At 42.1% G+C, this 57,671-nt stretch carries 53 protein-coding genes and 3 pseudogenes (2 of these 56 cut by a window edge); 25 read left to right on the forward strand and 31 right to left on the reverse strand.

Annotation, left to right across the window (positions count from 1 at the left end):
- The 3 genes in view from VY86_RS20090 to upp are tightly spaced (at most 53 nt apart) and all read right to left on the reverse strand, a layout consistent with a single transcriptional unit that may run on beyond the window.
- On the reverse strand, positions 1 to 325 hold the 5' end (the start) of the coding sequence (locus tag VY86_RS20090) for an HAD family hydrolase (RefSeq protein WP_046976284.1). 344 nt of this gene lie to the left of the window's left edge; the window shows 325 of its 669 coding nt (coding positions 1-325); it begins with the start codon at positions 323 to 325; its stop codon lies beyond the left edge, outside the window.
- A gap of 39 nt (positions 326 to 364) precedes the next feature.
- Positions 365 to 589 (reverse strand): tautomerase PptA, encoded by a 225-nt coding sequence (pptA, locus tag VY86_RS20095; protein ID WP_046976285.1) that lies wholly within the window; start codon positions 587 to 589, stop codon positions 365 to 367.
- 53 nt (positions 590 to 642) lie between these two features.
- Positions 643 to 1,299, reverse strand: coding sequence for a uracil phosphoribosyltransferase (gene upp / locus VY86_RS20100; protein ID WP_046976286.1), 657 nt, complete (start codon positions 1,297 to 1,299; stop codon positions 643 to 645).
- A 1,219-nt stretch (positions 1,300 to 2,518) separates the two neighbouring features.
- Here upp and VY86_RS20105 point away from each other — a divergent pair.
- Together VY86_RS20105 and uspE are read left to right on the forward strand one after the other, a co-directional pair.
- Positions 2,519 to 3,274: a fumarate/nitrate reduction transcriptional regulator Fnr gene (locus tag VY86_RS20105; RefSeq protein ID WP_046976287.1), complete on the forward strand. Its 756-nt coding sequence runs from the start codon at positions 2,519 to 2,521 to the stop codon at positions 3,272 to 3,274.
- Between the two features lie 122 nt (positions 3,275 to 3,396).
- Positions 3,397 to 4,341 (forward strand): universal stress protein UspE, encoded by a 945-nt coding sequence (uspE, locus tag VY86_RS20110; protein ID WP_046976288.1) that lies wholly within the window; start codon positions 3,397 to 3,399, stop codon positions 4,339 to 4,341.
- Positions 4,342 to 4,420: 79 nt separating this feature from the next.
- Here the strand turns inward: uspE and VY86_RS20115 are convergent, their stop codons facing one another.
- The 7 genes from VY86_RS20115 to VY86_RS20145 all read right to left on the reverse strand — a co-directional run bounded on the left by VY86_RS20115 (position 4,421) and on the right by VY86_RS20145 (position 9,991).
- Positions 4,421 to 5,386: an urease accessory protein UreD gene (locus VY86_RS20115; RefSeq protein ID WP_046976289.1), complete on the reverse strand. Its 966-nt coding sequence runs from the start codon at positions 5,384 to 5,386 to the stop codon at positions 4,421 to 4,423.
- Complete coding sequence (gene ureG / locus VY86_RS20120) at positions 5,383 to 6,018, reverse strand: urease accessory protein UreG (RefSeq protein ID WP_021325780.1); 636 nt, start codon at positions 6,016 to 6,018, stop codon at positions 5,383 to 5,385. The genes VY86_RS20115 and ureG overlap by 4 nt, the downstream gene beginning before the upstream one ends.
- Before the next feature lie 32 nt (positions 6,019 to 6,050).
- Positions 6,051 to 6,737 carry an urease accessory protein UreF gene (locus VY86_RS20125; RefSeq protein WP_046976290.1) on the reverse strand — a complete coding sequence of 229 codons (687 nt, stop codon included), beginning with the start codon at positions 6,735 to 6,737 and terminating at the stop codon, positions 6,051 to 6,053.
- Positions 6,734 to 7,330: an urease accessory protein UreE gene (locus VY86_RS20130; protein WP_046976291.1), complete on the reverse strand. Its 597-nt coding sequence runs from the start codon at positions 7,328 to 7,330 to the stop codon at positions 6,734 to 6,736. The genes VY86_RS20125 and VY86_RS20130 overlap by 4 nt, the downstream gene beginning before the upstream one ends.
- Positions 7,331 to 7,406: 76 nt before the next feature.
- The gene (locus tag VY86_RS20135) at positions 7,407 to 9,122 is read right to left on the reverse strand and encodes an urease subunit alpha (RefSeq protein ID WP_046976292.1); all 1,716 of its coding nucleotides are present in this window, start codon (positions 9,120 to 9,122) and stop codon (positions 7,407 to 7,409) included.
- A gap of 84 nt (positions 9,123 to 9,206) precedes the next feature.
- Entirely contained in the window at positions 9,207 to 9,596 is a 390-nt protein-coding gene (locus tag VY86_RS20140) for an urease subunit beta (RefSeq protein ID WP_046976293.1), read from the reverse strand.
- 92 nt (positions 9,597 to 9,688) lie between these two features.
- Positions 9,689 to 9,991 carry an urease subunit gamma gene (locus tag VY86_RS20145; protein ID WP_046976294.1) on the reverse strand — a complete coding sequence of 101 codons (303 nt, stop codon included), beginning with the start codon at positions 9,989 to 9,991 and terminating at the stop codon, positions 9,689 to 9,691.
- A 361-nt stretch (positions 9,992 to 10,352) separates the two neighbouring features.
- On the opposite strand from VY86_RS20145, the gene VY86_RS20150 reads away from it, so the two are divergent.
- From VY86_RS20150 to VY86_RS20160, 3 genes are all read left to right on the forward strand, one after another.
- Entirely contained in the window at positions 10,353 to 11,366 is a 1,014-nt protein-coding gene (locus tag VY86_RS20150) for a HoxN/HupN/NixA family nickel/cobalt transporter (RefSeq protein WP_046976295.1), read from the forward strand.
- Positions 11,367 to 11,519: 153 nt separating this feature from the next.
- Positions 11,520 to 12,209 (forward strand): hypothetical protein, encoded by a 690-nt coding sequence (locus tag VY86_RS20155; protein ID WP_046976296.1) that lies wholly within the window; start codon positions 11,520 to 11,522, stop codon positions 12,207 to 12,209.
- The gene (locus VY86_RS20160; protein ID WP_082111274.1) at positions 12,202 to 12,867 is read left to right on the forward strand and encodes an RES family NAD+ phosphorylase; all 666 of its coding nucleotides are present in this window, start codon (positions 12,202 to 12,204) and stop codon (positions 12,865 to 12,867) included. The genes VY86_RS20155 and VY86_RS20160 overlap by 8 nt, the downstream gene beginning before the upstream one ends.
- A 188-nt stretch (positions 12,868 to 13,055) precedes the next feature.
- Here VY86_RS20160 and pntB read toward each other — a convergent pair whose 3' ends face one another.
- Together pntB and pntA are read right to left on the reverse strand one after the other, a co-directional pair.
- Positions 13,056 to 14,444 (reverse strand): Re/Si-specific NAD(P)(+) transhydrogenase subunit beta, encoded by a 1,389-nt coding sequence (gene pntB / locus VY86_RS20165; RefSeq protein ID WP_046976297.1) that lies wholly within the window; start codon positions 14,442 to 14,444, stop codon positions 13,056 to 13,058.
- 11 nt (positions 14,445 to 14,455) lie between these two features.
- Entirely contained in the window at positions 14,456 to 15,985 is a 1,530-nt protein-coding gene (gene pntA / locus VY86_RS20170; protein WP_046976298.1) for a Re/Si-specific NAD(P)(+) transhydrogenase subunit alpha, read from the reverse strand.
- Positions 15,986 to 16,400: 415 nt separating this feature from the next.
- On the opposite strand from pntA, the gene ydgH reads away from it, so the two are divergent.
- A complete protein-coding gene (gene ydgH, locus VY86_RS20175) occupies positions 16,401 to 17,354 on the forward strand; it encodes a DUF1471 family protein YdgH (protein WP_046976299.1) in 954 nt (317 codons plus the stop codon).
- 78 nt (positions 17,355 to 17,432) lie between these two features.
- Here ydgH and stlE read toward each other — a convergent pair whose 3' ends face one another.
- The 3 genes from stlE to stlC form a co-directional block, all read right to left on the reverse strand.
- Positions 17,433 to 17,675 (reverse strand): stilbene biosynthesis acyl carrier protein StlE, encoded by a 243-nt coding sequence (gene stlE, locus VY86_RS20180; RefSeq protein ID WP_046976300.1) that lies wholly within the window; start codon positions 17,673 to 17,675, stop codon positions 17,433 to 17,435.
- 76 nt (positions 17,676 to 17,751) lie between these two features.
- Complete coding sequence (gene stlD / locus VY86_RS20185; protein ID WP_046976301.1) at positions 17,752 to 18,900, reverse strand: beta-ketosynthase StlD; 1,149 nt, start codon at positions 18,898 to 18,900, stop codon at positions 17,752 to 17,754.
- 4 nt (positions 18,901 to 18,904) lie between these two features.
- Positions 18,905 to 19,849 carry a stilbene biosynthesis aromatase StlC gene (gene stlC, locus VY86_RS20190; protein WP_046976302.1) on the reverse strand — a complete coding sequence of 315 codons (945 nt, stop codon included), beginning with the start codon at positions 19,847 to 19,849 and terminating at the stop codon, positions 18,905 to 18,907.
- 942 nt (positions 19,850 to 20,791) lie between these two features.
- Here stlC and VY86_RS20195 point away from each other — a divergent pair.
- Positions 20,792 to 22,183 (forward strand): amino acid permease, encoded by a 1,392-nt coding sequence (locus VY86_RS20195; RefSeq protein ID WP_046976303.1) that lies wholly within the window; start codon positions 20,792 to 20,794, stop codon positions 22,181 to 22,183.
- A 226-nt stretch (positions 22,184 to 22,409) separates the two neighbouring features.
- Here the strand turns inward: VY86_RS20195 and VY86_RS20200 are convergent, their stop codons facing one another.
- Complete coding sequence (locus tag VY86_RS20200; RefSeq protein ID WP_046977003.1) at positions 22,410 to 23,255, reverse strand: alpha/beta fold hydrolase; 846 nt, start codon at positions 23,253 to 23,255, stop codon at positions 22,410 to 22,412.
- Between the two features lie 913 nt (positions 23,256 to 24,168).
- On the opposite strand from VY86_RS20200, the gene VY86_RS20205 reads away from it, so the two are divergent.
- The 4 genes from VY86_RS20205 (at position 24,169) to VY86_RS20220 (ending at position 29,092) form a co-directional block, all read left to right on the forward strand.
- Entirely contained in the window at positions 24,169 to 24,699 is a 531-nt protein-coding gene (locus VY86_RS20205) for a fimbrial protein (protein ID WP_046976304.1), read from the forward strand.
- A gap of 123 nt (positions 24,700 to 24,822) precedes the next feature.
- On the forward strand, positions 24,823 to 25,497 hold the full coding sequence (locus VY86_RS20210; RefSeq protein ID WP_052760881.1) for a fimbrial biogenesis chaperone: 675 nt from the start codon (positions 24,823 to 24,825) through the stop codon (positions 25,495 to 25,497).
- Positions 25,498 to 25,539: 42 nt separating this feature from the next.
- A complete protein-coding gene (locus tag VY86_RS20215; protein WP_046976306.1) occupies positions 25,540 to 28,080 on the forward strand; it encodes a fimbria/pilus outer membrane usher protein in 2,541 nt (846 codons plus the stop codon).
- Between the two features lie 19 nt (positions 28,081 to 28,099).
- Positions 28,100 to 29,092: a fimbrial protein gene (locus VY86_RS20220; protein ID WP_046976307.1), complete on the forward strand. Its 993-nt coding sequence runs from the start codon at positions 28,100 to 28,102 to the stop codon at positions 29,090 to 29,092.
- 311 nt (positions 29,093 to 29,403) lie between these two features.
- Here the strand turns inward: VY86_RS20220 and hrpA are convergent.
- Positions 29,404 to 33,120: pseudogene (gene hrpA / locus VY86_RS20225) on the reverse strand (ATP-dependent RNA helicase HrpA); the annotation flags it as partial.
- A 280-nt stretch (positions 33,121 to 33,400) separates the two neighbouring features.
- Between hrpA and VY86_RS20230 the strand changes: the two are divergent.
- The 3 genes from VY86_RS20230 to hslJ all read left to right on the forward strand — a co-directional run bounded on the left by VY86_RS20230 (position 33,401) and on the right by hslJ (position 35,939).
- Positions 33,401 to 34,003 (forward strand): FMN-dependent NADH-azoreductase, encoded by a 603-nt coding sequence (locus VY86_RS20230; RefSeq protein ID WP_046976309.1) that lies wholly within the window; start codon positions 33,401 to 33,403, stop codon positions 34,001 to 34,003.
- A 483-nt stretch (positions 34,004 to 34,486) separates the two neighbouring features.
- On the forward strand, positions 34,487 to 35,491 hold the full coding sequence (locus VY86_RS20235; RefSeq protein WP_046976310.1) for a 2-hydroxyacid dehydrogenase: 1,005 nt from the start codon (positions 34,487 to 34,489) through the stop codon (positions 35,489 to 35,491).
- Between the two features lie 22 nt (positions 35,492 to 35,513).
- Positions 35,514 to 35,939, forward strand: coding sequence for a heat shock protein HslJ (hslJ, locus tag VY86_RS20240; protein WP_046976311.1), 426 nt, complete (start codon positions 35,514 to 35,516; stop codon positions 35,937 to 35,939).
- 207 nt (positions 35,940 to 36,146) lie between these two features.
- Here hslJ and VY86_RS20245 read toward each other — a convergent pair whose 3' ends face one another.
- The 4 genes from VY86_RS20245 to VY86_RS20260 all read right to left on the reverse strand — a co-directional run bounded on the left by VY86_RS20245 (position 36,147) and on the right by VY86_RS20260 (position 38,553).
- The gene (locus tag VY86_RS20245; RefSeq protein ID WP_023045610.1) at positions 36,147 to 36,785 is read right to left on the reverse strand and encodes a hypothetical protein; all 639 of its coding nucleotides are present in this window, start codon (positions 36,783 to 36,785) and stop codon (positions 36,147 to 36,149) included.
- A 210-nt stretch (positions 36,786 to 36,995) separates the two neighbouring features.
- On the reverse strand, positions 36,996 to 37,430 hold the full coding sequence (locus VY86_RS20250; RefSeq protein WP_046976312.1) for a cysteine cluster protein YcgN: 435 nt from the start codon (positions 37,428 to 37,430) through the stop codon (positions 36,996 to 36,998).
- Between the two features lie 21 nt (positions 37,431 to 37,451).
- Positions 37,452 to 38,108 carry a fumarylacetoacetate hydrolase family protein gene (locus tag VY86_RS20255; protein ID WP_046976313.1) on the reverse strand — a complete coding sequence of 219 codons (657 nt, stop codon included), beginning with the start codon at positions 38,106 to 38,108 and terminating at the stop codon, positions 37,452 to 37,454.
- A 172-nt stretch (positions 38,109 to 38,280) separates the two neighbouring features.
- Positions 38,281 to 38,553, reverse strand: coding sequence for a YcgL domain-containing protein (locus VY86_RS20260; protein ID WP_021325808.1), 273 nt, complete (start codon positions 38,551 to 38,553; stop codon positions 38,281 to 38,283).
- A 139-nt stretch (positions 38,554 to 38,692) separates the two neighbouring features.
- On the opposite strand from VY86_RS20260, the gene minC reads away from it, so the two are divergent.
- Genes minC through minE form a run of 3 tightly spaced genes read left to right on the forward strand, consistent with a single transcriptional unit; the run spans position 38,693 to position 40,485 of the window.
- A complete protein-coding gene (gene minC, locus VY86_RS20265) occupies positions 38,693 to 39,376 on the forward strand; it encodes a septum site-determining protein MinC (RefSeq protein ID WP_046976314.1) in 684 nt (227 codons plus the stop codon).
- Positions 39,377 to 39,399: 23 nt separating this feature from the next.
- A complete protein-coding gene (gene minD, locus VY86_RS20270; RefSeq protein ID WP_046976315.1) occupies positions 39,400 to 40,212 on the forward strand; it encodes a septum site-determining protein MinD in 813 nt (270 codons plus the stop codon).
- 3 nt (positions 40,213 to 40,215) lie between these two features.
- Complete coding sequence (gene minE / locus VY86_RS20275) at positions 40,216 to 40,485, forward strand: cell division topological specificity factor MinE (RefSeq protein ID WP_023045613.1); 270 nt, start codon at positions 40,216 to 40,218, stop codon at positions 40,483 to 40,485.
- A gap of 198 nt (positions 40,486 to 40,683) precedes the next feature.
- On the opposite strand, the gene rnd is transcribed toward minE, so the two are convergent.
- Together rnd and fadD are read right to left on the reverse strand one after the other, a co-directional pair.
- A complete protein-coding gene (gene rnd, locus VY86_RS20280; RefSeq protein ID WP_046976316.1) occupies positions 40,684 to 41,811 on the reverse strand; it encodes a ribonuclease D in 1,128 nt (375 codons plus the stop codon).
- Between the two features lie 89 nt (positions 41,812 to 41,900).
- Positions 41,901 to 43,589, reverse strand: a complete 1,689-nt coding sequence (gene fadD, locus VY86_RS20285) for a long-chain-fatty-acid--CoA ligase FadD (RefSeq protein WP_046976317.1) — start codon at positions 43,587 to 43,589, stop codon at positions 41,901 to 41,903.
- Positions 43,590 to 43,944: 355 nt separating this feature from the next.
- Here fadD and VY86_RS20290 point away from each other — a divergent pair, with 355 nt between their 5' ends.
- The gene (locus VY86_RS20290; RefSeq protein WP_046976318.1) at positions 43,945 to 44,469 is read left to right on the forward strand and encodes a GNAT family N-acetyltransferase; all 525 of its coding nucleotides are present in this window, start codon (positions 43,945 to 43,947) and stop codon (positions 44,467 to 44,469) included.
- A gap of 108 nt (positions 44,470 to 44,577) precedes the next feature.
- Here VY86_RS20290 and VY86_RS20295 read toward each other — a convergent pair whose 3' ends face one another.
- The 3 genes and pseudogenes from VY86_RS20295 to VY86_RS26085 form a co-directional block, all read right to left on the reverse strand.
- Positions 44,578 to 45,159, reverse strand: coding sequence for a Slp family lipoprotein (locus VY86_RS20295; protein ID WP_046976319.1), 582 nt, complete (start codon positions 45,157 to 45,159; stop codon positions 44,578 to 44,580).
- 112 nt (positions 45,160 to 45,271) lie between these two features.
- Positions 45,272 to 45,967 carry a tRNA (adenosine(37)-N6)-threonylcarbamoyltransferase complex dimerization subunit type 1 TsaB gene (gene tsaB / locus VY86_RS20300; RefSeq protein ID WP_046976320.1) on the reverse strand — a complete coding sequence of 232 codons (696 nt, stop codon included), beginning with the start codon at positions 45,965 to 45,967 and terminating at the stop codon, positions 45,272 to 45,274.
- A 209-nt stretch (positions 45,968 to 46,176) separates the two neighbouring features.
- Positions 46,177 to 46,393 (reverse strand): annotated as a pseudogene (locus VY86_RS26085) (Tn3 family transposase); the annotation flags it as partial.
- 137 nt (positions 46,394 to 46,530) lie between these two features.
- On the opposite strand from VY86_RS26085, the gene VY86_RS20305 reads away from it, so the two are divergent.
- Together VY86_RS20305 and VY86_RS20310 are read left to right on the forward strand one after the other, a co-directional pair.
- Positions 46,531 to 46,887, forward strand: coding sequence for a hypothetical protein (locus VY86_RS20305; RefSeq protein ID WP_046976321.1), 357 nt, complete (start codon positions 46,531 to 46,533; stop codon positions 46,885 to 46,887).
- 3 nt (positions 46,888 to 46,890) lie between these two features.
- A complete protein-coding gene (locus tag VY86_RS20310) occupies positions 46,891 to 47,838 on the forward strand; it encodes an aspartate/ornithine carbamoyltransferase family protein (protein ID WP_071881057.1) in 948 nt (315 codons plus the stop codon).
- A 62-nt stretch (positions 47,839 to 47,900) separates the two neighbouring features.
- On the opposite strand, the pseudogene VY86_RS23760 reads toward VY86_RS20310, so the two are convergent.
- Both VY86_RS23760 and VY86_RS20315 read right to left on the reverse strand, forming a co-directional pair.
- Positions 47,901 to 48,121: pseudogene (locus tag VY86_RS23760) on the reverse strand (transposase); the annotation flags it as partial.
- 138 nt (positions 48,122 to 48,259) lie between these two features.
- Complete coding sequence (locus tag VY86_RS20315) at positions 48,260 to 50,191, reverse strand: DNA repair helicase YoaA (RefSeq protein ID WP_046976322.1); 1,932 nt, start codon at positions 50,189 to 50,191, stop codon at positions 48,260 to 48,262.
- A gap of 99 nt (positions 50,192 to 50,290) precedes the next feature.
- Here VY86_RS20315 and VY86_RS20320 point away from each other — a divergent pair, with 99 nt between their 5' ends.
- The 3 genes from VY86_RS20320 to VY86_RS20330 all read left to right on the forward strand — a co-directional run bounded on the left by VY86_RS20320 (position 50,291) and on the right by VY86_RS20330 (position 52,430).
- Positions 50,291 to 50,635 carry a RidA family protein gene (locus VY86_RS20320; RefSeq protein WP_046976323.1) on the forward strand — a complete coding sequence of 115 codons (345 nt, stop codon included), beginning with the start codon at positions 50,291 to 50,293 and terminating at the stop codon, positions 50,633 to 50,635.
- A 216-nt stretch (positions 50,636 to 50,851) separates the two neighbouring features.
- Positions 50,852 to 51,184 carry a helix-turn-helix transcriptional regulator gene (locus VY86_RS20325; RefSeq protein ID WP_021325817.1) on the forward strand — a complete coding sequence of 111 codons (333 nt, stop codon included), beginning with the start codon at positions 50,852 to 50,854 and terminating at the stop codon, positions 51,182 to 51,184.
- The gene (locus VY86_RS20330) at positions 51,174 to 52,430 is read left to right on the forward strand and encodes a type II toxin-antitoxin system HipA family toxin (RefSeq protein WP_046976324.1); all 1,257 of its coding nucleotides are present in this window, start codon (positions 51,174 to 51,176) and stop codon (positions 52,428 to 52,430) included. The genes VY86_RS20325 and VY86_RS20330 overlap by 11 nt, the downstream gene beginning before the upstream one ends.
- Before the next feature lie 119 nt (positions 52,431 to 52,549).
- Here the strand turns inward: VY86_RS20330 and mdtI are convergent, their stop codons facing one another.
- The 3 genes from mdtI to zwf form a co-directional block, all read right to left on the reverse strand.
- On the reverse strand, positions 52,550 to 52,882 hold the full coding sequence (gene mdtI / locus VY86_RS20335) for a multidrug/spermidine efflux SMR transporter subunit MdtI (protein ID WP_046976325.1): 333 nt from the start codon (positions 52,880 to 52,882) through the stop codon (positions 52,550 to 52,552).
- 2 nt (positions 52,883 to 52,884) lie between these two features.
- Entirely contained in the window at positions 52,885 to 53,301 is a 417-nt protein-coding gene (gene mdtJ / locus VY86_RS20340; protein WP_046976326.1) for a multidrug/spermidine efflux SMR transporter subunit MdtJ, read from the reverse strand.
- Positions 53,302 to 53,805: 504 nt separating this feature from the next.
- Positions 53,806 to 55,281 (reverse strand): glucose-6-phosphate dehydrogenase, encoded by a 1,476-nt coding sequence (gene zwf / locus VY86_RS20345; protein WP_046976327.1) that lies wholly within the window; start codon positions 55,279 to 55,281, stop codon positions 53,806 to 53,808.
- A 346-nt stretch (positions 55,282 to 55,627) separates the two neighbouring features.
- On the opposite strand from zwf, the gene VY86_RS20350 reads away from it, so the two are divergent.
- Both VY86_RS20350 and pyk read left to right on the forward strand, forming a co-directional pair.
- Positions 55,628 to 56,488, forward strand: coding sequence for a MurR/RpiR family transcriptional regulator (locus VY86_RS20350; protein WP_036837345.1), 861 nt, complete (start codon positions 55,628 to 55,630; stop codon positions 56,486 to 56,488).
- Between the two features lie 353 nt (positions 56,489 to 56,841).
- Positions 56,842 to 57,671 carry the 5' portion of a pyruvate kinase gene (gene pyk / locus VY86_RS20355; protein ID WP_046976328.1) on the forward strand. 613 nt of this gene lie beyond the right edge of the window, so only the first 830 of its 1,443 coding nucleotides appear in the window; its start codon is at positions 56,842 to 56,844; its stop codon lies beyond the right edge, outside the window.

Raw genomic sequence — 57,671 nt, forward strand, 5'->3', positions numbered from 1 at the left:
CCGATAGTTTTACATCTTTTTTGTTTAAAGCGATTAATCCATCTTCAACACCAGGAAATAACAATTCCTTTGCTTTTGGCAGAATACATCGACGATACTGCAATTGATATTGTTCAACAGCTTTAGAGATTAACGGCTCTTCAACAAATATATTTAAGAGCGTTGCAAATGCTTTCTCTAAAGGCAGGCCAATTGTAGCGCGAATGTTTTCATCTCCTGCTAATGGAATCTTTAGTACCTTAAAAACAGCATTGAACGTTTCTACTATTGCCCGAGAAGTATCAAACAATGTACCGTCTAAATCAAAAATGAGTATTTTATTCATTAAAAATATCTTTAAAAGATCCTCAATTATAAAAATAACTTAATAATTTGGCAATTTAATCAACAAGGTTTCTTTGAGTTTAATTTCAGGAAAATAAACCTCTTCATTCCATTTTCCTTTTTCGATCGGCTCTAATGAAATGGAAATAACATCTTCTCTACAACCAAACATCTTTGTTACCACCTTTGTCAATTCTAAAGATAAGATATCTTTATCTTCTTGTGAGAGATGGGCAGGAAAATGTTTTATACTAATATGTGGCATATGTAACCCTTTAAATTCTAAAAGATAATTATTCTACTCTTGTTATATAGTATTCATGATGGTCTATAAGTTCCAAAATATCGATCACCAAAATCACCAATGCCTGGATTCATAAAAGCATCTTCATTAAGCCCATTTTCAATTGAAGAAGTAACAAGTTGAATTTTAGGATATGATGTCATGATTCTGTGAAGACCAACAGGAGAAGAAAGAAAATTAACAACGATAATATTATCTTCAGGTACGCCTTTTTCTTTTAATAAATCGATAGCCTTAGCTAATGATCCGCCCGTCGCCAACATAGGCTCAAAAAGTAAAATAGTTCTCGTCGCAATATCATCAGGTAAATTCGAATAATAGTAATGAGGCAGTTTTGTCAATTTATCTCTTTGAATAAGAATTTTGCCCGTTGGGAAATCAGGATACATTTTTCTATATTCGCCTTCTATGCTTTCTCCGGCGCGTATTATCGAAACACCACAAAGCTTGGTATTTAAAACAGTTCCATTATAAATATCCCCAATTGGGGTTTGAATATGATGAGAGGTATAGGGTAGCAATTCAGATGCTGCCTCTAATAATAATCGAATAATACGATCAGAGTAAAACACAAACTCCGATTGTTTGGCATTACGATTACGCGCTTTTGTATGCAAAGAAGTCAAATACTGACTTTTCGGTAAAACATGTACGTTCTTATGATTATCCATTATAATTCCAACTAATTTTTATAGATAAATGTTATTCAACTATATCTGATATCAAATAAATTCGTGACAATTAGAGCGTCTTTTGTGGTTGCAAACGAATTTCTTACTCATGCCACAGGCTAAATCAGACAACACAAAACAGATATTTCAGCATATTTCTCTTTCATTAAGGATACTCGTTGTGCTCTCCATATCCTCTGATAAATAAATTATCGAAAGTTGCGGGATTGCGCTAACGAGATCAGGACAAAAATAGCGTATTACGCACTATTGATGACAATTATCATTGGTGAGAGTGGTAAATGTATGTTCATATAAAGTAAGCATTTTCCTTCATAAAAGACGGAATATTTTGACATTTTAAAGGTGTGTTTAGAAACCAAACCTATTTTCGAACGGATGTTGGGGCCGATTTTACAAGAGGTATATTGAGTAGAATTGTATTCATTGTGTCTTTACCTCTTATTATACTAACTATACATTTAAGCATCACATATCGCCTGAAATATAAACTCTCATATCTATTTTCTTAACGCAATAGCCTAAATCTACAGCACCATGCTGTAGATTATTATTTTATCATTTAAGTAGTTGTATTTACCAATAAAACTAAAAATAGGCTATTAAATTCAAACCCTATTTTCAGATTTGTCTTATCTATCTATAAACCTTTATATAGAATAATAATCTGACTTGTCAGAAAAATAAAAAAACAGATAGATTTAAATGGAGAATGGAAAAACCGCGCTTGATATAGGCTGCTTTTTCCGCACAGGGTGAAGGAGTGTAGCGTGTGATTGTTTTTTGGTTGATTTTCCAAATCACGCCTATTCTCGCTGGTTCCAGCCTATATCGTGGGAGGCGTAAAGATGCAACATTATTAATCGCATATTGTCGATAATATCACAAATATTAATGAACGAATTGCAAGGCCTTACCCAATATCGCAATGCCTTACTTTTCCTCAGCACCAAGAATATTTTTCACTCTACTTTCCCAAACAAGAAATCCTCGGTTAAATACAAGTCGCTGATATTGAATATAGTCTTGCTATGAAAATCACTAAACATCAGCTTTATGCAATGTAATAATTTCTTAATAATCAGGATACAGGTAATACACTTTCCCGAATAAATTGCAGAAAGCTATTATAGTTCTTACCAGAATCATCAAGAGATGCTAAAGTTGAGCTATATCAATATTTCAATGAGCATGCCATATGATCCAGGAAAAACGTGTTATTCGTCGAATCCAGTCTGGTGGTTGTGCGATCCACTGCCAGGATTGCAGCATTAGCCAGCTGTGCATCCCTTTCACCCTGAATGAACACGAGCTTGACCAGCTCGATAATATCATTGAGCGTAAGAAACCTATCCAGAAAGGGCAAACTTTGTTTAAAGCAGGAGATGAGTTGAAATCTCTTTATGCTATCCGTTCTGGAACCATTAAAAGCTACACCATCACTGAAGAAGGTGATGAACAGATCACAGGTTTCCATCTCGCAGGGGATTTAGTGGGTTTTGACGCCATTCTTAATACTCAGCATCCAAGTTTTGCTCAGGCCCTGGAAACATCGATGGTCTGTGAAATTCCGTTTGAAACACTGGATGACCTATCCGGTAAAATGCCTAATCTTCGCCAGCAAATGATGCGCCTGATGAGCGGGGAAATTAAAGGCGACCAAGAAATGATACTGCTGCTATCTAAGAAAAACGCAGAAGAGCGATTAGCTGCATTTATCTACAATCTCTCCCGTCGTTTCGCTCAACGTGGTTTCTCACCAAAAGAATTCCGTTTAACCATGACTCGCAGTGATATTGGTAATTACCTTGGCCTGACTGTTGAAACCATTAGTCGTCTGCTTGGGCGCTTCCAGAAAAATAATACTCTCGGCGTAAAAGGTAAATACATCACTATTGAAGATATGGATAAACTGGCCGACTTAGTCGGAAAAAAATCTGTTTCAATTACCTGACGTTAAAACCAGATCATGTTAATTTTTTGATCTGGTTATCCTCTGACCTGTTCGGTTTGCCTATATTGGTTTATCTTTAGTATTGAAGCGTATTTTGTCTAGCCTCTATGAGGGTACTATTTATGGCAAACTATCAAAACCTTTTAGTTGCAATTGATCCAAATCAGGACGATCAACCGGCATTAAGACGTGCAGTTTATATAGTGCAACGTAGTGGTGGCCGGATTAAAGCTTTCTTACCTATTTATGATCTCTCCTATGAAATGACAACCTTACTCTCCCCTGAAGAAGCCAGTGCTATGCGTAAAGGTGTTACCAGCCAACGCACTGCCTGGCTTAAGCAACAAGCGCACTACTATCTGAAAGCCGGTGTTGATATTGAGATAAAAGTGGTATGGCACAATCGGCCTTATGAAGCCATTATCCAAGAGGTCATTACAGGTGAACACGATTTGCTTCTGAAGATGACGCATAAGCATGACAAGCTGGGGTCCTTGATTTTTACCCCACTTGACTGGCAGTTACTACGCAAATGTCCATGCCCGGTATGGATGGTAAAAGATCAGATGTGGCCAGATCAGGGCTCTGTTCTGGTTGCGGTTAATTTATCTAATGAAGAATCGTACCACCATGAACTGAATCTAAAACTGGTCAGGGAAACCCAGGAACTGGCACACCAGATAATGCCAGATCCCGAAATTCATTTGGTCAGCGCTTATCCTGTCGCACCTCTGAATATTGCTATTGAACTACCTGATTTCGACCCAAGTGTTTATAACCATGCGCTGCGTGGTCAACATCTTATCTCAATGAAAGAGCTTCGCCAGAAATTCTGCATTGATGAGAAATACACCCATATCCATGAAGGATTACCAGAGAATGTTATTCCTGAAATGTGTGATGAGATGAACGCGGGTATTGTCGTTTTTGGTATCTTGGGCAGAACAGGGTTGTCTGCTGCTTTTCTGGGAAACACCGTAGAACATGTGATCGACCATCTAAAATGTGACCTTCTGGCCATCAAACCTGATGGTTTTGCATGTCCTGTCAAAGCAGCTAAAGAGTAACAGTAACAAAATGATAAGTATCCATTTGGTGTTAAAACCCGGAACAGATTTTATGTCCCGGGTTTTATTGACAAGAGTTTTAACGCCAGATAAACGGTTCAGGCAGTGTAACGCCAAGGATCTCCTCGCGTGCTATGCGCCAGAAAAGACGAATACCCGCTTTAACTTGATGAGTTTCTTTTCCCAACACTTTGAAGATTAGACCGCATTGATTAGGTAAACGACTGGCACCACTGGCTATGCCGGTTTCAGCATCGTATTGCGGCATGATACGCGCCAAAATACGATCATGGTGAACCAAAGGTGTCAGTAAGATCACATTACCAAACACATGAAATGGCCCCATCACCCCGACACTGTTCAACGGTTGTTTTTTAGGCTCTAACACATAACGTTCAGCAAATAATATTTTGTTTTCGAAATCCGTTGCCGTAATCCGTGATGAGTAAACGTCAAATTTAAACCCCTGATCGGCTGGATGGTATTTGCGACCAGACAGGATTATCTCGGAATAAATTAACGTGGCAGTTGGATGAATGGTTATCTGGGTATCAGTAATAAACCGGGAACCACTATGAGGTATAACCGGATCGGGCATCATTTCCAAATAACCACCTTGCTCTATCTGAATAATTTGCGCCTGCGCCGCATAGTTATTCACCATTGAATGAATCTTCGTAGCCGATTGAGTGGTGACATGACCAAATGCATCCTGTGCAACATGAATGTCAAGCGCCAGCCGATCCCCCTGCAATATACATCCCGACGTGGAGATCATAAATACACACGGCATCTGCGGCAGTGCCTCATCCCAATACAGTGCCCGTTGCACCAAATAAGGAACCCTGCGTTCCATGCAGGCCAGAATACTGTGGTCGCCACGCCGGGCAAACCCCAATCGCAGATAGCCACTTTTACCTATATCACCGCTTGCCATCTGAGGAGGTTCATCCTGAAACAGGGCAAGTTCCGGCGCGTTGAAACCAAGCTCGCTAACCCGTTTATGTGCTTCATCAATGATTCTCTGCGAGCAGGTCGAGGTCATTGTGTCGCCTGTAACGAATGAGTAAATAAGAAATCACGCATGATCATATCTACCAGCGTTTCAACGCCTTCTCCCGTCTTGCAGTTAGTGAGGATATAAGGGCGCTGACCACGCACGACTTGGGTGTCACTCTCCATCACCGCCAGACTGGCGCCGACATAAGGCGCCAAATCGATTTTATTGATCACCAGAATATCCGCCTGTACCAGTCCAGGCCCGTTCTTACGCGGAATTTTTTCCCCGTCAGCCACATCAATCACATAAATATAAAAGTCCGCCAATGCCGGGCTAAACGTGAGTGTCAGGTTATCCCCACCACTTTCAATTAACACAACATCCGTGTCAGGAAAACGAGCCTCCATTTCCTCAACCGCAGAAATATTCATACTGGGATCTTCACGTACCGCGGTATGCGGACAAGCGCCGGTTTCCACCCCGAGTATCTTCTCCTCATCCAAAATGCCTTTCAGTGTCCGTTTGACCTGCTTAGCATCTTCAGTGGTAACAATGTCATTGGTGATAATCAGGGGTTTTATTCCGCGCTGAATCAAAATAGGCGTGATCACTTCAATAACAGCTGTTTTGCCTGAACCCACCGGACCGCCAATACCAATTCGGGTAATTTTTTTCACAGAAATTTCCTCACTCGATTAAGACGTGGTTGTTAATTACTGAACAACCGGGTAAATGCACCGACGTGCAGTGCAGCCAATACATCGGTCACGGGTGCATAAGATGCCATCTGCTCAATTCCGCCCTTTTCCGCCTCATCACAAAACAGTTCAATATCCTGATTCAGTGAGAACAAGATACGCTGAATGTCAATATGGGTAACGCGCATCAGGCGTATGGCTGCACTGAGTATCGTCATTGCAACACCATATTGATGCATAACAATGACTTCACGCGGAGCAGCCCCTAATGCACTCATGACGACTGCCAGGGTAATCGGATAAGTACCTGCGGCAATATCACTCTTTATTTGAGCCAGCCACCATGCAATCAACGGCTCACCGGTTACCTCAACCGCCATTTCCGCTAATTTTTTCCCCATCCGCGTCACCATAGTGCGACTTTCTTCATTCAATTTGCGGTTAAATACTGCCCAATCATGGGAGATGGCGGCGTCACGCTGTCCACTATTCAATGCTTGACAAGCAGCAACCACCGCCCGGCCATCACTGCTAACCGCCTGTAACAACGCCGTCCGGGTAAAATCGCTTAACGTTGCCACGTCATGCACGATTTTACTCTGAATGGCTGATTCCAGGCCGTTTGAAAAAGAAAACGCACCAACAGGCAACACGGAATCAGCAAACTGCATGATTCTGATTAAGCGGAGCGCATTCATTTTAATTTGATCACATGCTGGTTCAGAAACGTGTTATCAACATGAACATGTGTCGCGGAATCCTCTGCACCACCAAATAATAAGCGTGCCTCGGAGTTGTTAAGGTAAGGCAAGATCTCTTCGCCTTTGACAAAGGAATAAGGCAACGCATGAAAACCATGTGTTTTCATTACCGAATCCATCACCTTAGTTGATACTGTCAGCGGAATATAAATCTGATTATTTTTAATCACTGACTTCCAATGCTGGTTACCTAAAGCATGACCAAGTTCAAAACTGGTTTTCATTACTGTCTCTGAATCTAATGACAATAATGACTTCAAATGAATAACCATCACATCACGCAGGCTCATCTGGACAATAACGGCCAGTCCTTTAGTTTCATCCCACAACAAAATATCGCCGTCCGACAATACCTGATTACGGTCAAGAGAAATCCCCAAATCCAACCCGTTAAGCGTGGATTTGCGGCAACGGCTTTTTTGCGCTTCCCATTGCGAAAGTACTAAGATATCCGGCGAGATGCCTTGCAAGCGATCTCGCCAGGAAGCATCTTTTTTGGCATTACCAAGAATCTGTTCAATAACAATCATAAAATAAATCCTCTGAACGCATGGATCGGTTAATCCGGCCAGAAAAATATTCTCTGACCGGACAGCAAAAAATATATCAACTAAAGAAATAGCGCTGATTGAGCGCTACTGTCCTGACGGGTTTTACCGTGGCATATTCACCATTCACCTTGACAGCAAAGGTTTCGGCATCCACTTCAATGGTTGGCGTTTCAGCATTACGCACCATATCTTTCTTGGAGATAACTCGGCAATTGCGCACCGCCATAACCTGGCGTTCCAAACCCAGTTTCTCTTTTACTCCTTGTTCCATCGCCGCCTGGGAGACAAAAGTTACACAGGTTTCCTGAAGGGTTTTGCCCAATGCGCCAAACATCGGACGATAAAATGTCGGCTGTGGTGTCGGCAATGAGGCATTCGGATCACCCATCACCGCCCAGTTAATCATACCGCCTTTGATGACCAGCTTAGGTTTTGCGCCAAAGAAACGTGGTTCCCACAACACAAGATCGGCCATTTTTCCCACTTCAACCGAGCCCAGAACGTGGCTTATTCCCTGCGCAATCGCCGGGTTAATCGTAATTTTGGCGACATAACGTAAGACACGGAAATTATCGTTATACGCCGCATCTTCCGGCAACTTGCCCCGCGCCGCTTTCATTGCGTGGGCCGTCTGCATCACCCGCAGCCAATTTTCGCCTACCCTCCCCATCGCTTGGGAGTCGCTGGAAAACATCGACAACACTCCCATATCGTGTAAAACATTTTCCGCAGCAATGGTCTCCGGGCGTACACGGCTTTCCGAAAATGCAACATCAGCCGGTACCTTGGGATTTAGGTTATGGCAAACCATAATCATATCAAACAATTCCGCCTGGCTATTGATACCGTAAGGCAATGTAGGATTGGTTGAGCTGGGCAACACGTTCATCTGGCTAGCAACTTTGATGATATCCGGCGCATGTCCGCCACCCGCGCCTTCGGTATGGAAAGTATGAATGGTACGGCCTTCGAAAGCGTCGATGGTATCTTCGACATAACCACCTTCATTCAAACTGTCGGTATGGACCGCTACCTGGATATCCATTTCATCCGCTACACGTAAGGCATGACGCAATGCAGAATTGGTTGCCCCCCAGTCTTCATGCACTTTCAGCCCGGCAGCACCCGCTTTGATCTGTTCTACCAGCGGCATAGCCACCGCAGCATGGCCTTTTCCCAAAATACCGACGTTAACCGGTAAACTTTCAAAAGCACGCAACATACGATGGATATGCCAAGGACCGGCAGTAACAGTAGTCCCGTTAGTTCCGTCAGTGGGACCAACACCACCACCAAAGAAAGTCGTCACACCATTGGACAAAGCATGTTCAGCCTGTTGGGGAGAGATAAAATGAATATGGGTATCAATGCCAGCAGCCGTGAGGATAAGATGTTCACCGGATATCGCATCAGTACTGACACCAACCACCATGCCAGGTGTAACGCCATTCATCATACTGAGGTTGCCACTTTTACCTATCCCGACGATGCGCCCCTCTTTTATGCCGACATCGGCTTTAATAACACCTTGACGTGCATCCAAAATAGTGACGTTGGTGATCACCAAATCCAATACATTTTCACTGGTCATGCGGTTATCGGCACCCATGCCATCACGCAGCGATTTACCTCCGCCATAGACCGATTCATCACCATAACCGCGCAGATCTTTCTCAATTTCAATAAACAGATTGGTATCAGCCAGGCGAATCTTATCACCGATAGTCGGACCAAAAAGACCGACATATTCCTGCCGGGAAATGGTTGGCATAGTTTATTCCTTTGTTCGAAAAGTTTTCCGACGTTCGTCAACTCTACCTTGAATTTATTTGATAGTTTTATAACCCCAGTTTTATTATCCGGCGTGCAACCAAGTCTTTTCTACATACTCCTCAGCGGCAACCGGCATTTTACCCGCCCAACCATCGACTAAATTATCAAATCCATAAACGTTTTGTTTCCCACCAACAGGGATTAATGACACCTCAATTTCATCACCAGGTTCAAAACGGATTGCGGTTGTTGAAGTGATATTGAGTCGTTTACCGAACGCAGCCGCCCGATCAAATTGCAGGGCTTTATTCACCTCAAAAAAATGGAAATGAGATCCCACCTGGATCGGGCGATCACCTGAATTACGAACCCTTAATTGAATAGCCGGACAATCTTCATTAAAGGATATCGGGCCTTCAGCAAGAATATATCCCCCCAACGGAGTAATATCCTCTTTATTATTTTCTTTCATCGGAAAATCTCCACGTCAATACGTGAGCCAAGACTATAAATTAATATTTTGTCCAGATAACTTTTCCTGCTATTTATAATTTTTTTCAGCGATTATTGGATGGGATCATGCACCGTCACCAAACGACTGCCATCCGTAAATATGGCTTCAACCTGCACATGTGGAATGAGATCAGCTACACCCTCCATCACATCTTCTTTAGTCAGAACGTGCCTTGAATCATCCATGACTTCTTCCAGCGTTTTCCCCTCTCTGGCCCCTTCCAGAGCAGCCGCGGTAATAATAGCGACGGCTTCAGGGTAATTGAGTTTTAAGCCGCGGGACTTACGCTTTAATGCGACATCAGCCAGTGTATATACCATGAGTTTCTCAATTTCCCTTGGCGTTAATTGCATAAGCCCCCCTAATAATTGGTTATTCCATACGGTCGCACTGTCATGTCAATAAGCTATAACTTAATACGCTTTTCCCAACAGACTTTATTCAAAATTTGCTCTTTTACCAATTTAAATATTGGAAAATATATCCTTTGGTAAAAAAGTTTTGACACCAGAATTATAATATGTCAATTAAGTTACTCCCCTTACAACAGGTTAGCCCTCTTACCTTTATTTAAGTTTATCTAAGTTAATATTACAAGTTAATTAGTATTATGATTTAGCAAAAGACCGTACATTATTGCGTACAGAGGATGCTTACCGTTTTTGTTTTTCAGAAATCATCCGCAAACGGGTTTAACATTGACAGGTTTCTTATATGAATAAAAAACATGCACTTTCTCTCCTTGTTGTTCTGATTGCTGCCAACGTACTTGCCTGGATTTGGGCATTTATCGCTTTCCGCCATCATGCAGTCATGATGGCGGCCGCTCTGCTGGCTTACGGTTATGGGCTACGTCATGCGGTCGACGCCGATCATATCGCGGCAATTGATAACGTTACCCGTAAACTGATGCAACAAGGTAAATCGCCGATTGCCGTCGGTGCTTTCTTTTCTCTGGGACACTCAACCATTGTCATTCTGGCCTGCCTCGCTATTGTCCTGACTTCAATGGCTTTTAAAGATCAGATGGGCTGGGTTCATGACTATGGCGGCATTATTGGCACACTCGTTTCTGCCTGCTTTCTGTTGGCGATAGCATTGATTAATTTGCTGATACTGAAAAGCGTTTATCAAAAGTTTCAGGAGATCAAACGTGGAAGAGAGCTGGCGAACAATGATTTAACTGTGCTGGAAACAACACCGGGAGGAGTAATGACCCGCTTGTTTCACTCGGTCTTCCGACTGGTAAGCAAAAGCTGGCATATGTATCTGGTTGGTTTCCTGTTTGGACTGGGTTTCGACACCGCGACCGAAGTTGGGTTGTTGAGTATATCTGCCGCCGGCTCTCTCAGTGGACTGCCTTTATGGTCGCTGATGGTGTTCCCGGCGCTCTTTGCCAGCGGCATGGCGCTAATCGATTCACTGGATAATTTTGTTATGGTAGGTGCCTATGGCTGGGCCTTTTCCCAACCAACACGCAAACTCTACTACAACATGACCATTACCGCGGCTTCCGTCGCCGTGGCGCTGTTCATCGGTGGGTTGGAAGCGCTCGGCCTTATCGCTGACCAGTGGGATCTGCATGGCGCTTTTTGGAGCACCATCGGGGCTTTAAACGACAACATGGGCAATGTCGGTTTTTGGGTTGTCGGGATTTTTATTCTGTTCTGGACATTATCAGTAATGAATTATCGCTGGCAGGGGTACCACACATTGGAAATTAAGTAGCAAAAACAGCCTACTTAGATAAAGAGAAAATTTGATTACTCAGGTTTATGATTACTAACGAGCCATCTTTGCACTTTTCATAAATACGCTATATCATCTATATAATGAATATACGCAAAATACGATTTCAAGCAGATACAATACGGAGGCTGCATGATTACTAAATCACAAGACAAATCGAAGAATGTCAGCTTTAGCTTTCTTTCAATGGATACGGATATCACTGAGCTATCAAACAACAATAATGATATCGACAAACATATCAATTTGTCTGAGATTCCTTCTGATGAGGCAGATCAATATGTTGTCGTGAAATTGCCAAGAGCAATTGATTATTATGATGTTAAGCTGGCAATAGCCAGTGCAGTAACTGCTGTCACTACATTCAATAAGCACAAACAGCTGTCTTTTGTGACTAAACTGTCAGAAATTGAATTTACTTCCCGTAATGAAGCTCGTCTTGAAAAATTAAAAAATCAGATTCTGACTGACTCAAAGTGGCTGACTGCAAGTGAACTCAGCAAATTAGCCGGGTCTAAATCGGTGAATCCCAGCGCTGCGGCGAATCGGTTGAAAAAGTCAAAAAAAATATTCGCATTACCAATTAATGGCAAAGACCTATTCCCGTTGTATGCTCTAGACGAAGGCGGCCAGCCATTGCCAGTGATAAAAAAAATCATTGAGCTGTTTGGGAACAAAAAGACGCCTTGGTCAATAGCCATTTGGTTCGGTACACCAAATGGCTGGCTTAGTAATAAAAAGCCAAAAGACCTTTTATTAACCCAACTTGATGATGTTTATATGGCAGCCAGAGAAGAAATTGAAGGGCCGTGTCATGGCTGATGATAAAAAAGGACTTCAAGAAAATATACCGCTTCCTCCAGAAAATACCGTAGCTAAAACCAAAAAATGGAAAGCGGGTACACCTATTGAACGTATTCACAGAACTAAGTTCAAAGGAGCTGAATTTAATCCTGGTATTGGCAATGCTCGCTTTAGTCCGTTCAAAAATAATGGAATTTTTGTTCCAACAATCTATGGTGGTGAGAACATAGGAGTAGCTATTATGGAGACGATTTTACATGATATTCCATTAAACTGCTCCGGTGTACCTGTTGATCTGGGTAAACTAGATGATTTAGCGCACAGCCAAATTACGCCACAAAAAGATATCAAGTATGTGGATATCAATCCACGGATACTGAAGAAGTGGGGAATTATTCAGGGCCAACTAGTAGAATCAGAAGCATCGGATTACCATATTACTCAAAGATGGGCAGCCAAAATTTATCATGACAATCCCGACGCTCAAGCAATTCAATGGCCCTCTAAGCAGCACGGCGGCAAGGCAATAGTAATTTTTGGAGATCGAGTAGAAGAAAGAGATTTGCGCGTGTCTATTGAATCTGAACCAGCCACTACCTCTAAAAAGGTTAACGACAAACTTAAAGAGCTTGCAGATGAAATGGAATTAATTCTGGTGCCCAAAAATATTACATAAACACCCGATGATGGAATATGAGTTAATTATCCCTGTTGGTGGCACAGGCTATGTATTCAGTGGAAATCTGGCACTAGGCGAACGTGTTTACAAGATTAAAAACTACCCGTTTGTTCTGTCTCTTAATCAGGAGCTCTGACTAAGAGACAGTCACCCAATCAGGATTTGTAAGTTATAGCGATAAGGAATTACAGTGCACGAAGGATTGCTTCGACACTTGCTTTCGCATCACCAAACAACATCTGACTATTGTCTTTAAAGAACAGCGGGTTTTGTACACCAGCGTAACCTGTGTTCATGGAGCGTTTAAACACAATAACACTCTGTGATTTCCACACTTCCAGCACTGGCATACCCGCAATCGGGCTGTTCGGATCTTCCTGTGCCGCAGGGTTAACGGTGTCGTTGGCTCCGATAACCAGTACGGTATCTGTATCAGAGAAATCATCATTGATTTCATCCATTTCCAGAACAACGTCATAAGGGACTTTGGCTTCCGCCAACAGCACGTTCATATGCCCAGGCAGACGACCGGCAACCGGATGGATACCAAAGCGAACCTTAATCCCCTTTTCACGCAGTTTGGCTGTAATGTCATGTACCGGATACTGCGCCTGGGCAACAGCCATACCGTATCCCGGCGTGATGATGACAGACGTTGAGTTTTTCAGCAGTTCAGCAACCTCTTCCGCTGTGGTTTCGCGATATTCGCCCATATCCTGATCATCACCGGTCGAGGAACCATCAGTCCCAAACCCGCCAGCAATCACACTGATAAAAGAGCGGTTCATTGCCTTACACATGATGTAAGACAGAATGGCCCCCGAAGAACCGACCAGCGCTCCCGTGACAATCAGCAAGTCATTACTCAGCATAAATCCAGCGGCCGCGGCAGCCCAACCCGAATAGGAATTCAGCATCGAAACCACCACCGGCATATCCGCGCCACCGATAGAAGCAACCAAATGCCAGCCAAATACTAATGCGATTGCCGTCATGAGCAACAGTGTGGAAATTTGCAGGCCAGTACTTTCCGTTTTCACAAAGGTAATTAACAGGACAAAGGAGATAACCAGCGCTGCAAGGTTTAATTTATGCCGATTCGGCAACATCAGCGGTTTGGAAGAAATCTTTCCGCATAATTTACCAAATGCCACAACAGAACCGGTGAAGGTGACTGCGCCGATGAAAACACCCAGGAATACTTCTGTCAGATGGATATTCTCCATCACAGGTTCCGCGAAACTATCGTGAGCAATAAAGCTGTTAAAACCGACCAGCACCGCAGCCAAACCGACGAAACTGTGCAATATGGCGACCAATTCCGGCATTTCAGTCATTTCAACTTTGTTTGCCAGACGAATACCAATAACCGCACCGATCACCATCGCCAGAATAACCCAAACAACATTTCCGGTATCAGGCCCGAAGATAGTCGCAATCAATGCGATTGCCATCCCGGTGACACCCAAAATATTCCCGCGTTTGGCGCTTTCGTGACGAGATAAACCCGCAAGGCTGAAAATAAATAAGATGGCAGCAACAATATATGCCGCTATAACGACTCCACTCGACATTCAATTACCCCTTAGTCCTTACGAAACATTTTCAGCATACGTTGAGTGACAGTAAAGCCACCGAAGATATTAATGCTGGCAATTAAGATAGCGATAAATGAGAAGAAGCTTACCCATCCACCATCACCAATTTGCAATAACGCCCCAACAACGATAATGCCCGAAATGGCGTTAGTTACTGACATTAGCGGTGTATGTAAAGCATGGCTGACATTCCAGACCACGTAGTAACCCACCACACAAGCCAATGCAAAAACAGTAAAGTGAGATAAAAACTCTTTTGGCGCAATATTGGCTAACCCGCCGAACAAAATAACAGCCAGTGCCAGCAAGCCATATTTCAACCAAGGTGAAGCAGGTTTAGTCTCTGGCTTTTCTGCTTTGACTGGTGCAGGTTTTGTTGTCTGTTGAGCAGAAACTTGAATTGATGGCGCCGGCCAGGTCACTTCCCCCTCTTTTACGACGGTCACGCCACGAATAACAACATCATCAAAATCAATATTGATTTCACCATTTTTCTCTTTGCACAATAATTTGAGCAGATTAACTAAATTAGTTCCGTACAGTTGTGAAGATTGCGTTGGTAAACGGCTTGGTAAATCGGTGTAACCAATAATCTTCACACCATTTTCTGTCACAACTAATTTGTCCGCTTGCGTTAATTCACAGTTACCCCCCGTCTGAGCCGCCAGGTCAACAATCACACTGCCCGGTTTCATTGATTCAACCATCTCTTTGGTGATAAGACGTGGTGCTGGTTTCCCTGGAATAAGCGCAGTTGTCACAATAATGTCAACTTCTTTCGCCTGTGCCGCAAAAAGCGCCATCTCAGCCTTAATAAAGGCTTCAGACATGACTTTTGCATATCCGTCACCACTACCGGCCTCTTCTTCAAAATCCAGTTCGAGAAACTCCGCCCCCATGCTCTGAACTTGCTCTTTAACTTCAGGCCGGGTATCAAACGCACGGACAATAGCGCCTAAACTGCCCGCTGCCCCCACAGCAGCCAGGCCAGCAACACCGGCACCAATAATCATCACTTTGGCTGGTGGAACCTTACCTGCGGCTGTAATCTGACCAGTAAAGAAACGACCAAATTCATGAGCAGCCTCTACTATCGCCCGGTAACCTGCGATGTTCGCCATAGAGCTCAGTGCATCCAGCGACTGTGCACGGGAAATACGCGGTACTGAATCCATAGCCAACACAGTGACTTTACGGTCTGATAATTTCTGCATTAACTCAGGGTTTTGTGCCGGCCAGACAAAACTAACCAACGTACTCCCTTCCTTCATTAACGCAATCTCATCATCCTCAGGAGCATTAACCTTCAGAATGATATCTGAACCCCAAATATCATTACGATCGGTAATTTCAGCTCCAACCTGTTGGTAAGCACTATCCCCAAAGCTGGCTAAATGCCCTGCTCCACTTTCAACAACGACATCGAATCCCAATTTCAACAGTTGTTCCACAGTACTCGGCGTGGCTGCAACACGTGCTTCATTGGCAAGTCGTTCTCTCGGTACACCAATACGCATAATGTTCCCTTCCTAAAGCTTAAGATTAATGATGATTATTACTTGCTGAGGCCAGTTTAGCGATTAAATTAACTTTATTACTGCTATCAGCAAAATCTATCAACGAATATTTTGATAACTAGCCGAAAATATTATTGGTGATCCATCACTAATGAGTAAGAAAAATAGCTAAGTAGTATTACTGGCCCGCACTTTTCAGTGCCAGTTACGATGATGTTGATAAAAACACGATGTTGATAAAAACGTGTTGATGAAAACTTATGACGCCATTTCTATGAACTTGTATTCATTCATACTGATAGCATAAATTCGTGGGACATTAGCTATTATTACATGTAATAATTGTCGGCTATGTGATACACAACTATGTTCAGCAAGTTATAAGTAATTAATGCGCAAGGCGAAAGGATTTTTTATGAAGCTGAAAACAACGATCATCGCAGCCGCGGTGCTCTTACTAACTGGTATTACCGCTGCTCAGGCAGCTCAGGAATTATCCCCGGAAAAAGCAGCAGAACTGAAACCATTTAAACGTATTACGGTTACAGGCCCTTTTAATGCTATTTATGAAGCTGCCGACGCTGTTTCCCGTCGGGCAGATAAAATGGGCGCAGATGGATTTTATATCCAAAGCCTTGATGATCTGAATAATAGTGGCAACCTGCGCGTCGTAGCTGATCTGTATCACAAAGATGCAGAGAAAATTGACAATTCAATTAAATATCGTATGTTCCGCGGTATCAAAGAATTACCCAAAACAGAAGCTGTAACACTGGAACCATTCGATACGGTAACCGTCAGTGGTTTTTATACCAACGAGCCAGATTTAAATGAGACCATCGCAAAAGAAGCCAAGAAAAAAGGTGCAGCTTCTTTTTTTATTGTCCGTCAGGTTTCAACCAACGATGGTGGTAATCAAACCGTTACCGCTTATGTTTACAAAGATGATGCGCCAAAACGCCAAATTCAGGCTAACGAAGCAGTAATCCCAGCTGATTCGGACGCAGGACGCGCTGCATTAGCTGCTGGTGGCGCAGCAGCTAAGAAAGTAGAAATTCCTGGTTTAGCCTCTTCAACTTCAACCAATAGTTCTATTGGCCGCTTCTTTGAAACACAATATTCTAAAGGCGAGCGTTACACTGTCACACTTCCTGATGGTAAGAAAATACAAGAATTAAATAAAATCAGTGCTGCCCAGATGGTACCTTTTGATTCCATCACCTTTTCAGGTTACTACAACAGCATGCCTGATGTTGCCTACGAAGTCGCTAAACGCGCAGCGGCTAAAGGCGCTAAGTATTACCATATCACCCGTGAATGGCAATCCAGTGGCGGCTCCTCTACTATCAGTGCAGACCTGTTCAAATAACCTGTTTAATTTAAGAAAAAGGCACATATGATACCCGTATGTGCCTTTTTTACTGCAAGGATAATAAAATTCTTCAAATCAGTCGGCTGATTCTAACTTCAAACGGATACAATCAATGGCGTTTTGTACCGTCACCATTTTTTCTGCCTCTGTATCGTCAATAGTTATCTCGAAACGTTCTTCCAGAGCCATAATCAACTCGACACTATCTAACGAATCGGCACCCAATTCCTCGAATGTTTGTGTAGTAAGAATCTGGGCTTCGGGTATTCCAAGTTGTTCTGCAACAACATTTTTAACATGATTCTCTAAATTTTCCACGCTATTATCTTCCTAATGTACTTATATTTGGGGAAACCAGTCGTTTCCCCTTTTTTCATTAATTAAGGTTAAATATTTACACAACCGTCAAATGCATGAATGCCCCTGTGAATCTGGCACTTTCAGGGATAAAACATAACAGACGCTGATCTTTCTTCAATTTATCCGACTTCATCAGCTCATCCAACATGATATAAATAGAAGCCGATCCGGTATTTCCTTTCACTGTTAAGTTAGTAAACCAACGCTCTTGTTCAATACCAAAATTAATATCTTCAAGACCCTCGGAAAATTTCATGCGGAAATATTCAGATGAATAATGAGGCAAGAACCAATCAATAGATTCTGCCGATAAGTTACGATCAGCAACGATTCGTCTCAATGGTTCGGTAAGTGTGAATTTAACGACCCTCTCATTTAAATATCTGACATCTTGCTTGATACAGAAAACAGAATATGCCAGCCAATCAGCCTGACTCATTTGTGTCCAGCTTTTCAAACTGCCATCTGCTAACTTCTCTCCACCCGCGTACATGCATGTCTCTTGCTCATTAGCAAAAGAGTAAATATCTATCCAGTCAATTCGTAATGAAAAACCATCAGGTCGAGGTTTATTTTCAAGTAAAGCAGCGCCGGCACCATCAGAAAGCATCCAACGCAGAAAATCTTTTTCAAAAGCGATTTCAGGACGTCGTTCCAATTCTGCAACCCGGGCTTCGTTTTCACTCTGGAAGTTGCGGGCATGCAATACTGTTGAAGGTGTTTCCGAGGTAGTTGAAACCGCATTACTTGTCGTTCCCGAGAGAACAGACAAATAAGCATATTTCATCGCTGTCATACCCGCAGCACAAGCACCGGAAGTTGAGATAACTTCACAAGGTTTATTCTTGAGCTCGCCATGAACCATTACACCATGACCCGGTATAATTTGATCAGGAATACCACTGCTTGCTGCCAAACTTTGCATATCATCTAAAGAAAAGTGTTCATCAACCAAGCCTTTTACTGCTTCAGCCGCCAATTGAGCACATGAATAAGTTGTCTCTCCTGTTTCCGGATCCAACGCGTAATGGCGATATTTAATACCATTATTACGAAGCACGATATGACGAGATCTCGATGGACGATCACCCACAAAACCAAGAACAGATTCCATTGTCTCATTATCTATTGGGTTTCCCGGCATAAAGGCGGAAACTTTAGTGATATAAACGTTGTTACTCATTTAATTATTTATCTCCTTTATCATCATAACGGGCAGAACCGGATGGTTGTTCATAGTATTTTTGTAACTCATTAAGACGTTCTTTCAGTAATACGGTCAGCAAACGGCGAATAACCATCGATATAGGTAAAACAATCAACACCGTCAGTACCAAATAGGTCACAAACATGGCTAATAGAGAACACCTTACCCATTTCCTCCGTTTACCTACGCGGTGAATAAACCCGGACCACAATCTAAATCCGCGATGTATAGAACGTTCACCAAAAATAAAAGATTTATCGACAAATACCGCCCCTAAACCTTTCAACATTGGGGCGTCAACTTTCTCTTTATCCGCTTTAAGCGCTGTTACCAACGCATCCCCAAAACGTTTAGCTCCTTGAACATCTTCTTCCGATACCCCAGCAGGCGGTAAACTGGCAATTGGATGTTTTTTTCCTGTCATTAGCCACAGCGGGGTTATAAACAATGTTACAAAGAAGTTTGCTTTATTGATAAAAACCACGTTATCGCGCAGATGCGCTCCATTTTCATGTAATAATTTTTTGACCGTTTCTTGGGCTATTAGCCACATATCTCGACAAACAATAACCGTCACTACTGGCCGACCATTGAGTAATCGTTTTCCTTCTTTACTTTTAAGAAACGCAGTTATCGGAGGAGATGGTGACAAATACCAAACTTGATAGCCTAATATTACCAGGTCGAAAGGTGCTTCATCTTCCAGATGTAAAGGCGCTAGCTCAGGTGAATGTAACTGCACCGTTTCTGGAAAAACATCAACAAATTTAGAAAATGACCAGGGAAATTCATACTCTGGAATTGGTTTAAGAACCACTTCACGAATGTATATCTCGTCAGACTCATGCAAAGGTGAGATTAAACTTTTTACCACCTCGATCAATTGGCCGCTTTGGGAATACGATATCACCAGAACACGCTTCATATGTTCTAACCTTTATGAATATTTAATACTAAGCCATTCGTCGGCGCCAAAAAAACAATAATTCGAATAACAATCATCTCCTAACTATCCAAAATTTTTTGGCATATGTACATATAATCATTCCTGAAAACTAAAAACATATACAAGAAAATGAGTTAATAGATAACAGGTTAATATTTTCACAAACAATATAAATCAAAGTGGTCGTTGTCAACATGATTTTTTTATTTTTATATAAGAACAGTATTGTGTCACATTAACGAAAATTAATTTGTCACTAGTGAAAATAGTTGATAAAAAATATATTAACTCCGATCTAAAATTAACAAAAACAATTAAAAAAATATAAAATAATATAATTAAATCAATTAATTAAAAAATAAAAATGGAGATTTCAATTTAACAAAACATTCATGAGACTATAAGTCTGCATACTAAAAATATTAACTTAACGACCTGATATGGAAACAAATGATTATTGTCACCTGGTAATAATATTACATAGATAAATAAAGATTAAAGAAAAATACTTACCTTTTACAATTATTTTCACTAAATTTTGAGATTGATTGAATAAATTAAAATGAAAATTACTTAATTAGGTAATAGCATCACTGTGCTTTATATTCATCATTTATTTCTCTTAGCATAATAAGCCGCATTATAAAAATATCCTATATAAATTTATAAAAATAAATTGCATGGCATGACGTCTTAACCATCACTCTAATAATGCATAAATTTTATAGTTATCTGCATAGAAAACCATTGCATCCAGCCCATACCCTCCGTAGAATTCCCCTCTATTTCTAGGTTTAACCAGTCTGTTTTTCCGTTCTATACAGCTTGGAAGCGACAAAAACCCAATGCCCAATTCGTTTTTGTGATCGGGGTAATGAACTGGCTAACAATGCAGTTTGTGTCATAATTAGGAACATATCTTTGGAAAAAAAACTAGGTCTTACAGCTCTTACTGCTCTGGTACTCAGCTCTATGGTCGGCGCAGGTGTTTTCAGCTTACCGCAAAATATGGCTGAGATCGCCAGCCCGGCAGCATTAATGATCGGTTGGGGGATAACAGGTGTCGGTATCCTGTTTCTGGCTACCGCTCTGTTATTTCTCTCTCGTCTTCGCCCGGATCTTGATGGAGGCATTTTCACTTATGCCAAAGAAGGCTTTGGTGAACTAATAGGCTTCTGTTCTGCCTGGGGATATTGGTTATGTGCGGTAGTTGCCAATGTTTCTTATCTGGTTATCGTTTTTGCCGCCCTGAGTTTCTTTACTGATAAAGAAGGTATCATCATCTTTGGTGACGGCAATACCTGGCAGTCCCTGTTGGGAGAATCTGTTTTACTCTGGTTAGTACACTGGTTGGTACTCCGTGGCGTTCAAACCGCAGCTGGAATCAACAAACTGGCAACAATGGCAAAATTGCTGCCTTTAGGCGCTTTCATTATTCTTGCTGCAATCGCGTTTAAAATGGATATCTTTGATCTTGACTTTACAGGTATCGAATTGGGTGTTCCTGTCTGGCAACAAGTAAAAGACACAATGCTGATCACCCTTTGGGTGTTCATTGGTATCGAAGGTGCCGTTGTAGTTTCAGCTAGGGCAAAAAAACGTAAAGACGTTGGTATTGCGACTATGCTGGCCGTCGTCGTCGCATTAGGAATATACATATTAGTTACCCTGCTCTCCCTTGGGTTAGTGCCACGGCCTGAGTTAGCTGAAATACGCAATCCATCAATGGCAAACCTGATGGTAGGACTTATTGGTTCGGCAGGTGAAATCATTATTGCTACCGGATTAATTATCTCCGTTTGCGGTGCTTATCTAAGCTGGACGATCATGGCGGCGGAAGTTCCATTTATCGCTTCCCAACATGGCTCTTTCCCGAAAATTTTTGGCCTGCAAAACGGCAATAACGCGCCATCATCCTCATTGTGGTTGACTAATGGCGCAGTACAATTTTCCCTCGTTCTGATTTGGTTGAGCGGGAGCAGCTACAATTCATTACTAGCAATTGCATCAGAGATGATTTTACTGCCCTATTTCCTTGTTGGCGCATTTCTGTTGAAAGTCGCTTTTGATCGTAGCAACAAGGGATTATTACTGATTGCCGTTGGGGCTTGTATTTATGGCCTATGGCTGCTTTATGCATCCGGTTTAATGAATTTGTTATTGTCCGTCGTTCTCTATGCACCAGGTGTTATTGTTTTCTTGTATGCCCGCCGTCAGAATCCACAGAAACACAATCTTTATCCGGCTGAAAAATTAGCTATTGCCGCGTTACTAATAACCACAATCCCTGCAACCTGGCTGTTAATCAAGTAATTCCGTCGAATTCAGGCTATTACTTTCTGTAGTAGCCATTCGTGTTTTCATATAGCAATTTGTTTTATTTTTGCCTTGGTTCTGGCATATTTTTTAGGTGTTGTTTTACAAAGTATGTTGTAACTAATTCTATGTTTCTCAGAACCAGTCATCGGAACTGCCCCGTCTGAAAAATTCGCGCCGAAACAAACACAGTTCGAATACCCTGACAGAGACTGGATTGTTCTTAGTTATTCAGTTTATCGCCCCAATCCGCAATCGCATCTGCGGTCTCGATCGGTTTCACAGCAGGCAGCGCATGGCTGGCCCCTTTGATCACAACCACAGTAACGCGGTTACCGAACTCGTTCTTTGCCTCCATCCGCGACTCTTCAGGTCGGAACGGGTCGGACCTAGCTTGCAGATCGAGGATCGGCGCCGTCCCGCCAGCCCACCAATCCTTACGATTAGTCAGCTCGCGCGCCGCAGACTGGCTTTTTACGACATCGGAATGCCAACCCTCAAGCCAAGGTGTCGGATCATTACCTTCCGTGAAGAAGGCAAGCCGAAGCCGCGCCAGTCGTTCCTCGCGGGTGGATTTCGGATCATTAATCACAGTGATCGCATCCGAAAGCTCCGGAGGCCAAGATTTCGCGGCTCCTGCCAGAAGTACTATGCCACGCGTCATTTCGGGGTAATCCGAAGCAATTGTCTTGGCGATCCAGTGACCATAAGCATGACCCACCACGATTGCCTTGCTGCCTTCCGCTGCAATCACTGCTGCAAAATCATCGGCAAAGTCGTGGAAAGTCACGTTCTCCATCGGACCGGTTGACCCCGAGATTCCGCGTGGCTCGGGCAGAGCAACGCGATAGCCACTCATCGCCAGTCGATCCGCGAGCGGTGCGAATTCCGCCGTTCCACGACCGGTTGAGGCGATCATCACAATCAGCGGTCCCTCTCCTCGCACCGAATATTCGATTGATGCCGCACCATTTGTGACGGTTTTCTGCTCTGCTTCCATGGCCGAAACGGGCTGCGCGAATGCGAGTACGACGGCCAATAAGCCCGATACAAAGACGAACTGTTTCATTTTTCCTCCGCTAACGGTGTTGATTACGTTGAGGATTATCCGGACACAAGCCATCCGAAAGGTTTGACATTCATCTGATAGATCCTCCTCAATTTCAGATTGCCGCAACGCCACAGAAAACAGCATCCCTGAGACACAAAAGCCTGCCGGTAAGCGGCAACACGACTCTTCCAGTCCAGAATTCATAGACCAATAAAAGCCAGATGTATAGATTTTATTCCATGGATATGTGTGTCATTTCTCCCCTAACGCAAAACTTCCCCTGCATGTATAACAAACGAGGTATTCAATGTGACCGGAAAAACGATCTTGTGTTGAACAGAATACGTTCGAGATATATTGTAGTTCAAAGCTCATATCAGCAATAAAACAGAAATATAAATATGATGAGTTATAACGTAACTTGATCTAGATAACTTACTCTATCATGTATATACATTCCAAAAAACCAAAAAATAGCAATATGAAACAACAACCTCAAGATAATAAAATAGAAAATAAAGAATAGATTTTTCAGTGCGATATATTAATTGTGATTTATATCACAATTAATTTTATAACTAATTATTAATTAATAAATATTCTTACCCGCCAGCATAATATTTTATTCCATATGATAAATTACAATAGACTTTAAAAAAAATCCTGTCTAGTCATTAATTATAGATAAAAATCTCAAATGTAGCATATTACCGAGTCATTCTTTGGATTCTTCCGAATTAATCGCTATTATCATCCACACTTTATCCTACATAAGAAACGCCAAACAAAACACCGTTTGACCTATGGTTCTGATTATCGGATAAGAGCTTTATAGATACTTACATGCTGTATTGACATTTATACAGTCTCGGTTCAATCAATGTTTCTGTTTCCCTGCCGTAATACTCGCCAGGGCTAGGATCTATTTACAATGAACACTAAACTGATTATTTCATCCTTACTTGCATCTTCTGTATTTATCTCGGTAGCAAATGCGGCAGACGGAAAGATCAATTTTACAGGTAACATCATCGCTAATGCTTGTAAAATCGATACCAATTCTGCAAATCAAAACGTTAACATGGGGACAATTAGCTCAAATGCATTTAGTGGTGTAGATAGTACCGCTGTTGCAACACCTTTTAGCATTAAGATGAGTGATTGCCCACCAGAATATACTCATGCACAAGTTAAATTTGATGGGCAAATAGATAGTAAAAATAGCAATCTTCTGGCTCTATCCAATGATAAAGGCCAGGCAGTCGCCGATGGTGTCGCTATTGGTATCTATGAAGAAGATAATTCAACCCTGATCCCTTTGGCAAAAGCATCCAAACTTCAGGCTTTTACAGATCAAAAAACCGCAGAATTGAAATTTATTGCAAAGTATATCGCTACAGCTCAAGCAATTAGCCCAGGATCTGGGGATGCAGTTGCTAACTTTACTGTTGTTTATAACTAAGACAGGACAAATTTAGAACAAAACTTGCTTCACGTTTTGTTATTAATAAAGCAGTATGGGGCATGGATGCCCATAAATCCCACAGGATAGCGTATAAAAATACGATAAAATGGAGAGATTACCGTGCAATTCCAACGTCTATTAACGATGATATTTGTATATGTTATCAGCATAAATTTTGCTATCGCAGGTGTCGTCATTGGCGGAACCCGTGTTATTTACATGAGTGATAAAAAGGAAGCGTCCATTTCTATAAACAACCCGGAAAAAGATGCACCTTATCTGATTCAGTCTTGGATCCAAGATGAAAACGATAATATGAAAACCCCGTTTATCGTTACTCCCCCAATATTTAAACTCGCAGCAGGCCAAGAAAATATTCTGCGGATTGTAAAAGCAGGGAGTAATCTACCTGAAGATCGGGAATCACTTTTTTGGTTGAATGTAAAGTCTATTCCGACCTCGGTGAAGTCAGATCAAAATCAATTACAAATTACAGTTAAGTCAAAATTTAAATTGTTTTACCGCCCTGCAAATTTGGCAGAAAAATCAAGTACTGCATACAAAGAACTCAAATTCAGAACAGAAAATAATTTGTTGATCGCAGAAAATCCCACCCCTTACTTTATCTCATTCTCTCACCTTAAAATAGATCAACATGAAATAAAACCTGCGGGAATGATTAAACCCTTTAGTCAATTAAGCTGGACTCTACCTGTAAAGAATATAAAGCAAGTAACTTGGAAAGTTATTAATGATTTTGGTGGCGTCACTGCCGAAGAAAAAATAACCATTTAACAAAACAGTCACATTAATTTACTCTATGCTAGAAAGTTAATTATGGAAAAGTACTCACTGCATAAAACTAATAAGAAATCATATGATATTGAACATTCATGGCTCTTATTACCATTATTGATGACAGTTGGAGTATTTTTTTACTCTACTAAAACCTATTCTGAAGATTATTTCAACATCCATGCGTTAGAGACTGGGACTGATTTTGGTTCGCCTGAAGATATTGATCTCTCTATTTTCACACAGAATGACCAACCTCCTGGTATTTATTGGGTAGATATTTATCTCAATAAAGATAAGATAGATACCAGAAACGTAAACTTTATTATGGTAAATAATAAATTGCTTCCTAAACTAACTATTCAGCAATTACAGGATATGGGGGTAAAAATTGATACATTCTCAGAATTAATCAGTTTACCACAAGAAACAGAGCTGTCTGATTTAGGTCAATATATTCCATCAGCAAGCACTTCCTTTAATTTTGGTCAACAAAGGTTAGATATCAGTATTCCACAAGCAGCATTAAACAATCAGGCAAGAGGTTACGTTTCACCTGAATTATGGCAACAAGGATTAACTTCATTATTGATTAATTATAATTATAGTGGTTCAAACACCTGGCAAGATAATCCGTCTGGTTCTACACAAACCAACTATCTGAATCTTCGAACAGGCGCTAATTGGCAAGCATGGCGTCTGCGCAATTATTCCACCTATACCAGCCGCGATAAGAGTTGGAAAAGTATTAATACCTATTTACAACGAGACATTCACCCACTAAAAGGGCAATTAACTCTGGGTGATAGCTTTACATCTTCCTATATTTTTGATGGCGTCCAATTTCGTGGCTTACAATTAGCTTCTGACGATAATATGTTACCAGACAGCTTAAAAGGTTTTGCCCCTACTATCCGAGGAATTGCTCAAAGTAATGCACAGGTCACAATTAAACAAAGCGGCTATATCATTTATCAAACTTATGTTTCACCGGGTCCATTTATCATTAATGACCTTTTTCCAACCACAACAAGTGGAAACCTGGAAGTTATTATTAAAGAAGCCGATGGACAGGAACATCGCTCTACCCAATCTTTTTCCACAATACCTATTATGTTACGGGAAGGAGGCATTCAATATTCAGTCACTCTGGGCCAATACCAATCATCAAATAATCGTGGACGAGAACCTAATTTTACCCAAGGGGCACTAATCTACGGCCTTTCCAATAATATCACTACCTATGGTGGGGCTATCTTTTCAAAAGATTATCAATCAGTTGCTTTAGGATCAGGTTATAATTTTGGTATATTTGGTTCTCTCTCTTTTGACATAACACATGCGAATACCGATTTGCCATCAAATATAAGTACCAAAGGGCAATCTTACCGCTTTCAATATGCAAAAGATCTTTTATTAACAGGAACTAATTTTACTCTGGCAGGTTATCGCTATTCGACACGTGGCTTTTATGATTTTAAAGAAGCCAATGATATAAATAATCCCAATAAAAATGACTGGCATTATCGCACAAATAAAAGAAGCAAATTGCAATTGCATATTAATCAATCTATTGGAGATTTTGGTAGTTTATATCTATCCGCTTTTCAGCAAAATTACTGGCAGCAACATGGCTATGAACGTAATATCAACGCAGGCTATAGCATCAATTATAACAATATTAATTACAGTTTAAATTATACCTATAATCAACTCCCCGACACGAATAAAAATGAACAGCTTTTTTCATTCAGCATACAGGTTCCATTAGATCGCTGGCTAAAAAATAGCTGGGCCAGTTACAATTTGAATACCAATAAAAACAAGGATATTTCCCACCAAGTGGGTTTAAGTGGTACGACACTGGAAGATAATAATTTAATTTATAGTTTACAACAGAGTTATGCTAATCACGGTACTGGAGCTGGCGGCCATATACACACAGAATATAAAGGATCTTATGGTCAATTTAGTGCCGGCTATAGCTATGATAATCATTCCCGCCAGCTGAATTATGGCCTTCAAGGGGGAATTGTTGCTCATCCATATGGCATTACTCTTTCTCAACATTTAGGAGATACACTGGCATTAGTCCGGGCTGATGGCGCTCAAGGAATAAAAATCCAGAATAATGTAGGTATTACCACTGACCGGAATGGTTATGCCGTTATTCCTTATGTCAGCAGCTATCGGAAAAACCGAATTGCACTGGATACCCATTCATTAGCCGATAATGTCGATATTGACGCGAATGCCCAAACAGTCATTCCCACCCAGGGGGCATTAGTCCTGGCCAATTTCAAAACCCGAATAGGCCACAGAGTGCTGATAAATCTTTATTATCAAGAAAATCCGATTCCTTTTGGTGCGATTGTCAGGTTAGAAAAACAAGATGAGATTGATGAAGCAAACAGTGCCATGGTCAGCCATCAAGGGCTGGTTTATCTCACTGGTTTACCCAATAGCGGACAGTTACTGGTTAAATGGGGTTACAAGGATATCCAAGAATGCGTAGCTCATTACACACTGCCAGAAAAAAAACCTTTATCTGGCATTTATACAATAGAAGCACACTGCAAATAACGATTTTTAGGAAAACACTATGCTCAGTACTTATAATAGGTTTAAATATTTGTTAGTTGCCATCATTTTATTTTCTGGTCAGGCAATTATCCCTTATAGTTTTGCTGCTAATTGCCAATTTGATAAAGGATTTAAACCAGAAATCACTAATCTATCTTTTGGAACCTTGTATGTTCCAAGAGATAAACCTATTGGCACCACTATTCACGAATATCGTGCAGATGAATTAGACAATAAAGGTAATGTTTTCTATTGCGATACTAGAATAAATACATCATGGGGATATACAGCCTATAAAAACGCAGATTACAACAAAGATGCTATTTACGAATCAGGTGTTCCCGGTGTGGGTATCAGAATAAATACCTGGGGTCCTGGCTATGGTCTGGACTGGTTACCCCGTATTACCAATGACCCTGTTAGTTGTGACCATTCAGGCCATTGGTATTGCGGTAATACATGGGGTTATTTGACTATTCAGTTGATAAAAATAGCACCGACAACAGGTTCCGGTTTTGTCAAAAGTGATCAATTAATTCAGGCACGGGTAAATGATCGCATCGTTCATACCTACCGTTTAGGTAATACCCGGATTATTACCAAAAGCTGTTCACTGAAAGATACCAATATTACTGTTCCTATGGGCGATATCAAAAAAAGCGATTTTTCCGGTATTAATAGTACAGCAGGAGGAAAAGATTTCGAGGTTATTTTAGATTGTGATGATAATGTTCAAATTCAATTAATGCTTGATGGCAAGAAAGCAAAGAATAGATTAAATCATGTATGGGCACTTGATCAGAATTATAATCGCACAACAGCCTCCGGTGTTGGTATACAAATCCTTTATAACAACCAACCGGTAATTATTCACTCACAAATAAATATCGGTAACAGCTATTCAGGCGGGAAGTACTCTATTCCTTTACGCGCCCGCTATTTCCAGACAGACCGCAATATTACCCCCGGTCAAGCAAATGCAACCGCAACAATGACATTAATTTATCAGTGATAAATAACTTATACTTACGTCTTACGAGTGTTCTTTGAATGATTTTTTCTTCTTTAAGTAGTATTTTTTAAACACTAGCTATTATTAATTTATTGATTTCAAGATGCATCGCGACGGCAAGGGAGTGAATCCTTGGGAGCATAGCTAACTATGTGACCGGGGTGAGCGAGTGCAGCCAACAAAGCGGCAACTTGAAAGATAACGGGTATAGATTTTAGATAAATCTATCCTGCACTCTTGTACGGTACAACTGCCAACTAGGTCATACGTCTTAGCAAAAAGCCACCGCTAAAAGAGGTGGCCTTGCACTATTAAGAAGCAATCTGTTCCATATTCTGCAAAATACGTTTATCAGAGACCGGATATGGCGTACCCAGTTGTTGGGCAAACAAGCTGATCCTTAATTCTTCTATCATCCAACGAATCTCTTGCACCTCAGGTAACTGCTTCTGTTGCAGTGATAATTTCGCCAACCATTGCTGCCACTGCTGCTGAACATTCTCGACACGCCCCATTTGCGTCCGATCCCTGTGTGGATCAATCGCCAATTTTTCAAGGCGGCGGTCAATACCGTGCAAATAACGCAAAACATCCGGCAAACGTTTCCAGCTATTAGCGGTGACAAATCCTTTGAAAACCAAACCAGAAAGCTGCGCTTTGATATCAGATAACGCCAGAGCCAGCGAAATATCAACCCTACCCTTAAGACGTTTATTAATAGCAAAAACAGTAGTGAGTATCTGTTCCACCTGCCTGGCAATTTCCACAACGGTATCATTCAACTCAGCCCGAACCTTATTCTGTAGTTGAATAAAAGTCTGTTCATTCCAAGCCGGTCCACCATTCCCTGCGATCAATTTATCAACGCCACAAGAGATACAATCGTCAATTAAATCCAATACCTTGCCATAAGGATTAAAATAAAGCCCCAATTTGGATTTGTTCGGCAATTTCTCATGTAAGTATTTAATGGGTGAAGGAATATTTAGCAATAACAGACGACGGGTGCCTTCCCACATGGCCGTCTGTTGTTCCAATTCAGTTTCAAACAATCTGATACCGATGCTCTCTTTTTCATCCACCAGCGCTGGAAATGCTTTAACGGAGTAACCTCCACGTTTTTGCTCATATCGTTCCGGTAATTCACCGAAACTCCAAATATGCAGCCCACTCTGTTCAATACCATCATCGGCAACAGCTGAAAGCGTCTCCTGAACTTTCTCTTTCAATCGTACTTTCAACGCAGCTAAATCTTTGCCTTCAGCGATAGTCCGGTTCTTCTCTCCTGCTACCCGGAATGTCATTTTGAGGTGATCGGGCACTTGTTCTAACTGCCAATCATCACGTGACACTGTCACTCCTGTCATACGCCGTAATTCTCCCTCAAGACTATCCAACAAAGTGGATTGAGGTTGAGGTATCCGTTCCAAAAATGCCTGAGCATAGTTTGGCGCCGGTACAAAATTACGACGCACCGGTTTCGGCAATGATTTAATCAGAGCGACGACAAGATCATAGCGAATACCTGGGATCTGCCAATCAAATCCTTCATTTTTAACCTGATTCAGTACCGGCAGCGGAATATGGACCGTCACACCATCGGCTTCTGTGCCCGGCTCAAACTGATAACTAAGTCGTAATTTCAGTGCATCTTGATGCCAATAATTAGGATAATCCAACGCGCTGATTTTATCCGCATCACCTTTGATCAACATATTTTTTTCAAAGTTGAGCAGGTCCGGTTGCGTTCTGTTTGTCTTCAACCACCAACGATCAAAATGCCCCGTAGAAACCACACTCTGAGGTATACGTTGATCATAAAAACTGAACAGGATTTCATCATCCACCAGAATGTCACGACGGCGGGATTTATGCTCCAGCGCCTCAATTTCCTCACGCAATTTCAGATTCGCCCGAAAAAATGCATGCCGGGTTTGCCAGTCACCTTCCACCAGCGCATGACGGATGAACAATTCACGGCAAAGCATTGGGTCAATTTTACTGTAATTAATCAAACGACTCGCCACAATTGGCAATCCATATAAAGTGACTTTCTCCCTAGCCATTGTCGCACCCTGCGATTTTTGCCAATGCGGTTCGCTATAATGGTGCTTCACCAGATGTGTGGCTAACGGTTCAATCCACTCAGGTTCTATCCGCGCAGCAATACGCCCCCACAAACGATTGGTTTCAACCAGTTCCGCAACCATTGCCCATTTAGGTGGCTTCTTGAATAAGCCGGAGCCAGGAAAAATAGAAAAACGAGCATTGCGCGCACCAGTATATTCCTGTTTATCTGTATCTTTTTGGCCAATATGCGATAACAGCCCAGAGAGTAACGAAACATGAATACTGCGATAATCTGCATCCTGACTATTTACCGGCAGACCCACTTCTTTTACAACTTGTCGTAACTGGGTATATACGTCCTGCCATTCTCTGACTCTCAGATAGTTAAGATAATCCTGACGGCAAAGTTTGCGGAATTGCGAAGAAGAAAGTTCTTTTTGCTGCTCTTTCAGGAAATCCCATAATTTCAGGAATGCGATAAAATCAGAATCTTTGTCGGCAAAGCGACGATGTTTCTCATCAGAAACTTGTTGTTTCTCCAGTGGCCTCTCTCTTGGATCCTGAATAGATAGCGCAGAGGTAATTATCATCACTTCACGCACACAACCATGATGACGAGCTTCCAGCACCATACGCGCCAACCGGGGATCAACCGGAAGTTGAGCAAGTTGCCGCCCTATTAATGTTAGGCGGTAATTACCCTTCACCGTTGCGTTCTGGTCAATCGCCCCAAGCTCTTCCAAAAGCCGGACACCATCCTGAATATTACGTTTATCAGGTGGTTGCACAAATGGAAATGCGCCAATATCCCCAAGGCCAATTGATGTCATTTGCAGAATGACCGATGCCAGGTTAGTCCGCAGAATTTCCGGATCAGTAAACTCTGGCCGTGAAAGGAAATCATCCTCCGAATACAGGCGAATACAAATCCCGTCAGATACACGTCCGCAGCGCCCTTTCCGCTGATTAGCCGATGCCTGGGATATTGGTTCAATCGGCAATCGCTGGACTTTCGTCCGATAACTGTAACGACTGATACGTGCATATCCGGTATCAATCACATATTTAATTCCCGGAACAGTCAAAGAAGTTTCTGCCACGTTAGTTGCCAGCACAATTCTGCGGCCGGCATGTGACTGGAAAATCCGGTTCTGATCACTGTTAGAAAGACGCGCAAACAGCGGCAATACTTCGGTATGACGCAAATTCAATTTATTCAAAGCATCGGCTGTATCACGAATTTCCCGCTCACCACTCATAAAGACCAGAATATCCCCAGGCCCTTCACGGCCCAGTTCATCAACAGCATCAATAATTGCTTCAAGCTGATCCCGCTCTTCATCACTGTCTTCGGCTATTACAGGCCGATAACGCACCTCCACCGGATAAGTTCGGCCTGAAACTTCAATAATGGGCGCATGATGAAAATGACGGGAAAAACGTTCAGGATCGATAGTCGCTGAAGTGATGATGACTTTCAGATCAGGGCGTTTTGGCAATAGCTGACGCAAGTAACCCAAAATAAAATCAATATTCAGACTACGTTCATGCGCCTCATCAATAATGAGCGTGTCATACTGTTTAAGCAGCCTCTCATTTTGCAGTTCCGCCAGCAAAATACCATCTGTCATCAACTTAACCAGCGTTTTATCACTTATATGATCACTGAAACGGACTTTATAACCTACAGCTGAACCCACTGAGGTTTCCAATTCTTCCGCCAGGCGATTGGCAACCGCGCGAGCAGCCAGCCGCCGGGGTTGAGTATGACCAATCAATCCTTTTATTCCCCTGCCCAATTCGAGGCAAATTTTGGGGATCTGCGTTGTTTTACCCGAGCCGGTTTCGCCAGCAATAATGACAACCTGATGATCACGAATAGCTTTGTAGATCTCATCTTTCTTCTGGCTGACAGGCAAGTTTTCTGGGTATTTGATTGTTGGACAAACGGCCTGACGATTAATGATTTTCTGAGACTCTTTCACCTTATCTTAGTCCTTAGTGACTTATTACTTTGCTGATTAGCCCGTTTTTGCTGATGACATAGTAGCATATCCTCTTTATTGGCAATAATTTCAGCGAGTATTCCTGCTGCTGTAATCAGTACGGATAAATGTTATTCAATAAATTTGAACACTAATCTCTAAATATTGATCTATTACCAGAAGATAATAACTCATAGAATAACTGTATTGCGATTAACAAGTGAACGAACAAAAGTTAATTTAAGGAATAAAAATGAGTAAAGTTCTGGTTCTGAAATCCAGCATTATGGCGCAGCATTCACACACTAACCAAATGGCAGATTTCTTTATTGAAAAATGGCAAGCTAACCATGCTGACGATAGCATCACAATACGTGATCTGGCTGCACAACCTATTCCTGTTCTGGATAACGAACTGGTTCATGCATTACGTCCAAAAGATGATGAAATGACGGCCCGTCAGAAAGAGGTATTAGCGTTATCTGATGAACTTATTGCGGAATTGCAGGATCATGACATCATTGTTATGACTGCACCTATGTACAATTTTCACATTCCAACCCAACTGAAAAACTATTTTGACTTAATAGCCCGTGCCGGCGTCACTTTCCGTTATACCGAGAATGGTCCTGAAGGTCTGATAAAAAGCAAACGCGCAATTATTCTGACTAGCCATGGGGGAATTCATAAAGATGGGCCCAGTGATCTATTAGTACCTTATTTACGCCTGTTCCTCGGCTTTATTGGTCTTACTGATGTGGAATTTGTGTTTGTTGAAGGTGTAGGATTAAGCCCTGATGCCGCAAATCAAGCGCAACAAACTGCCCGTGAAATTCTGGAAAAAATGACTGCCTGATAATTACACTCTATTCATACATTACCTATATATTATATTGCTGCATTTTGCGCACCTCCCGGTGCGCTTTTATTTCTTCAACCATGTAGTCCCTTATCGATATGAGTATCAGAACACCCTATTTCCCTGAGGTAACCAGAGGCCCTGGATAACCAATGGAGAATAGAAAACCAAGCCGTCAGCATCAGCAACACCAACGGCATCAGAACCATAATGAATATTTTTAACACTTTGATTATCAAATCATTGCCTCTCCTTATTAAACCTTAGATCGGTTACTTCTATTGTTATTCCATAATTTAGTAGATACATCTCAAACTAAGATATTGATTATTAAGAGAATTTTGTTGAAGATATAGGGAGATAACAAGCAATACCCCTATAGCGTTACTTAATTTATCGGTTTATTTAAACCTTTACGTCAGCAATAATTTAAGCCCTAAACAATTTATTAGCTACTTAAATTATGACGGAGATAATTCCATGAAATTAGTCGTTTACAGTACCAAACAGTATGACCATAAACATCTGGAGCTGGTTAATCAAAAACTCGGGTTTGATTATGATTTTGAGTTTTTCGATTTTCCTCTTAGCTCAAAAACCGCCAAAAATGCTATCGGTGCAGATGCTGTTTGTATTTTCGTTAACGATAATGCTGATCGTGAAGTGCTTGAAGAATTGGCTGGAATGAATATAAAAATCCTCGCACTACGTTGTGCAGGTTTTAATAATGTCGATTTGGACGCAGCTAAAGAATTGGGCATTCAGGTTGTACGGGTTCCAGCTTACTCTCCAGAAGCTGTTGCTGAACATACTATTGGGTTAATCCTGTGCTTAAACCGCCGTATTCACCGTGCTTATCAACGCACCCGTGACGCCAATTTCTCTCTTGATGGCTTAATTGGTTTCAATATGCACAACCGTACAGCGGGAATTATTGGAACAGGTAAGATTGGTATCGCAACGCTACGTATTCTTAAAGGGTTTGGCATGCGCCTGTTAGCCTGTGATCCATACCCAAATCAAGCTGTTTTGGATCTCGGTGCTGAATATGTCGATCTGGATACGCTATATGCGCAATCCGATGTGATATCTCTTCATTGTCCGCTGACATCAGAAAACTATCATCTGCTGAATGAACTTGCTTTTAGCAAAATGAAAAACGGCGTCATGATCGTCAATACCAGCCGTGGCGCTCTGATTGATTCCGTAGCCGCTATTAACGCATTAAAGCAACAAAAAATTGGCGCTCTGGGTATGGACGTTTATGAAAATGAACGCGACCTCTTCTTTGAAGACAAATCTAATGACGTGATTCAGGATGATATTTTTCGTCGCTTGTCTTCATGTCATAACGTGCTGTTTACCGGTCATCAGGCATTTCTGACAGAAGAAGCCTTGACCAGTATCAGTGAAACTACGCTGAGAAATATCCAGCAATTAATCAACGGGAAAAATTGCCCGAATATTGTTAGTAAGTACCCTTAAAATAATATATTAGGAGATAAATATGAAAAAAATACTACCTTTGGCAACTGCGACTTTATTGTTAGCCACATTCCAAGCATCAGCAGTAGAAAACGTGTCGATCGATGATTTACAACATCACAGATTTGTTCTGGTAAGTGTTAATGGCGAAGACGCGAAAAATCAAGATGGTCGCGTACCATCCATTGAATTCGGTGAAAAAATGCATATCTCTGGCTCCATGTGTAATCTCTTTATGGGTCAAGGCAAACTGAAAAATGGTGTACTGACAGTTAAAAACCTGGCCAGCACTCAAATGCTTTGCTCTGATGATAAGTTGAACAAATGGGATTACCTGATTGGTAAAGTATTAGCTGATGGAGTCAAAGTCACGCTGAAAGATCAAAAGCTGATCCTGTCCAATCATGACAATAAACTGGTTTATAAACTGAAGGATTATGTCCAGTAATCAGAAAGTAAGTTAGTTTCAGGTGCCGGAAAGCGCTTTCCGGCACTTCTAGATATACATATATTAACAATAAACCTACGGTTGGATTAACCTCGCCATCTGAACTGTTCTACAGAGGTATGTCATCAATTTGACAAGAAAAAGCCGCAACTAAGCGGCGTGTGTGGCAAAACCCATAAGAAGTTAGAATTGTTTTCTATTAATTCACTATTTATTAGGAAGCCTAATCTTGGAAATAATGGCTAACCTATCCATATAATATTCTGCATCACCCCACAACCAACTCTGCTCTTTACCAACATCATCCTCAGTTAAGATATTTCTCAGTTCACAAGTCATAACATCATAACCGTAAACATAAAGCCCAAACTGTAATGCTTCATACATTCGAGCTTGCCAAAAAGAGATATCGTCTATTATTTGATTGACGTTCGAGGCAGCGACATCATGGGTTCTAATCAGATAGTGAAAAAAGATTTTAGCTGCTAAATCACTTAAACCCGCTTTATGTTTTGGTTTCTTCGTTCTCCACACAAGAGTTTGCGACGCAGGACGACAGTTAAGCACCAAGTCATTCATCACAATAACTTTGTTGTAATAAACAACTTCCTTAGCGTCGTCGCTGAGTAGCGCCAATTCAAAATGGGGCTCATCTATATCCAAATCTAACCGGCTATCAACTCTAACCAATCGGTAGCCTGGTGGAAGAATGAGTTCATCCACGTCATTCACAATATCAGTACCAGAGGAATCAAAAACATCATACAGGGTACGGTTAAGCTCTGGCTCATTCAGGTGGCTGAAATCATTGGTAATTTTTTCTATGTTTTCCGAATGTCTTGGCATATTTTATGCTTCCTCTAATAAACCACAGGTTTAATTACCTTTAGGTAATAGTATAGATGCAATTATATACAATCAACCTTTAGTTTATTTTCGGTGGATACATGTACTGGATAACTTAGTTTTAGGACCAAATCCCATTTGGATGAAGATACTCCTCGCAACATAAGAGTAATAGAAAAATAATTTATTAAATTACAGTCAGTTAAATCATTATTCAGGTTTATTAATGATATGGTCTTCCCATTCCACAACATCAATTTCCCGCACAGCGATATGCCTGACAGAGATTCTTTCGCTATGCATTGCTGATTTAGACCCTCTAATTAGTGGATGCCAGGGTAACAATGCCTTCCCCTCTGCAAGTAAACGATATGCACAAGTCATTGGCAACCATTCAAATGTTGGCAAATTGTAGCGGGTCAGTTTGATACAGTCCGGCTCATATCTAAAACGGTCTTCGTAATTTTTGCATTGACAGGTTTTTATATTGAGTTGATTACAGGCAACGTTAGTAAAATAAATTTCATCGGTATCATCATCCATTAATTTATGCAGACAGCATTGTCCACAGCCATCACATAACGATTCCCATTCTTTGTCCGTCATCTGATCCAGGGTTTTTACCTGCCAGAAAGGTTGAGACATAACTTCTGCTATTCCTTATATTTAAATCACCCTTGTAGTGAGTGCATTATCATTCAAAGTAATCTTTAATACATCACCGGATTCCAGTGCTCCGACGCCTTCAGGTGTCCCGGTAAGAATCACATCTCCTGGCCGCAAAGTGAAAAAGTGAGACATATGACTGATCAGAGGAATGATGGGGGTCAACATGTCATTGGTATTACCGTTCTGCCGTAATTCATCATTGACCGTCAATGAGAGCTGGGCATTTTGTGGATCGCCAAAACTGCTCATCCGAATGAACCCGGATATCGGACAAGAACCATCAAACGCCTTACTTTTTTCCCACGGCTGACCTGCTTTCTTGAATTTTGACTGCAAATCACGCAAGGTAAGATCCAATGCGACAGCAAAACCGGCGATCGCGATGCCAACACGCTCTTGATTTGCTTGTTTCAGCTGTGTACCAATCAATACAGCCAGTTCAACTTCATGATGAACAGCACCAAAATCTTTTGGAATCGCAATCGGTTGATGTATATCACACAGTGCAGTTTCCGGTTTAATAAAAATGAGCGGCTCTTCCGCTGGCTGAAAACCCATTTCTTTAACATGTTTAGCGTAATTACTGCCAACGCAAACAACTTTATTAACTGGAAGATCCAGTAATGCGCCCTGCCAGTCTCTGTGCTGATACATACTCATTCCTCACTCTGGTTTATCAGGCATACCTCTGATTATAGCATTTATGCGCCACCCTATCAGCCATAACTCAACATAAATGGGAAAAAACACCACACCCGTTAATATTGCAGTGGTTAATAAAACTGCAATAACGGTTAATTTCACTCACCAAATCTTCGGATTTTTCTTATTTTTTCATCTGTTCCAGATGTGCATTCATTAAATTTTCGGCCGGAGGTGGGATTTGCAGGTAAAAACCCTGTTCAATTAACGATATTTTTACTTTTTCTATATCAGCACCCGCCAGTTTCTTTCTGTCTGCCAGGGAAATCATCATTGCGTATTGAGGCTGACCAAAACTTCTTAGTAACTCTTCAGGAACACGAGAAAAATTATCTCTTTTTTCAACATAAAGATATGTTTGCTCCCGTTTAGGACTTCTGTAGATCACACAAATCATTATAATAAACTCTTTTAAATTAAGACCACGACTTGCTTGAATAATTTAGTAATTATAACATGCTTATTGTATTTCGAAATATCGTATCCCAGATGTTGTTCTGGGGGATCTCAAATTTGCTGAATCTGAGTCAGGATAGATGTCACAGTCGCCAATTGAGCTAAAAGGCAGTAATTTTACGCTTTCAGTTGTTCATTTACACAATGACCAACCGGAAATTATCCTACAGGCCCTACAGGAAAAAGTGGAACAAGCACCGGATTTCCTGAAAAATGCGCCTGTTGTCATTAATATCTCCGCTCTGCCGGCAGACGCGGATCTGAAAGCGCTGCATCATGCTATTGATTCAGCAGGATTCCGGGTTGTCGGAATTAGCGGTTGCCGTGATGAGCAGCAACGCAGGGCGGTAATAAAAGCCGCCTTACCATTGCTGAATGAAGGCAAAAAACAAAAAGCTTCGGCACAGGAAAATAAACCAACAGAACCTACTGTAAAAAAAACCCGCATAATTAATTTACCTGTTCGCTCAGGGCAAAGAATTTATGCGCAAGGCAGTGATCTTATTGTCACCAGTAATGTCAGTGCCGGTGCCGAATTGATTGCAGACGGCAATATTCATATCTATGGCATGATGCGTGGCCGGGCATTAGCCGGCGCATCTGGTGATCAGGAATGTTTGGTTTTTTGCACCCATTTAAACGCTGAACTCATCTCTATAGCCGGGCAATATTGGCTCGGCGATAAAATCCCGACTGAATTAGCAGGAAAAGCCGCAAAACTTAGCCTGGTAAATAATGAATTAACTATTGAACCTTTAATCTAGCCCTTTTAATAAGGAATCGCTTCATGGCACGCATTATTGTTGTTACATCAGGTAAAGGTGGCGTTGGCAAAACCACTTCAAGCGCGGCCATTGCTACCGGCCTTGCCCAAAGAGGTAAAAAAACCGTTGTTATCGATTTTGATATCGGTCTGCGTAACCTCGATCTGATTATGGGATGTGAACGCCGCGTAGTTTATGACTTCGTGAACGTTATCCAAGGGGACGTCTCGCTTAATCAGGCATTAATCAAAGATAAACGTACCGAGAATCTTTACATCTTGCCGGCATCGCAAACCCGCGATAAAGACGCGCTCACTCCTGAAGGTGTTGAGAAAGTTTTGGTCGATCTGGATAAACAAGGTTTTGATTTTATTATCTGTGATTCTCCGGCAGGGATTGAAAGTGGTGCGTTGATAGCACTCTACTTTGCTGATGAAGCGATTATCACAACGAACCCTGAAGTCTCTTCTGTACGTGATTCAGATCGTATTCTGGGTATTCTGGCCTCTAAATCGCGACGTGCTGAACGCGGTGAAGATCCCATTAAAGAGCATCTGCTACTAACTCGCTATAACCCAGGCCGGGTAAGCCGTGGTGATATGCTCAGTATGGAAGATGTTCTGGAGATTTTATGCATTCCTTTACTTGGTGTTATTCCTGAAGATCAATCTGTACTGCGTTCATCCAACCAAGGGGAACCCGTCATTCTGGATACGGAATCCGATGCAGGAAAAGCGTATACAGATACTGTTGAGCGTCTATTGGGGAAAGAACGTCCTTTCCGTTTTATTGAAGAAGAAAAGAAGGGCTTCTTAAAACGCCTATTTGGGGGATAAAACATGGCCTTGCTAGATTTCTTTCTGTCGAGAAAAAAAACGACAGCAAATATCGCTAAGGAACGTCTGCAAATCATCGTGGCAGAGCGTCGCCGTGGTGATTCTGAACCGGCTTACTTGCCTGACATGAAGCGGGATATCCTGGCGGTAATCTGTAAGTATATACAGGTAGATCCTGAGATGCTCTCGGTACAATTTGAGCAGAAAGGTGATGATATTTCTGTGCTGGAGCTTAATATAACGCTACCTGAGACAGAAGAAGCTCAAAAATAACGTGGGTAAACCGTGCTGTTTTATCATTAATCACCATCAAAGTAACCAAGCTCATTATGTGACTGCCTGAGATGGGGTAACCCTAAACGGGGCCCCCGCTCTTTCACGCTTTAGTCTGACATCAGAGTGACTGTTCTCCGCCCTGTCAAGGGCTTACAGCGGTTTTTGCTAAAGCAGTCGCTCTCATCTAATATTTAGTTAATCAGGATAGTTCGCCAGAATCTCTGCGACTGGCCCAGCCAGCAATTCTCCCCGCCATCCACTAAGCAGTTCAGGTTTGCCATTTAATTGCTTCAATTGCCAGTGAACACTGAGTAACTGATTAATCTGACGACGAGATGCCAGTAATTCAGAATTAAACCGATGCTGTTCACTTATCTGATTAATCAGCACCTTAATATCCTTAAACGCTTTACGATAACCAGGTTGATCAATCAGATTTGTCACCAGTGGAGGGCATTCGCTTTCTGGGATATTTCCGCTTTCGGCAACCATTGCCAACAGGCGGCGTCCATGACAGCGAATCTCCTGCCCACTTAACCCCAGCGCATCCAATTCTGCCAAAGAGGTTGGCATATAACGCGCCACCTGCCATAAGTTTTCTTCACGAATAACAAAGTTCACAGCTAAATCACGCTCTCTGGCCTGATTCAAACGCCATGCAGCCATTTTTTTTAAACACGCAAGCTGTTGAGGACGTAATTGACAGATATTGCCTATCTGTTTATAAGCGCATTCCGGTGTCAATATCTCTTTGCGACGTCGGCTGATAAGCTCACACTCACCCATTGCAGCCTTCATATACCCAGCCTGCTCCGTCGCAGTCATCAGAATATCAGCCAAAGGCAGCAGATAATAAACATCCGCCGCTGCATATTCACACTGCTTTTCACTTAACGGGCGGGCAAGCCAGTCGGTGCGAGATTCGCTTTTGTCCAACTCGACCTGGAGATATTCAGCCACCAGCGCGGCAAAACCACATGACAGAGGGTGTCCGATAAACGCAGCCAAAACCTGAGTATCAATCATGGGTTCCGGCAAACATTGAAAAGCATTCAGAAAAACTTCCAAATCCTCACTGCCAGCATGTAACAGCTTCAATATCTGAGGATGAGTAATTAATTCACGAAAAGGTTGCCAGTTGGTGATATTAAGTGGATCTATCAGAGAAAGCTGTTCGCCATCATACAGTTGTATCAAACCTAATTGTGGGTAATACGTCCGCGTGCGTACAAATTCAGTATCTAATGCTACTTTTGAGTATTCTTTTGCTCTTTCGCAGACTTGTTGCAACTGAGCATCTGTGGTGATCAACTGATAATTCAAAACATAGTTCTCTTAGCCATTTCATGGAATAAGCACGACAACGCCGGCTGAAACCGGCGTTGTCGTGCTTATAAGTATTATGAAAAGGATCAGGCTATAGCTGCATTCCTAACCTTTTCTTCTTCATCGCGCAGTTCTCTGCGAAGAATTTTACCTACATTAGATTTAGGTAATTCATCCCGGAACTCAATGATCTTAGGTACTTTATACCCTGTCAGATAACGCCGGCAATGCGTTTTAAGTTCATCCTCGGTCAAACTAGGATCTCTTCGAACCACAAACACTTTGACAGTTTCACCGGAACTTTCACTTGATACGCCAATTGCTGCTGACTCTAGCACTTTCGGGTGAGCTGATACAACATCTTCAACTTCATTAGGATACACATTAAAACCAGAAACCAAAATCATATCTTTTTTGCGGTCTACGATATGAATAAAACCTTGTTCATTAACATTAGCAATATCACCTGTCGCTACCCAGCCATCTTTCAACACTTCTTCTGTCGCATCATGGCGATTCCAGTAACCAACCATAACCTGTGGGCCACGGACCCACAATTCCCCTTGCTGACCTATCGGCACTTCATTACCGTCATCATCTACGAGTTTAATTTCAGTTGAAGATACTGGAAAACCAATACTGCCAGTGTAATGTTTCACGTTATAAGGATTACAGGAAACCAATGGTGAACATTCTGTCAGGCCATAGCCTTCAAGCAGGGGCCTTCCTGTTACTTCTACCCATCTTTCAGCAACCGCCTTCTGTACTGGCATACCACCACCAACAACGAGACGTAACGAAGAAAAATCAAGCTTCCTAAATTCTTCATTATTCAACCAGGCGTTAAACAACGTATTCACCCCAGTTACAGAAGTGAACGGGTAGCGGCTCAACTCTTTGGCTGTACCGACAATATCACGCGGGTTAGTGATCAGAAGATTGCATCCCCCCAAGTAAATAAGCAGCAAACAGTTTACCAATAATGCAAATATGTGATAGAGAGGCAACGCAGTGACTATCAGTTCCTGACCAGAATGCAGTAACGGTGAATAAACCGCTTTTGACTGTTCAAGATTTGCCAGAATATTACGGTGCGTCAACATAGCACCCTTAGCTACGCCAGTCGTGCCGCCAGTATATTGCAGAAAGGCCAAATCAGCGCCGTTAATATCCGGTTTTACATATTGCATGCGATAGCCTTTGTGTATCGCACTACGGAATGAGATGGCATCAGGCAGATTATACTTCGGTACCAGTCGTTTGATATATTTCACAGCAAAATCAACCAACGTACCTTTAGGACGGGATAGCTGATCGCCCAAACGCGTCAAAATAACATGCTTAACTTCGGTATTAAAAACGATCTTTTCTAGTGTATGAGCAAAGTTGGACACAATCACAATAGCTGAAGTGCCGCTGTCATTAAGCTGATGTTCAAGTTCGCGTGGCGTATACATCGGGTTTACATTTACGACAACCATACCTGCACGCAGAACGCCAAACAGTGCAACAGGATATTGCAACAAGTTTGGCATCATCAGTGCAACACGATCCCCTTTGCTTAATCCCAAACCATTTTGCAAATAAGCAGCAAATGCCCGACTACGCTCTTCCAGCTTACGGAAGGTCATAACCTCACCCATGTTGATGTACGCAGGTTGATCTGCATAGTGCGCTACAGCATTTTCAAACATCTCAACCAATGATGCATAACGATCCGGGTCAATTTCCGCAGGAACATCCGCCGGATAATGTTTTAGCCAGACTTTCTCCAAGGTAATACTCCTGAAATTTCAATTGCTATGTTATCACTCGCCTAATAAATAACGCACGCTTTGTTTTAACAAATTATTAACTCAACGTACCAGTGTAAAAAAAGAAACATTGTTCAGGTTGGGATACACATCACTAATTTCATGTTAATCCTTACATACAAAAAACAAAGAGAACTGTGTCGTCTGTAAATTATTTTTTATAATCAGTATATTATTGCCATAGTTAACATTTAACTTCGTTGCTACTGATTATACATTGACCTATCTATTTTTCGTTTAAGATAGCATTTTTGGAATAGCATTTATTGCTTTCATCTATTCCAATACATTATTAAAAAACTCAGGATAATAAAATATGACTATAAACAACATAACGGTTAGAATGGGAAACCATGAAGATAGTACTGTTATTAACAATATAGAACTGCAAACTGCTTCTCTTTTTCCAGACGAATTACTGCCGAAAGCACTCTGTGATAAAACCCTGTCTCTGTATGAAATTAAATCAGCTATCCAGGAACAGCGGCTTTGGATCGCTGAAATTGATCAAAAACAGGTTGGATTTGCCCTGATCCGTGGCCTAAATCAATTGACACTATTAGCCGAGATCGATGTGCTGCCGAAATATCATGGTCAGAGTATTGCCAGTACTCTTCTTAGAGTAATCATTGAACAATTAAAACAGCGCAATGAGACAGCGCTTTACCTCACCACTTTTCGTGATTTTATACCAAGCCGCAAATTATATGACAAATTTGGTTTTGTCTTACTGGAATCAGATGATATTCCTGATGAATTACTGAAAATTCTGGCCGAGGAAGTTACCGCGGGTTTAGGTGCAAGGGTTGCGATGAAACTCACGATAAAACCAAAGAAATAGTTACATGGATCACCGCCACATAAGAGCGGCGGCTCCGACTAAGAAATAAAGTTACAATGTCACAAGTCACACATTAACAAAACAACAGCTCCCGGTATTGAAATGACCTTACTCAATCAAAATAGTCTCAACAGGCACTGGGCCGGGATAATACCTATCCCATCCCCAACCTGAATAATAGGGATAACCGTAATAGTTCCACGGCCCTGGACCAGAAGGCATCAATACCCGTTGAGCAATCCTCCAACGCTGATAACCCGTGACATTAATCACAACATAAGCGTAATCCGCCTTGCCAATTTTCCCCTTCTCTACGCCCATAACCGGGCCAACGATAGTGACGTAGTTTCCTTTAAAGTCATTGGGATCAAGGAAATTATTAATATAAGCATAAATACGGCCGACGGAAGGCTCATGCAATCTCGGGCTGGCATCGGATGCTAATGGTAATGACGATATTTCCAGGCGAGTACGGTTATTTTCATTCACCACATCAAGCACCTTACCACCAAATCTCCCTTCCTGGCCGATGAACAGATCCGGTGTATTCTTAACAGAAAGCAGATCCTGAACTGGCGTTGGTGATGTTCCCTTGACCGAATCAGGAATAGTGGCACAACCTGTAAGAATGACAGCACCTAACAAAATTGCCGCTTTAAAACCAGTCCGGCAGTTTATTACTCTTAACATAACCACCTTCTCCTGAAAATTGGCCCAACAACGATGTTTGAAATAACCATATGTTTAAAATAATTATGTCTATTTGATATTTTCTTTTACTACAAGTTTCATCAACCGATACTTAACGACCCGGTAATTTTTTCCAGGTCACTTCATTACGCAGATAGATCGGTTCAGCATGTTCTACGGCTGTCATCTCACCGTTCTGCCACATCTGTACAGCCAGAGGTAACATATCTTCAGCGTGAGGTAATGTGATACCGCTGTCAGTCAGCGTTAAGTGGCTTGTCTTCAACTGAGGATAAGCCTGCCAACCGGTTCCGGCAATAGCCCATTCGTCATGTAATGAAGCCATGATCGTTTGTGCCTGTTCCGGTTTTAGCACAGCTTCCGTTTCACTCCCTTGCCATTCATCTTTCTGATCTCGGGTATATTGGCCCCAGTAAACTTCACCCATCCGGGCATCAATAGCAGCTAATACCTGAGTTGCCCCTGTCAGACGAAAAACACCTTGAGCCATTGTATTAAGCGTTGAAACCCCAATAACCGGCAATTCAGCCCCCAGAGCTAAACCCTGAGCAATACCAACACCAATACGTACACCGGTAAAACTACCCGGCCCACGGCCAAAAGCCAAAGCATCAAGTTGCTGTAAACTGATACCCGATTCAGCCAGAACAGACTGAACCATAGGTAAAATACGTTGTGTGTGTTCACGTGGAGAAATTTCAAACTGCGCCAGAACGGCTCCATCATTCAAAAGAGCAACAGAACAGGCTTCCGTTGCAGTATCAATAGCCAGAATTCGTGTGGACATGCCTTAACCTCGGCAAGAAATATGATTTGAAATAAGGCGCTATGTTATCATAGCCTGGCTTGTTTTACCCAGTTGGCAACCATAAGAAGGCTATTACTCCTTGCCATATGTACACACAGTTTTGGCGGGTCGACCTCCACATTGCGTCTTTCAAGGCCTGTTCAGCGTTCACTCACGTTACACTGCATACTCGCTGAATCACTAAAATGCTCCTTTGAAGGGCGATAAAACACTACATCGCTCCAGTTTCTCATCCGGGGAAAAAGTTTTATTCCGAGCAGATATGCCAGAGCAAAAACAAGCTCACTCTGCCCCTGAGTATCCCGCATGTAATGTATCAGGTTGATAGACGGATTTGTTAAGTAATAAAGCATCAATAATATAAGCAGCCTCCCAGACTCCACAGGATATAAAATGACTGAATAATAGTTCAATAATACGAAAGTATACTTAAACAGTCCTCATCATCAAAGATTTGACTCGCTGGGTCTTGTGACTATAATTAGTTACAAAATAATATAGACACATTGCGGAACTTGCCAATGAAAAAGGGATGACAATAAATGCCTTTGTCAATAAAGCGAAATTATTGGGATAATAATGATTATTTAAAAAATAAATTGAGCATAAAGCGTTTTCTTTATTTATCTCTTATCCTTCTAAATGAGCTTAAAAAGGTTGTTTTTTTTGATAAAAATGTCCCTCAATTCAACTATAATATTAGCAGTAACTTTTACAATAGCACGCTTCTTACAACAAATGCGGATGTCGGTCTATTTTGGCGGATTGGTAGTTTTATTACTATTCCGATTACAGGTGCAGCTATGGACTATCAAAATTCTGCCTACACCATTTTGCTTGGTGGTCTTTTCATTATCGTTCTTTTTATATCTATCATTAATATGAAAGTCCAGAGGTGAGTTATGATATCAGTGCAAAATTTTTTTCTAAAAGATAACCTTCTCTCTATTAAATCATTAGACTTAGACACTATAATGAATATTATAGAGCTGGCTCAAAGTTTTAAAGTATCAAAACCTGATAAAAAAATAAAAAAAAGAAATGAAGATATCCTTGTTGCTTCACTTTTTTTTCAGGCCAGTACAAGAACTCGCCTCAGCTTTGAAAGCGCAGCCAACCGTCTTGGTGCAAGAATTATAGGTTTTGCTGATGGTGAGTCAAGCCGTTCCGGTTCAAGCTGGAATGAAAAATTTACGGATACTGCACAAATGATCAATGCGTATGCCGATATTGCCGTTATGCGCCATGCCAAAGTTGAGCCTGTACATAACTATTGTATAAAAAGCCGCCTTCCCGTTATAAATGCGGGAAATGGTGAAGGATTAAATGCAGAGCATCCAACGCAGGCTTTGCTTGATATTTTTACCATTCATCAATCTTTCCCTCTTCATAAATCATTAACTTTATTATTATGCTGTCACCCCTCTTCCCGATCAGCGCGCTCCCTTCTCTTTTGTATAGCCCTGTTTCACAATATAAAATTATTACTTTGCACTGAAGAAAATTGTAAGCTTTTACCAGAAGACGAAGCGTACCTTCGTCAAGCGGGTGTCACCTACGAATATCTCCGTAACATAAAAGAGGGGTTATGTAGTGCGGATGTTATTTATATGGCGGGTTATAAAGAAACAGCAGATCATTTACCCGATTCCAATTTGATGCTCACTCCTGAACTACTTTCATACTTACATCCCCACGCCATAATTATGCATCCTCTTCCGCGAGGTTATGAGCTTCCTTATGAATTAGATAATTCAGTACATTGTGCTTATTTTTCTCAGGCTGAGAACGGAGTTTTTGTCAGAATGGCTATTCTCCAAGGTTACTTCAACGTTATTGGGGGACGGTAAGGATTCGTGCGTAAACAGGAAGGGGTTTGGTGGTAGTTGGTCAGGTGGTGTTCACAGTGGCGGCGATGACCGAACTCGATGATAAAGCGGCTCATCGCCATTCGCCAGTCTTTCAGCGGCATCGTCCATTTCTGCGATGCCGTCTGGATGACCAGCCACACCACCTTTTTCACCGAGTCGTCTGACGGGAACACTTTGCGCTTTTTGATAGTGTGCCGGACACGCTGTTCAGCGATTCGATAGCGTTGATGGTGTAGATCACCTTGCTGATGTCGAGAGCATAAAAAACATGGGGCAACCATTTAAGTGCTTCCCTCGGACAGCCGTTCTGAATGACCTTTTTCAATTATTCTGGCTAATTTTTCATTAGACAACCCTAGAATCATAGTTTCATAATTGTTCGCTCAATCAGCAGATATAATTAATCTATCCTACCAGAGCTCTTCAGAGATTGCCGGGCTTGCAGAAAGGCAATGGCTTTTGTCAAATCACGGGTTCGCGGTGAAGGAGGCAAACTATTAAGAAACACTTCGCCATAAGGACGCATCACCAGTCGGTTATCACAAATCACGACCACACCATAATCATCGACATCACGAATAAGCCGCCCGACACCCTGTTTCAGGCTAATAACCGCATCTGGCAACTGAACTTCATTAAATGCATCACCGCCTTTAAGCTGGCAATCTTCAATACGGGCTTTTAACAGCGGATCATCCGGTGCCGTAAAAGGCAGCTTATCGATAATGACACAGGAAAGCGCATCCCCCCGCACATCCACACCTTCCCAAAAACTGCTGGTTGCCACCAATAACGCGTTCCCGGCAGAAATAAACTGAGAAAGTAACTGACCTTTACTGGTTTCACCCTGAACCAAAACCGGTAACGTCATGCTGGCCCGGAACTCTTCTGCCAAACTGCGCATCATCTGGTGTGACGTACATAAAAAGAAACAGCAACCCTTATTAGTTTCAATCAGCGGCTTAAGTATTCTCGCCAGCCATTTTGCACCACCAGGCTGGTTCGGTGACGGCAGATGACGAGGAACACAAAGCAACGTCTGACTTTGATAATCAAATGGACTTGGCAACAGTAAAGTTTTCGCTTCTTTTAGCCCAAGCCGTTCGGTGAAGTGTGAAAGCTGTTCGTTGACGGATAATGTAGCTGACGTGAAAACCCAGCAACCTGATTGCTCATTAATCATTTCACTGAATTTGTCAGAGACAGACAGAGGTGTTAACGCCAGAAGAAAATGGCGACCATAACTTTCAAACCAATAACTGTAACCGGGGATAGTCACCTCTTTCAGGCGCTTAAGACGGTTACGGTAAATTGTCGCCCGTTCAAAGGCCGCATCCAGCATAACTGAACGCCCCAGCGACAATTTCATCACGTCATAACAAAGCTCGAGTGCGTCATCAAGCAATACCAGCGCCCGTTGCACCTGCGGATTTTGCAACAGCTCCCGCAAATTCCCCCGATAGCCATTCTCCCCCAATGCCAGCCGAAAATCCTGTGTACTTTGACTCAGACGATCCGCGCTCTTCTGTAACTGAGCTTGATCCCGTACTTCTGTGCGGTACGCCATAACAATGTCTCTGGCGAGATCCATCAGTTGGCGGCTACTTAACTGCTGACCAAAATACTGGCTGGCGATATCGGGAATCTGGTGCGCTTCATCAAATATCTTCACTTCCACTTGTGGGATCAACTCACCAAATCCGGTCTCTTTCACGACCATATCCGCCATAAACAGATGATGGTTGACGACAATAACATCCGCATCCATTGCCCGGCGACGCGCTTTCAAAACAAAGCACTGCTGATAGCGCGGACAATCACTGCCAAGGCAATTATCGTTAGTACTGGTGACCAGCGGCCAAACCTGGCTGTCTTCCGCTATCTGATGACAGGTGCTGATATCACCCTCTTCAGTTTGTGAAGACCAGCTTCTCAACCGGACGATATCTGACAGAATGTCCGCTTCCAGTTGTCCCCCACCAAACGGCTGTTGTTCCAGCCGTTCCAGGCAAAGATAATTCGAACGCCCCTTTAACAGCGCCAGTTTACCGGTGAAATTAATTGCTTCAGCGACAGTCGGCAAATCACGATTATAGAGCTGATCCTGCAATGCTTTAGAACCTGTAGAAATAATCACTTTTTGCCCAGAACGCAATGCTGGCGCCAGATAAGCAAACGTCTTACCTGTTCCTGTACCTGCTTCTACAACCAATTGTTGATGGTTTTTAATCGCACACTCAATAGCAGTTGCCATTTCTTTTTGAGCATCGCGGGGTTTGAAACCTTTTATTGCTTTGGCAAGGGAACCGTTTTTCGCAAAATCGTCTGACACAAACTGTCTCTTTCAATAGAATGGATGGAGATTATGCCAATACTGTGTTCTGATCACCACCCAAAATCAGGCACATGGCAGTTAACTTAAGGAGTATCCATGACAATTGAGCGTATTGATCCACAGGATCGCTGGTCCGAAGCTGTGGTTTACAATAAGACAATTTATTACACCAGCGTACCGGAGAATCTGGATGGTGATATTACTGAGCAGACGGCAGATACACTGGCCGCGATTGATATCATGCTACAACGCCTCGGTTCTGATAAAAGCAAAATTATCGATGCCACTATTTTTCTGGCTGATGGAGACGAATTTGCCGGCATGAACGCCGCCTGGGATGCATGGGTTGTGGCAGGAAGTGCGCCTGTACGCTGCACAGTTGCAGCTAATTTAATGAATCCAAAATACAAAGTCGAGATAAAAATTATCGCGGGTATTTAACATTCATTCCGGGATATTCTTCTGCTTTTTATAAGTTGATCACATAGAGATCATTAAGAATATCCATTGAATTCTCCTCCCATAATCTTGCACTTTGAATGACCATTATCATGGTCATTCAATATTGACATCCTCATTTTGACAAAGCATCTTAATGACCACTATACTATTCATTAAAATCATTAAAGACCAGAATAAAAGTCAAAAGGAGGGAGTATGTCAAAACATAGAGCTTATTCTAAATTCTCCCAAGAAGCAGCCATACTACTCGGAGAGCAAATCAAGCTAGGCAGAAAACAACGTCGGTGGTCAGAAAAAAATTTGGCGGAGCGTGCAGGTATATCCAGAACTACACTGCAAAAAATTGAAAAAGGAGATATGGGCTGTTCTATAGGACTAGCATTTGAGCTAGCTAACCTTGTAGGCATCAACTTGTTTGAAAGGGATAAATTTCCTATCTCAGCACGTATAGAACAAACAAGAGATAAGCTGGCTTTGCTACCACAACGCATTCAAGAAGAAAAGAGAGTGGTATACGATGACTTCTAACAACAAAGAAGTTTATGTTTGGATATGGTTACCAGAGCAAACTGAGCCAGTAGTGGCTGGCCGCCTAGAAGAATTTAATGGCCGCATTTTATTTAACTATGGTAAAAGTTACCTTGAAAGATTAAATAGCCAACCGCTACCTATCTCAATTTATGAACCGGAATTACCATTAAAATCAGGTATCATAGCCCCATTGAGTGATCTAACAATGCCTGGCTGTATCCGCGACGCATCTCCTGATGCATGGGGTCGTAGAGTTATCATAAACAAAATATTAGGGTTAAAAGGAGCGGATACAGAAACTGCTACATTAAATGAAATAACGTACCTTCTTGAATCTGGATCTGACCGTATAGGCGCTTTAGATTTTCAATTGTCCCCATCCGAATATATTCCCCGATCTATAAAGAATGCCAGTCTGGAAGAACTTATTCAATCAGCAGAACGAGTTGAAAATGGTCTACTACTAACACCAGAATTAGACCAAGCACTTTTTCATGGCAGTTCAATTGGTGGAGCACGTCCCAAAGCACTCATTGAGGATAAAGACAGCAAATATGTTGCTAAATTTTCCTCAAGCAATGATCTTTACAGTGTGGTTAAAACAGAGTTTATTGCTATGAGACTCGCTGAACTATCCGGCATTAATGTTGCCTCAGTAAAATTAACAACATCTGCAAATAAAGATGTACTACTCATTAAACGATTTGACCGAGAACATACTCAAAACGGTTGGTTACGAAAATCAATGGTCTCTGCTCTAACTCTATTTGGCTTAGATGATATGATGGCTAGATATGCTAGTTATGAAAAATTAGCCGAAATTATACGATATAGTTTCACTAATCCCCAAAAGACATTAGAGGAGCTATTTTCACGATTAGTTTTTAATATATTATGTGGTAATACGGATGATCACGCTCGGAATCATTCCGCATTTTGGGATGGCAAAAGTTTAAATTTAACCCCTGCTTATGACATATGTCCTCAGGGTAGAGCTGGTAATGAAGCATCTCAAGCGATGCTAATAATTGATAATAAAAATCTAAGTCAATTACGAACTTGTTTAGAAACTGCACATAATTTTAATATATCAGAGGAAAAAGCAAAAGAAATCTTCAATAGACAAATATCAATAATCCAAGATAATTGGGATAATATCTGTGAAGAAGCCGAATTAAGTGAAATAGATAAAAAATTGCTCTGGCATAGACAGTTTTTAAATCCATTTTCTATAGAGTTTTGAGAGCATTCAAAGAGTTACCAAGATACTAAAAAGCTTCAGTTAACCCGAAAGAATCAAATGTTACCTGAAGCTATCATTTTATTATAATTAACCACTTAAAATCTAAGTCACGCTTACGGCTACGCCATCTTAATCATTACCATCCCGAGCAACAGCAAAACAATACCGCCCCAACCTTTATAATTCAGACGTTGATTAAACATAACCCAGCCGGCAGCAATCGTTGCGATAATACCGAAAGCGCCCCACAAAGCATAAGCGATGGAAAGTTCAATTCCTTCCACCGCCTGGGCAAGCGCACTAAACGCCCCAAGGACAGCAACCAGTGAGAACCCCCCCATCCAACGGCGTCTGAAACCATCGGACAGTTTCAATAAAATATTCGCTAAAATTTCCAACACGACAGCAAGAAACAGGAACGCAACATGCCACCATTCAAATTGTTGCAACATGCTTATGCCTCCTTAATTTTACTGTTTTTAGTTACAGCAGCATCGACAGCTTTGTCTGCCATCTTTTTCACTGCCTCAGTCGATTTTTTGACTACCACTTTTTTAGTCCCGGATTTAATCAGCATAATCCCTGTCACCAGCAGAGCCAGACCGCCCACTTTCATCAACGACAGTGATTCATCAAACCACATCACACTAAAAACAGTAATAAACAGGATACCAATCCCTTCCCACAACGCATACGCAACACCCAACGCAACTTTTTTCACAGCCATTGCCAGCAAAATATAGGAGGTAGCAATCATGATGTACATCACTGCCATGCCCCCCATCCCACCTGAAACGCTGGCATGTTTCATCGATAAGGTACCGATAACTTCAGTGACGATTGCCATTGCAAGGAATAACCAGTAAATCATTTTCTTTCTCCTGAACACGCAAATACGCACGTCAAGACGCAAGCCAGTAAAAACACCGAACTCATCAGCAAATGAGATGAGAAATAAATAACCTGACGTTTTGACGAAATAGAAATGCCGGTTGAAAACCGGTTAACAGGAGTAAGACGCTATAATGCACCACACCAGTAGTGCTCACTGGATAAAATGGCAGAAAGGAAAAGCATGTGGGTGGATCTTTGAAACCGGACGCTTTTGGCGCTGTTCATGATATCTCATTCTTTCATCGCACTGATATTCCGCACGATATACTAAGAATCCTCATAGTTATAGTGTGATTTAGCCTATTACTTCTACCATATAGAATAATAGAAAGCAACTGCTCAATTTTATTCTTTTCTTGACTGAAAACACAAATGAGCGAAAAAACCGGGATATCCGATATCCTAATGACACCAACCCAAGCCGCTCATAACGCAGCCTGGGCCTCAATATAAAGATTTACAATCCCACACTCATTATCCGTTATTCAAACTCATTCCACGAGCGGCCATCACGGGTGATCATGGCAACAGAAGCAACCGGCCCCCATGTTCCCGCTTGATAAGGCTTAGGCGCATCATTATCCGCAGCCCATGCATTCATAATGGAATCAACCCACTTCCAGGCTTCTTCTACCTCATCACGACGGACAAACAGCGCCTGAATACCGCGCATTGCTTCCAGCAACAATCTCTCATAAGCATCCGCCAGCGGAATATGGTTGAACGTTTCAGAGAAACTCAGATCCAGCTTGGTTGTTTGCAAACGATGTTTATGCTCAAGCCCCGGAGCTTTGTTCAGCACTTCAATATCAATACCTTCATCCGGTTGCAGGCGAATCGTCAGTTTGTTCTGCGGCAGTTGCTGATAAGATTCAGAAAACAGGTTCAACGCTGGTTTTTTGAAATAAACCACCACTTCAGAACATTTGGTTGGCAAACGTTTGCCGGTTCTCAGATAGAAAGGAACCCCAGCCCAGCGCCAATCATCAATATCGACCCGGATAGAGACAAAAGTTTCAGTCCTGCTGGATTGGTTCGCCCCCTCTTCCTCCAGATAACCCGGCACCTTATTCCCCTGAACAAAACCGGCAGTATATTGACCACGTACCGTTTTCTCCCGCACGTTGGTGTGATCAATACGGCGCAATGAACGCAATACTTTCACTTTTTCATCACGGATATGGTCCGTTGTCAGATCTGCCGGAGGAGACATGGCGATCATCGTCAGAATTTGCAACAGGTGATTCTGAATCATATCGCGCATCTGCCCGGCTTGGTCAAAATAACCCCAACGGCCTTCAATACCGACTTCTTCCGCTACCGTAATTTGTACATGATCAATAGTCCGGTTATCCCAGTTATTGACAAACAATGAATTGGCAAACCGCAGCGCCAACAAATTCAATACGGTTTCTTTACCCAGATAATGGTCAATACGATAGACCTGACACTCATTAAAATACTTGGCAACTTCATCATTGATGGCCCTGGATGATTCAAGATCGGTACCTAAAGGCTTTTCCATGACAACCCGGTTTGGCTCTTTATTCAGCCCCGCCAGTCCCAATCCGTGGCAGACAGAACCAAAAGTACTCGGTGGCATGGCAAAATAGTGGATTGCAGGCCGGTTATCTTGCTTAAGAATTTTTTTCAGTCTGGTGAAATCTTCCTTTTGGTTAACATCCAGATTGCAGAAATTCAGACGCGCGCTCAATGCCTTCCATAATTCTGGATCGAGTTTTTCCGGCAAGAATGTATTCAGAGCTTCTTCAACAACCTGGGTATAAGCTTTTTTATCCCAATCCGCCCGGCCAACACCGATAATCCGGGTTTCTGGGTGGATATAACCCGCTTTCTCAAGCTGATAAAGGGAAGGTAATAATTTCCGGCGAGCCAAATCCCCTTTAGCGCCAAAAATAACTAAATCACAAGCCTGAGCCGTAGAAGTAACCGCCATATGTATCTCCTCATTGCGGGATATTGTAATTTTGTTACAGCCTTAACCGATAATGTACCCTTTTGGCTATATCGCGTAAACAGCTATAACAAATAACCCTCGCCTTCATATCAGCGACATGTACCACCGCGGCTAAGATAGTGATAGTTTTATGTAATTCTCCAACTTCCATGAAATATAATTACCAATATGAAAGTTAGACACTTGTCATACTTTTATGAAAAATATTGGATTATTGTGACTTCCCGCTGCCAGCTTCAATTTATTACTAGTAGTATATTTTCATAAAACTTACATAGATTTCTCCTCTGAATGAAATCGCTAAAACCACAGGTCACTGCGTTTTATGAATACACTGGAACGAGTTCAAAACAGTATTGAATACTTGAGTAAGTCAGAAAAAAAAGTGGCGCGGATAATCCTGGCTTCACCACAAACTGCCATTCATTCCAGTATCGCAACACTGGCAAAAATGGCGGAAGTCAGTGAACCCACCGTTAACCGATTTTGCCGTCGTCTGGATACCAAAGGTTTTCCTGACTTCAAACTCCATCTGGCCCAAAGCCTTGCCAATGGCACGCCTTATGTAAACCGTAATGTTGAAGAGAGCGATACAGTCAGTGCCTATACCAATAAGATCTTTGAATCGGTCATGGCGACGCTGGACACGGTAAAAAACAATTTGGATATCGCAGCCGTTAACCGGGCTGTCGATTTACTGACTCAGGCGCGGAAAATTTCATTTTTTGGTTTAGGGGCTTCTGCTGCGGTTGCTCATGACGCGATGAATAAATTCTTCCGGTTCAACATTCCGGTAATCTATTTTGACGATATCGTGATGCAGCGAATGAGCTGTATTAACAGTGCTGAAGGGGATGTGGTCGTGCTGATATCCCATACCGGCAGAACCAAAAGCCTGGTTGAAGCGGCACAGCTTGCGCGTGAAAATGATGCGACAGTCATCGCCATTACCTCTCACGATTCCCCTCTCGCCCGCGAAGCAACCCTGGCGATACTTCTGGATGTACCGGAAGATACGGACATTTACATGCCAATGGTATCAAGAATTGCTCAATTAACCGTCATAGATGTTCTGGCTACCGGATTTACCCTGCGCCGTGGCGCAAAGTTCAGAGATAACTTGAAAAGAGTGAAAGAGGCCCTGCGAAATTCACGTTTTGATAAAATTGACTTTCCCCCAATCTGAAAGCCCTATCGCTGTTGGGTTGACTCTCAACACATTCAGTTTTCGATTGCGTAGCCAGTAGCCGCTTTTCAATACCAAAACCCGCCAGGACCATTAGATTATTGATAAACCGGGAACAAATCATGATAGGATAGAAACGCGGCAATAAATATCTGTCATAAAAAGGTTAACTAATTCGCCAGGGCATAGTGATTGTGCAAAACGTTCTCCCTGTAGTTCCCCTACAGAGACAACTGTCAGCACAGGCACTACAGCGAAAAGTATCGGTATAAGCTGATACAGGTCACAACAAGCCCTACGATAGTCGCTTGCGACTTTGCAGTGGGCATACTAACAGGTCAACGGAGTAATGCATGTCTAGACGGCTCAGAAGAACTAAGATTGTTACTACACTTGGTCCGGCTACTGACCGCGATAATAACCTTGAAAAGATTATTACTGCGGGTGCAAACGTAGTCCGCCTCAACTTTTCCCACGGCACCGCAGAAGATCACATCCAGCGTGCCAATAAAGTCCGCGAGATCGCCGCCCGCCTGGGGTGCCATGTCGCTATCCTTGGCGATCTTCAGGGACCTAAAATCCGCGTATCAACATTTAAAGAGGGCAAAATTTTCCTGAATATCGGAGATAAATTTCTGCTTGATGCTAACCTTAGCAAAGGCGAAGGCGATAAGGAGAAAGTCGGTATTGATTACAAAGGCTTACCCGCTGATGTTGTCCCGGGCGATATTCTGCTGCTGGATGATGGCCGTGTTCAACTGAAAGTATTAGAAGTTCAGGGAATGAAAGTATTCACGGAAGTGACAGTGGGTGGCCCGCTCTCCAACAATAAGGGTATCAACAAACTGGGCGGCGGTTTATCTGCTGAAGCCCTGACCGAAAAAGATAAAGAAGACATTATCACCGCCGCCAGAATCGGTGTTGATTACCTGGCTGTCTCTTTTCCCCGCACCGGTGAAGATCTCAATTACGCCCGCCGTCTGGCCCGGGATGCCGGTTGTGAAACCCAAATCGTGGCAAAAGTTGAACGTGCAGAAGCCGTTAGCAGTGATGAAATCATTGATGAAATCATTCTGGCTTCCGATGTCGTGATGGTTGCCCGTGGTGACCTCGGCGTAGAAATCGGTGATCCGGAACTGGTTGGTGTGCAGAAAAAACTGATCCGCCGCGCCCGCCAGCTGAA

The organism is Photorhabdus thracensis, assembly GCF_001010285.1.
GTDB lineage: Bacteria > Pseudomonadota > Gammaproteobacteria > Enterobacterales > Enterobacteriaceae > Photorhabdus > Photorhabdus temperata.

Excerpts from the sequence above, each read along its gene's own strand:
- pptA (WP_046976285.1), bottom strand. The coding sequence starts at position 589 with ATGCCACATATTAGTATAAAACATTTTCCTGCCCATCTCTCACAAGAA.
- upp (WP_046976286.1), bottom strand. The coding sequence starts at position 1,299 with ATGGATAATCATAAGAACGTACATGTTTTACCGAAAAGTCAGTATTTG.
- VY86_RS20105 (WP_046976287.1), top strand. The coding sequence starts at position 2,519 with ATGATCCAGGAAAAACGTGTTATTCGTCGAATCCAGTCTGGTGGTTGT.
- uspE (WP_046976288.1), top strand. The coding sequence starts at position 3,397 with ATGGCAAACTATCAAAACCTTTTAGTTGCAATTGATCCAAATCAGGAC.
- VY86_RS20115 (WP_046976289.1), bottom strand. The coding sequence starts at position 5,386 with ATGACCTCGACCTGCTCGCAGAGAATCATTGATGAAGCACATAAACGG.
- VY86_RS20125 (WP_046976290.1), bottom strand. The coding sequence starts at position 6,737 with ATGAATGCGCTCCGCTTAATCAGAATCATGCAGTTTGCTGATTCCGTG.
- VY86_RS20130 (WP_046976291.1), bottom strand. The coding sequence starts at position 7,330 with ATGATTGTTATTGAACAGATTCTTGGTAATGCCAAAAAAGATGCTTCC.
- VY86_RS20135 (WP_046976292.1), bottom strand. The coding sequence starts at position 9,122 with ATGCCAACCATTTCCCGGCAGGAATATGTCGGTCTTTTTGGTCCGACT.
- VY86_RS20140 (WP_046976293.1), bottom strand. The coding sequence starts at position 9,596 with ATGAAAGAAAATAATAAAGAGGATATTACTCCGTTGGGGGGATATATT.
- VY86_RS20145 (WP_046976294.1), bottom strand. The coding sequence starts at position 9,991 with ATGCAATTAACGCCAAGGGAAATTGAGAAACTCATGGTATATACACTG.
- VY86_RS20150 (WP_046976295.1), top strand. The coding sequence starts at position 10,353 with ATGAATAAAAAACATGCACTTTCTCTCCTTGTTGTTCTGATTGCTGCC.
- VY86_RS20155 (WP_046976296.1), top strand. The coding sequence starts at position 11,520 with ATGATTACTAAATCACAAGACAAATCGAAGAATGTCAGCTTTAGCTTT.
- VY86_RS20160 (WP_082111274.1), top strand. The coding sequence starts at position 12,202 with ATGGCTGATGATAAAAAAGGACTTCAAGAAAATATACCGCTTCCTCCA.
- pntB (WP_046976297.1), bottom strand. The coding sequence starts at position 14,444 with ATGTCGAGTGGAGTCGTTATAGCGGCATATATTGTTGCTGCCATCTTA.
- pntA (WP_046976298.1), bottom strand. The coding sequence starts at position 15,985 with ATGCGTATTGGTGTACCGAGAGAACGACTTGCCAATGAAGCACGTGTT.
- ydgH (WP_046976299.1), top strand. The coding sequence starts at position 16,401 with ATGAAGCTGAAAACAACGATCATCGCAGCCGCGGTGCTCTTACTAACT.
- stlD (WP_046976301.1), bottom strand. The coding sequence starts at position 18,900 with ATGAGTAACAACGTTTATATCACTAAAGTTTCCGCCTTTATGCCGGGA.
- stlC (WP_046976302.1), bottom strand. The coding sequence starts at position 19,849 with ATGAAGCGTGTTCTGGTGATATCGTATTCCCAAAGCGGCCAATTGATC.
- VY86_RS20200 (WP_046977003.1), bottom strand. The coding sequence starts at position 23,255 with ATGAAACAGTTCGTCTTTGTATCGGGCTTATTGGCCGTCGTACTCGCA.
- VY86_RS20205 (WP_046976304.1), top strand. The coding sequence starts at position 24,169 with ATGAACACTAAACTGATTATTTCATCCTTACTTGCATCTTCTGTATTT.
- VY86_RS20215 (WP_046976306.1), top strand. The coding sequence starts at position 25,540 with ATGGAAAAGTACTCACTGCATAAAACTAATAAGAAATCATATGATATT.
- VY86_RS20220 (WP_046976307.1), top strand. The coding sequence starts at position 28,100 with ATGCTCAGTACTTATAATAGGTTTAAATATTTGTTAGTTGCCATCATT.
- VY86_RS20230 (WP_046976309.1), top strand. The coding sequence starts at position 33,401 with ATGAGTAAAGTTCTGGTTCTGAAATCCAGCATTATGGCGCAGCATTCA.
- VY86_RS20235 (WP_046976310.1), top strand. The coding sequence starts at position 34,487 with ATGAAATTAGTCGTTTACAGTACCAAACAGTATGACCATAAACATCTG.
- hslJ (WP_046976311.1), top strand. The coding sequence starts at position 35,514 with ATGAAAAAAATACTACCTTTGGCAACTGCGACTTTATTGTTAGCCACA.
- VY86_RS20245 (WP_023045610.1), bottom strand. The coding sequence starts at position 36,785 with ATGCCAAGACATTCGGAAAACATAGAAAAAATTACCAATGATTTCAGC.
- VY86_RS20250 (WP_046976312.1), bottom strand. The coding sequence starts at position 37,430 with ATGTCTCAACCTTTCTGGCAGGTAAAAACCCTGGATCAGATGACGGAC.
- VY86_RS20255 (WP_046976313.1), bottom strand. The coding sequence starts at position 38,108 with ATGTATCAGCACAGAGACTGGCAGGGCGCATTACTGGATCTTCCAGTT.
- VY86_RS20260 (WP_021325808.1), bottom strand. The coding sequence starts at position 38,553 with ATGATTTGTGTGATCTACAGAAGTCCTAAACGGGAGCAAACATATCTT.
- minC (WP_046976314.1), top strand. The coding sequence starts at position 38,693 with ATGTCACAGTCGCCAATTGAGCTAAAAGGCAGTAATTTTACGCTTTCA.
- minD (WP_046976315.1), top strand. The coding sequence starts at position 39,400 with ATGGCACGCATTATTGTTGTTACATCAGGTAAAGGTGGCGTTGGCAAA.
- minE (WP_023045613.1), top strand. The coding sequence starts at position 40,216 with ATGGCCTTGCTAGATTTCTTTCTGTCGAGAAAAAAAACGACAGCAAAT.
- VY86_RS20290 (WP_046976318.1), top strand. The coding sequence starts at position 43,945 with ATGACTATAAACAACATAACGGTTAGAATGGGAAACCATGAAGATAGT.
- VY86_RS20295 (WP_046976319.1), bottom strand. The coding sequence starts at position 45,159 with ATGTTAAGAGTAATAAACTGCCGGACTGGTTTTAAAGCGGCAATTTTG.
- tsaB (WP_046976320.1), bottom strand. The coding sequence starts at position 45,967 with ATGTCCACACGAATTCTGGCTATTGATACTGCAACGGAAGCCTGTTCT.
- VY86_RS20305 (WP_046976321.1), top strand. The coding sequence starts at position 46,531 with ATGCCTTTGTCAATAAAGCGAAATTATTGGGATAATAATGATTATTTA.
- VY86_RS20310 (WP_071881057.1), top strand. The coding sequence starts at position 46,891 with ATGATATCAGTGCAAAATTTTTTTCTAAAAGATAACCTTCTCTCTATT.
- VY86_RS20320 (WP_046976323.1), top strand. The coding sequence starts at position 50,291 with ATGACAATTGAGCGTATTGATCCACAGGATCGCTGGTCCGAAGCTGTG.
- VY86_RS20325 (WP_021325817.1), top strand. The coding sequence starts at position 50,852 with ATGTCAAAACATAGAGCTTATTCTAAATTCTCCCAAGAAGCAGCCATA.
- VY86_RS20330 (WP_046976324.1), top strand. The coding sequence starts at position 51,174 with ATGACTTCTAACAACAAAGAAGTTTATGTTTGGATATGGTTACCAGAG.
- mdtI (WP_046976325.1), bottom strand. The coding sequence starts at position 52,882 with ATGTTGCAACAATTTGAATGGTGGCATGTTGCGTTCCTGTTTCTTGCT.
- mdtJ (WP_046976326.1), bottom strand. The coding sequence starts at position 53,301 with ATGATTTACTGGTTATTCCTTGCAATGGCAATCGTCACTGAAGTTATC.
- zwf (WP_046976327.1), bottom strand. The coding sequence starts at position 55,281 with ATGGCGGTTACTTCTACGGCTCAGGCTTGTGATTTAGTTATTTTTGGC.
- VY86_RS20350 (WP_036837345.1), top strand. The coding sequence starts at position 55,628 with ATGAATACACTGGAACGAGTTCAAAACAGTATTGAATACTTGAGTAAG.